This window comes from Archangium sp. (assembly GCF_057119385.1).
The window spans coordinates 1-56,137 of record NZ_DBNGVP010000138.1 but is presented as its reverse complement, the minus strand read 5'-3'; the positions used below and the strand labels follow the sequence as shown (position 1 = coordinate 56,137).

Annotated in this window: 52 protein-coding genes and 1 pseudogene (1 of these 53 cut by a window edge); 33 read left to right on the top strand and 20 right to left on the bottom strand. The window is 69.3% G+C overall.

Going from position 1 to position 56,137, the window contains the following annotated elements:
• Positions 1–850, top strand: the 3' end of a protein-coding gene (locus AC16DP_RS33755; protein ID WP_329730080.1) for a protein kinase domain-containing protein. Its footprint begins 3,101 nt before the window's first position; only the last 850 of its 3,951 coding nucleotides appear in the window; its start codon lies beyond the left edge, outside the window; it ends in the stop codon at positions 848–850.
• Between the two features lie 17 nt (positions 851–867).
• On the opposite strand, the gene AC16DP_RS33750 is transcribed toward AC16DP_RS33755, so the two are convergent.
• Complete coding sequence (locus AC16DP_RS33750; RefSeq protein WP_329730079.1) at positions 868–2,919, bottom strand: M3 family metallopeptidase; 2,052 nt, start codon at positions 2,917–2,919, stop codon at positions 868–870.
• A 191-nt stretch (positions 2,920–3,110) separates the two neighbouring features.
• On the opposite strand from AC16DP_RS33750, the gene AC16DP_RS33745 reads away from it, so the two are divergent.
• The 3 genes from AC16DP_RS33745 to AC16DP_RS33735 all read left to right on the top strand — a co-directional run bounded on the left by AC16DP_RS33745 (position 3,111) and on the right by AC16DP_RS33735 (position 5,508).
• Complete coding sequence (locus tag AC16DP_RS33745; protein ID WP_329730078.1) at positions 3,111–3,908, top strand: hypothetical protein; 798 nt, start codon at positions 3,111–3,113, stop codon at positions 3,906–3,908.
• A 3-nt stretch (positions 3,909–3,911) separates the two neighbouring features.
• Positions 3,912–4,148 (top strand): hypothetical protein, encoded by a 237-nt coding sequence (locus AC16DP_RS33740; protein ID WP_329730077.1) that lies wholly within the window; start codon positions 3,912–3,914, stop codon positions 4,146–4,148.
• Between the two features lie 310 nt (positions 4,149–4,458).
• Entirely contained in the window at positions 4,459–5,508 is a 1,050-nt protein-coding gene (locus AC16DP_RS33735; RefSeq protein WP_329730076.1) for a terpene synthase family protein, read from the top strand.
• Here AC16DP_RS33735 and AC16DP_RS33730 read toward each other — a convergent pair whose 3' ends face one another.
• The 3 genes from AC16DP_RS33730 to AC16DP_RS33720 form a co-directional block, all read right to left on the bottom strand.
• Positions 5,509–5,853 carry a thioredoxin family protein gene (locus AC16DP_RS33730; protein WP_329730075.1) on the bottom strand — a complete coding sequence of 115 codons (345 nt, stop codon included), beginning with the start codon at positions 5,851–5,853 and terminating at the stop codon, positions 5,509–5,511.
• A 61-nt stretch (positions 5,854–5,914) separates the two neighbouring features.
• Positions 5,915–6,622 carry a DUF4142 domain-containing protein gene (locus AC16DP_RS33725; protein ID WP_329730074.1) on the bottom strand — a complete coding sequence of 236 codons (708 nt, stop codon included), beginning with the start codon at positions 6,620–6,622 and terminating at the stop codon, positions 5,915–5,917.
• A gap of 120 nt (positions 6,623–6,742) precedes the next feature.
• Positions 6,743–7,282, bottom strand: coding sequence for a hypothetical protein (locus AC16DP_RS33720; protein WP_329730073.1), 540 nt, complete (start codon positions 7,280–7,282; stop codon positions 6,743–6,745).
• Positions 7,283–7,472: 190 nt separating this feature from the next.
• On the opposite strand from AC16DP_RS33720, the gene AC16DP_RS33715 reads away from it, so the two are divergent.
• Entirely contained in the window at positions 7,473–8,786 is a 1,314-nt protein-coding gene (locus tag AC16DP_RS33715; protein ID WP_329730072.1) for an SMI1/KNR4 family protein, read from the top strand.
• A 196-nt stretch (positions 8,787–8,982) separates the two neighbouring features.
• On the opposite strand, the gene AC16DP_RS33710 is transcribed toward AC16DP_RS33715, so the two are convergent.
• The 4 genes from AC16DP_RS33710 to AC16DP_RS33695 form a co-directional block, all read right to left on the bottom strand.
• Positions 8,983–10,119 carry an AI-2E family transporter gene (locus AC16DP_RS33710; protein WP_329730071.1) on the bottom strand — a complete coding sequence of 379 codons (1,137 nt, stop codon included), beginning with the start codon at positions 10,117–10,119 and terminating at the stop codon, positions 8,983–8,985.
• A 15-nt stretch (positions 10,120–10,134) separates the two neighbouring features.
• Positions 10,135–10,407, bottom strand: coding sequence for a hypothetical protein (locus tag AC16DP_RS33705; protein ID WP_043412227.1), 273 nt, complete (start codon positions 10,405–10,407; stop codon positions 10,135–10,137).
• Positions 10,408–10,506: 99 nt separating this feature from the next.
• Positions 10,507–11,136, bottom strand: coding sequence for a SanA/YdcF family protein (locus AC16DP_RS33700; protein WP_329730070.1), 630 nt, complete (start codon positions 11,134–11,136; stop codon positions 10,507–10,509).
• Positions 11,137–11,242: 106 nt separating this feature from the next.
• On the bottom strand, positions 11,243–11,665 hold the full coding sequence (locus AC16DP_RS33695) for a response regulator (RefSeq protein WP_329730069.1): 423 nt from the start codon (positions 11,663–11,665) through the stop codon (positions 11,243–11,245).
• Between the two features lie 203 nt (positions 11,666–11,868).
• Between AC16DP_RS33695 and atpG the strand changes: the two genes are divergently transcribed.
• The 13 genes from atpG to AC16DP_RS33630 all read left to right on the top strand — a co-directional run bounded on the left by atpG (position 11,869) and on the right by AC16DP_RS33630 (position 22,599).
• Entirely contained in the window at positions 11,869–12,777 is a 909-nt protein-coding gene (gene atpG / locus AC16DP_RS33690) for an ATP synthase F1 subunit gamma (protein WP_329730068.1), read from the top strand.
• A 114-nt stretch (positions 12,778–12,891) separates the two neighbouring features.
• Entirely contained in the window at positions 12,892–14,337 is a 1,446-nt protein-coding gene (gene atpD, locus AC16DP_RS33685; RefSeq protein WP_329730067.1) for a F0F1 ATP synthase subunit beta, read from the top strand.
• Positions 14,338–14,368: 31 nt separating this feature from the next.
• Complete coding sequence (locus AC16DP_RS33680) at positions 14,369–14,911, top strand: hypothetical protein (protein ID WP_329730066.1); 543 nt, start codon at positions 14,369–14,371, stop codon at positions 14,909–14,911.
• A 31-nt stretch (positions 14,912–14,942) separates the two neighbouring features.
• The gene (locus tag AC16DP_RS33675) at positions 14,943–15,347 is read left to right on the top strand and encodes a F0F1 ATP synthase subunit epsilon (protein WP_329730065.1); all 405 of its coding nucleotides are present in this window, start codon (positions 14,943–14,945) and stop codon (positions 15,345–15,347) included.
• 327 nt (positions 15,348–15,674) lie between these two features.
• A complete protein-coding gene (locus AC16DP_RS33670) occupies positions 15,675–16,064 on the top strand; it encodes a group I truncated hemoglobin (protein ID WP_329730064.1) in 390 nt (129 codons plus the stop codon).
• Between the two features lie 20 nt (positions 16,065–16,084).
• Positions 16,085–17,101, top strand: coding sequence for a 2Fe-2S iron-sulfur cluster-binding protein (locus AC16DP_RS33665; protein WP_329730063.1), 1,017 nt, complete (start codon positions 16,085–16,087; stop codon positions 17,099–17,101).
• Positions 17,079–17,537 carry an RrF2 family transcriptional regulator gene (locus tag AC16DP_RS33660; protein ID WP_329730062.1) on the top strand — a complete coding sequence of 153 codons (459 nt, stop codon included), beginning with the start codon at positions 17,079–17,081 and terminating at the stop codon, positions 17,535–17,537. Before AC16DP_RS33665 ends, AC16DP_RS33660 begins: the two co-directional genes overlap by 23 nt.
• 2 nt (positions 17,538–17,539) lie before the next feature.
• Positions 17,540–17,797 (top strand): hypothetical protein, encoded by a 258-nt coding sequence (locus AC16DP_RS33655; RefSeq protein WP_329730061.1) that lies wholly within the window; start codon positions 17,540–17,542, stop codon positions 17,795–17,797.
• A gap of 159 nt (positions 17,798–17,956) precedes the next feature.
• A complete protein-coding gene (locus tag AC16DP_RS33650) occupies positions 17,957–19,000 on the top strand; it encodes an ADP-ribosylglycohydrolase family protein (protein WP_329730060.1) in 1,044 nt (347 codons plus the stop codon).
• A gap of 178 nt (positions 19,001–19,178) precedes the next feature.
• Positions 19,179–19,583 carry a phage holin family protein gene (locus AC16DP_RS33645; RefSeq protein ID WP_329730059.1) on the top strand — a complete coding sequence of 135 codons (405 nt, stop codon included), beginning with the start codon at positions 19,179–19,181 and terminating at the stop codon, positions 19,581–19,583.
• Positions 19,580–20,110 (top strand): hypothetical protein, encoded by a 531-nt coding sequence (locus AC16DP_RS33640; RefSeq protein ID WP_329730058.1) that lies wholly within the window; start codon positions 19,580–19,582, stop codon positions 20,108–20,110. The genes AC16DP_RS33645 and AC16DP_RS33640 overlap by 4 nt, the downstream gene beginning before the upstream one ends.
• Positions 20,111–20,237: 127 nt before the next feature.
• Positions 20,238–21,569, top strand: a complete 1,332-nt coding sequence (locus AC16DP_RS33635) for a cytochrome ubiquinol oxidase subunit I (RefSeq protein ID WP_329730057.1) — start codon at positions 20,238–20,240, stop codon at positions 21,567–21,569.
• Positions 21,559–22,599 carry a cytochrome d ubiquinol oxidase subunit II gene (locus AC16DP_RS33630; RefSeq protein ID WP_329730056.1) on the top strand — a complete coding sequence of 347 codons (1,041 nt, stop codon included), beginning with the start codon at positions 21,559–21,561 and terminating at the stop codon, positions 22,597–22,599. The genes AC16DP_RS33635 and AC16DP_RS33630 overlap by 11 nt, the downstream gene beginning before the upstream one ends.
• A gap of 46 nt (positions 22,600–22,645) precedes the next feature.
• Here AC16DP_RS33630 and AC16DP_RS33625 read toward each other — a convergent pair whose 3' ends face one another.
• Together AC16DP_RS33625 and AC16DP_RS33620 are read right to left on the bottom strand one after the other, a co-directional pair.
• Positions 22,646–24,121, bottom strand: coding sequence for a serine/threonine-protein kinase (locus AC16DP_RS33625; protein ID WP_329730055.1), 1,476 nt, complete (start codon positions 24,119–24,121; stop codon positions 22,646–22,648).
• Positions 24,122–24,169: 48 nt separating this feature from the next.
• The gene (locus AC16DP_RS33620; RefSeq protein ID WP_329730054.1) at positions 24,170–26,812 is read right to left on the bottom strand and encodes an AAA family ATPase; all 2,643 of its coding nucleotides are present in this window, start codon (positions 26,810–26,812) and stop codon (positions 24,170–24,172) included.
• 218 nt (positions 26,813–27,030) lie between these two features.
• Between AC16DP_RS33620 and AC16DP_RS33615 the strand changes: the two genes are divergently transcribed.
• Together AC16DP_RS33615 and AC16DP_RS33610 are read left to right on the top strand one after the other, a co-directional pair.
• Complete coding sequence (locus tag AC16DP_RS33615; protein ID WP_329730053.1) at positions 27,031–27,852, top strand: hypothetical protein; 822 nt, start codon at positions 27,031–27,033, stop codon at positions 27,850–27,852.
• A 163-nt stretch (positions 27,853–28,015) separates the two neighbouring features.
• Entirely contained in the window at positions 28,016–29,830 is a 1,815-nt protein-coding gene (locus tag AC16DP_RS33610) for an AMP-dependent synthetase/ligase (protein ID WP_329730052.1), read from the top strand.
• A 64-nt stretch (positions 29,831–29,894) separates the two neighbouring features.
• Here AC16DP_RS33610 and AC16DP_RS33605 read toward each other — a convergent pair whose 3' ends face one another.
• Both AC16DP_RS33605 and AC16DP_RS33600 read right to left on the bottom strand, forming a co-directional pair.
• Positions 29,895–30,140, bottom strand: coding sequence for an acyl carrier protein (locus tag AC16DP_RS33605; protein ID WP_329730051.1), 246 nt, complete (start codon positions 30,138–30,140; stop codon positions 29,895–29,897).
• Entirely contained in the window at positions 30,137–30,538 is a 402-nt protein-coding gene (locus tag AC16DP_RS33600) for an HIT family protein (RefSeq protein WP_329730050.1), read from the bottom strand. The genes AC16DP_RS33605 and AC16DP_RS33600 overlap by 4 nt, the downstream gene beginning before the upstream one ends.
• An 86-nt stretch (positions 30,539–30,624) precedes the next feature.
• Between AC16DP_RS33600 and AC16DP_RS33595 the strand changes: the two genes are divergently transcribed.
• The 9 genes from AC16DP_RS33595 (at position 30,625) to AC16DP_RS33555 (ending at position 40,031) form a co-directional block, all read left to right on the top strand.
• Positions 30,625–31,284, top strand: coding sequence for a 4'-phosphopantetheinyl transferase family protein (locus tag AC16DP_RS33595; protein WP_329730049.1), 660 nt, complete (start codon positions 30,625–30,627; stop codon positions 31,282–31,284).
• On the top strand, positions 31,281–32,258 hold the full coding sequence (locus AC16DP_RS33590; protein WP_329730048.1) for a 3-oxoacyl-ACP synthase III family protein: 978 nt from the start codon (positions 31,281–31,283) through the stop codon (positions 32,256–32,258). The genes AC16DP_RS33595 and AC16DP_RS33590 overlap by 4 nt, the downstream gene beginning before the upstream one ends.
• 54 nt (positions 32,259–32,312) lie before the next feature.
• On the top strand, positions 32,313–33,440 hold the full coding sequence (locus AC16DP_RS33585; protein WP_329730047.1) for an SDR family oxidoreductase: 1,128 nt from the start codon (positions 32,313–32,315) through the stop codon (positions 33,438–33,440).
• Positions 33,441–33,454: 14 nt separating this feature from the next.
• Complete coding sequence (locus AC16DP_RS33580) at positions 33,455–33,721, top strand: acyl carrier protein (RefSeq protein WP_329730046.1); 267 nt, start codon at positions 33,455–33,457, stop codon at positions 33,719–33,721.
• Complete coding sequence (locus AC16DP_RS33575; protein WP_329730045.1) at positions 33,718–34,716, top strand: class-II aminoacyl-tRNA synthetase family protein; 999 nt, start codon at positions 33,718–33,720, stop codon at positions 34,714–34,716. The genes AC16DP_RS33580 and AC16DP_RS33575 overlap by 4 nt, the downstream gene beginning before the upstream one ends.
• Complete coding sequence (locus AC16DP_RS33570) at positions 34,713–35,459, top strand: hypothetical protein (protein WP_329730044.1); 747 nt, start codon at positions 34,713–34,715, stop codon at positions 35,457–35,459. The genes AC16DP_RS33575 and AC16DP_RS33570 overlap by 4 nt, the downstream gene beginning before the upstream one ends.
• The gene (locus tag AC16DP_RS33565) at positions 35,452–36,618 is read left to right on the top strand and encodes a fatty acid desaturase family protein (protein WP_329730043.1); all 1,167 of its coding nucleotides are present in this window, start codon (positions 35,452–35,454) and stop codon (positions 36,616–36,618) included. The genes AC16DP_RS33570 and AC16DP_RS33565 overlap by 8 nt, the downstream gene beginning before the upstream one ends.
• Positions 36,619–36,756: 138 nt before the next feature.
• Positions 36,757–38,511, top strand: a complete 1,755-nt coding sequence (locus tag AC16DP_RS33560) for a fatty acyl-AMP ligase (RefSeq protein ID WP_329730042.1) — start codon at positions 36,757–36,759, stop codon at positions 38,509–38,511.
• On the top strand, positions 38,508–40,031 hold the full coding sequence (locus AC16DP_RS33555) for an FAD-dependent oxidoreductase (RefSeq protein WP_329730041.1): 1,524 nt from the start codon (positions 38,508–38,510) through the stop codon (positions 40,029–40,031). The genes AC16DP_RS33560 and AC16DP_RS33555 overlap by 4 nt, the downstream gene beginning before the upstream one ends.
• A 117-nt stretch (positions 40,032–40,148) precedes the next feature.
• Here AC16DP_RS33555 and AC16DP_RS33550 read toward each other — a convergent pair whose 3' ends face one another.
• The 3 genes from AC16DP_RS33550 to AC16DP_RS33540 form a co-directional block, all read right to left on the bottom strand.
• Positions 40,149–42,329, bottom strand: a complete 2,181-nt coding sequence (locus AC16DP_RS33550) for a prolyl oligopeptidase family serine peptidase (RefSeq protein WP_329730040.1) — start codon at positions 42,327–42,329, stop codon at positions 40,149–40,151.
• Positions 42,330–42,471: 142 nt separating this feature from the next.
• The gene (locus tag AC16DP_RS33545; RefSeq protein WP_329730039.1) at positions 42,472–42,939 is read right to left on the bottom strand and encodes a TfoX/Sxy family protein; all 468 of its coding nucleotides are present in this window, start codon (positions 42,937–42,939) and stop codon (positions 42,472–42,474) included.
• Positions 42,940–42,962: 23 nt separating this feature from the next.
• On the bottom strand, positions 42,963–44,420 hold the full coding sequence (locus AC16DP_RS33540; protein WP_329730038.1) for an amidohydrolase family protein: 1,458 nt from the start codon (positions 44,418–44,420) through the stop codon (positions 42,963–42,965).
• A 260-nt stretch (positions 44,421–44,680) separates the two neighbouring features.
• Here AC16DP_RS33540 and AC16DP_RS33535 point away from each other — a divergent pair, with 260 nt between their 5' ends.
• Positions 44,681–45,337: a M23 family metallopeptidase gene (locus AC16DP_RS33535; protein WP_329730037.1), complete on the top strand. Its 657-nt coding sequence runs from the start codon at positions 44,681–44,683 to the stop codon at positions 45,335–45,337.
• A 9-nt stretch (positions 45,338–45,346) separates the two neighbouring features.
• On the opposite strand, the gene AC16DP_RS33530 is transcribed toward AC16DP_RS33535, so the two are convergent.
• From AC16DP_RS33530 to AC16DP_RS33510, 5 genes are all read right to left on the bottom strand, one after another.
• Entirely contained in the window at positions 45,347–46,048 is a 702-nt protein-coding gene (locus AC16DP_RS33530; RefSeq protein ID WP_329730036.1) for an acetoacetate decarboxylase family protein, read from the bottom strand.
• 104 nt (positions 46,049–46,152) lie between these two features.
• Entirely contained in the window at positions 46,153–47,796 is a 1,644-nt protein-coding gene (locus AC16DP_RS33525; protein WP_329730035.1) for a DUF4215 domain-containing protein, read from the bottom strand.
• 8 nt (positions 47,797–47,804) lie between these two features.
• Positions 47,805–48,806: a tetratricopeptide repeat protein gene (locus AC16DP_RS33520; RefSeq protein WP_329730034.1), complete on the bottom strand. Its 1,002-nt coding sequence runs from the start codon at positions 48,804–48,806 to the stop codon at positions 47,805–47,807.
• A gap of 13 nt (positions 48,807–48,819) precedes the next feature.
• Positions 48,820–51,645, bottom strand: coding sequence for a serine/threonine-protein kinase (locus tag AC16DP_RS33515; RefSeq protein ID WP_329730033.1), 2,826 nt, complete (start codon positions 51,643–51,645; stop codon positions 48,820–48,822).
• A 406-nt stretch (positions 51,646–52,051) separates the two neighbouring features.
• Complete coding sequence (locus tag AC16DP_RS33510; RefSeq protein WP_329730032.1) at positions 52,052–53,812, bottom strand: GTPase; 1,761 nt, start codon at positions 53,810–53,812, stop codon at positions 52,052–52,054.
• 110 nt (positions 53,813–53,922) lie between these two features.
• Between AC16DP_RS33510 and AC16DP_RS33505 the strand changes: the two genes are divergently transcribed.
• The 3 genes and pseudogenes from AC16DP_RS33505 to AC16DP_RS33495 form a co-directional block, all read left to right on the top strand.
• On the top strand, positions 53,923–54,354 hold the full coding sequence (locus AC16DP_RS33505) for a hypothetical protein (RefSeq protein ID WP_329730031.1): 432 nt from the start codon (positions 53,923–53,925) through the stop codon (positions 54,352–54,354).
• Positions 54,351–55,691 carry a hypothetical protein gene (locus AC16DP_RS33500; RefSeq protein WP_329730030.1) on the top strand — a complete coding sequence of 447 codons (1,341 nt, stop codon included), beginning with the start codon at positions 54,351–54,353 and terminating at the stop codon, positions 55,689–55,691. Before AC16DP_RS33505 ends, AC16DP_RS33500 begins: the two co-directional genes overlap by 4 nt.
• 106 nt (positions 55,692–55,797) lie before the next feature.
• Positions 55,798–56,137 (top strand): annotated as a pseudogene (locus AC16DP_RS33495) (hypothetical protein); the annotation flags it as partial.

Sequence of the window (56,137 nt, the reverse complement as noted above, 5' to 3'; positions counted from 1 at the left end):
TGCTGACGTGATGGCCCACTCGCCCCTGGCACGGGGAATCGCCAGCCTGTTGAAGGGCCACGCCTCCTGCTTCTTCGAGTCCAGTCCCTGGCGGCTCGTCAAGTTGGCCGAGCAGGGAGAGCGGGATTTCAGCGCGGTGGGCTCGGAGCGCAACACGATTGTGATGCAGACCCTGTTGGGGTTCAGCCTGGGGGCGATGGGAGAGCGGCCGTCGGCCGTGGAGGTGCTGCGCAAGTCGTTGGGGACCGCCAGGCGTACGGAGCAGCATCTGCTGGTGGAGACTGCCCTGTTGGACTTGAGCCTGGTGCTGGCCGACCGTCCCGAGGCGGAAGACCGGCGGGAGGCACATGCCGGGCTGCTCGAGTTGATGGCGCGGGAGAGCGGCTACCTCTTCATTCCAGGCGTCAGCCATGCCCTGTTGGCGCGGATGACGGCGGACGGTGGCGCGCTGAGCGAAGCCGAGTCCCTGGCACGCAAGGCGTGTGAGCTGCTGGTGCCCTTCCTGGTCTACCGGGTGTACGCGCGCACGGTCCTCAGTGGCATCCTGCGTGCCCAGGGCCGGGCCGTGGAGGCGCGGGAGGTGGCGGAGCTGGGCGTGAGCGAGTTGGCGCGGATGGGCAGTGAGGGCGTGTTCGCGGTGGGCATGCGTCTGGCGTTGGCGGAAGCCTGCTTCGCGCAGGGAGACGCGAGCGCGGGAGAAGAAGCCCTGCGCGAGGCCCTGCGGTGCGTGAGGGCCCGTGCCAGTGACATCCCCGAGCCCGAGGCGCGCGAGCGTTTCCTGCGCCAGGTGCCCGAGAATGCCCGGACGTTGGAGCTGGCCCATCAGCGCTGGGGCGAAGCCGTGGCATAGGGCTTCGCCCCAGACGCCTACTTCGCGTCGAGATACGCGCGGTAGGCGTCGAAGCCGTAGGGCCGGCCGAGGAAGTCCTTCACCAGCTCCGCGGCGGGCTTGGAGCCACCGGGCTCGAGCACCGTCTTGCGGTACTTCATCGTGGTGGCCGTATCCAGGTAGCCGTTCTTCTGGAACTCGGTCTCCAGGTCCTTGGCGATCACGAGCGACCACACGTACGTGTAGTACGCGGCCGAGTACCCCTCGAGGTGTCCGAAGGCGAGCTGGAAGTACGTTCCGTCGCGGTACTCGTGGCGGAATGGGCTGTACTTCTCCTGCAGCTTCTTCAGCGCCCCGGTGGTGTCGAAGCCCGGCGCGTGCGAGTAGTAGTCCAGCGACACCGCCGCCAGGAACATCTGCCGGCGCGTCCACAGGCCCTTGCCGAACTCCTTCGAGGCCCGGAGCTTCTCCACCAGCGCGGCCGGAATCACCTCGCCCGTCTCGTGGTGGCGGGCGAACTGCTGGAGGATGGTGGGGTGGGTGGCCCACTGCTGCAGCAGCATCGAGGGCGTCTCCGCGAAGTCCCACTCGGTGGCGATGCCCGAGAGCCCCTTCCACTGCTGGCGGCCGCCGAAGACGTGGTGCAGCAGGTGGCCGAACTCGTGGAATAACGTCTCCACCTCGTCCTGCGTCATCAGCGCGCCGGTGCGCGGGAAGTTGCAGACCAGCGCGCCCTCCGGGTAGCGCTTGCCGGCCTGGCCCGACACCAGGTCGAACTGGGCCGCGTGCTTGTACTTGTTCTCCCGCGGGTGCATGTCCAGGAAGATGCGGCCCAGCAGCGTGCCGTTCTCCATGACGTCATAGGCCTCGACGTCCGGGTGCCACACCGCCGCGTCCTTCACCGGCACGTAGGTGATGCCCCACATGCGCGAGGTGATGTCCATCACGCCCTGCTTCACGCGCCCGTACTCGAAATAGGCCCGCATCGCCTGTGAGTCGAAGCCGAGCTTCTCCGCCTTGAGCTTGTCCTCGTAGGAGTCCTGATCCCAGGGCTCCACGGTGGTGGCCTTGGGCTCGTCCTTCTGCTTGCGGGCGAGCAGGTCCGCGTACTCCTGCTTCGCGCGCCGCTCGGCGGTGGCGGCCACCTTGTCGATGAAGTCCGCGGCCACCTGCTGGGTGCGCGTCATCTTCGTCTCGGTGACGAAGGCGGCCCAGGAGGAATAGCCCAGCAGCGTGGCCAGCTCGTGGCGCTTCGCGATGAGCTGCTCGAGCACCGGCAGGTTCTTCGGGTGGGCACGCTGGTGGTAGGCGCGCCACACCTTCTCGCGCGCCTTGCCATCGCGGGCGTACGTCATGAAGGGGAAGTAGTCGGGGTAGTTGGAGGTGATGACCACCTTCCCGTTGGCGCCTGGCGCGTGGTCCTGGATGAAGTCCTCCGGCAGGCCGGCGAGCTCCTTCGGGTCCAGCTCCACCTTGCGCACGTCCTCGGAGATGTTCTGGGTGAAGGTCTGCCCGAGCTTGAGGATCTCCTCGTTGAGGGCCTTCACCTTGGCGCGGGTGGCGTCATCGCGATCCACGCCCGCGCGGCGGAACTCGAGCAGGGTGCGCTCCATCCAGTAGCGGGTGGGGCCATCCGCCTGGGCGAGGTCCACGGCGGACAGGGCGTCATAGACGCCGCGGTCCTGGGAGATTTCGACGTTGAGGGCATCGGCCTGCTGCTCGCACGCGCGGGCGGCGTCGCGGAAGGCGGCCTGGGGATGGACCTCGCGGGTGAGGCTGGAGCGGCTGAGCGCGCCACCGATGGCGGCGGTGGCGTCGTCATAGGCCTCGAGGACGGCGTGGCCGTCGGAGGCCTCGAGGGACTTCAGGGTGGCGATGCGGGCACGGGCGCGCTCCAGGTCGGCGGAGCAGGCGGCGTTGAAGGTCTCGAGCGTGCCGGAGAGGAGCTTGGAGCCCTCGGGAGGAGGCAGGGGCTTGCGGGCTTCGGCCTGGACGGAGGAGGTGGGCTCGGGCTCGGGCTTCGTCATGGGCGAGTGGGAGCAACCGGCCGCGCTCAGGGCGGCCGCGAGGGTGAATGCGGCGATTCTCAAGACGACTCCTTCTGCGGGAAACGGAGGGCGGAATGTAGCCCTGGGAGGAGGACGTCGCAGCCGGTGAAAAGGGGGCCGCACTGTGCGCATGTCCCCTCGCCCTCCGGGTTCCCACCCGCGGACGTCTCCGCTCCACCCGGGCACACGAGGCGCTAGGCTGAGCGCTCCTGACCCCCAAAGGCGTGGTGACCGTGAATCAACGACGTGGCGCGTGGCTGAAGCTCCTCTGTGTCCTCGGAGTGTCCTGGAGTTGCGACCCGAATGCCCCCGACACCACGTCACCCGGCACGGGGCCGGGCGTGCGCGCGTGTGGCGTGGACGGCGTGCTGCTCTGTGACGACTTCGAAGGTGCCTCCGTGGGTGGAGCGCCCGATTCATCGAAGTGGCAGGTACAGATTTTCGAGAACAAGGGCAGCATCTCCATCGACGGCACGCAGGCGCACTCGGGCTCGAAGTCGGTGTATGTGAATGGAACGGGCACGAGCAGCTACCGCTCGGTGTTGTTCACGGCCACGGAGCCCTTCCCGCCGCAGTACAACAGCTTCTATGCGCGGGTCTTCCTGCACTCGAAGAACGGCATGGGCCAGGGCCACAGCACGTATTTCGGAGGAGGCTCGGCGGACAACCAGCGCATGGTGCGCATCGGTTTCCACCAGTACGTGCTCGAGGCGAACCTCATCCACCCGGGCACGGAGTACGAGGTGCTCTCGGGCCCGTGGGGAGAGCCCAGCAAGGGCGTGCAGCTCCAGGCGGGGAAGTGGCACTGCGTGGAGGCGTTCTTCAACGGGGCCCAGCACGAGCTGCGCGTGTGGTTCGACGGGACCGAGGTGGAGGGCCTGCACACGACGAACTGGGGCAAGAGCCTGAGCACCTGGTCGCCGCAGTATGGGAAGGCGTGGTTCGGCTTCGAGACGTACCACAGCGAGCAGGATGAGCTCTGGTACGACGACGTCATCATCGGGACGCAGCGGATCGGCTGCGGCGGATAGGGCATGCGGATCGGCGTCATCGGAACGAAGTGGGGGCTGATGCACGTCGGGGCCTTCCGCGCGGCGGGGGTCGAGGTGGTGGCGGTGCTGGTGCTGACGCACGCGGCCAGTCCGGAGCCGGGGCTGCACGGCGGCTGGTCGCTGCTGGGCGAGGACGGGGAGGAGGGCTTCTCCGGCGGCTTCATCCCCGAGCGTGAGGGGCGGTGTGTCGCGCCGGTGCGCCGCGTCCTGCTGGACTGAGCGGGCGCTCCTTCCTTCCGGTGCCCGACAGCGGGCGGCCCGCGCCGCCTCTCCGGGTTGCCGCTACCCGCACCGGGCGTCACCTCTCTGTCGCTCCCGGTGATTGAGGGGATGAGAGTCTCAAATAGCGACAAAATGCGACAAAGTGGTACAATGGGGGGAAAGCGAGTTTCCTGTACCCTTCCTCTCGGGCCAAATCCGGGATTTTCGCGAGGAACGAGGAACTCTTTTGCAGTGGTGGTTCATTATTGTAGTGTCACTGGCCGAGAACGAGGGTCGCTCCCAGGGTTCCCGTTCGCTCGAGGTTCCGATGCTTTCAGTCCTCCCGTCCGGTTCCGCCGCGTTCACCCCGCCGTCAGAGGAGCCGCTGCTCAGGGGACCCAGCCTCTCGACATTGAGGCTGCCCACGTCCTGGCACTCGGAGCCGAGCCTGCATGCGAGGGCGATCGACCGGGCCACGCGGGCGCGGGTGTTGGCGGTGAGGCTGTTGCCGAAGGTGCAGCCGGTGGTGAGGCGCTTCGACGCGAGCCAGTTCGGCCTGCTCACGGCCTACACCTACCCGAGCGGGACGCGGGAGCGGCTGGAGGTCTGCAACGACTGGCACGTGTGGCTGTTCCTCTTCGATGACCAGGCCGACGAGCAGGAGGAGGTGGGCCAGCGTCCGGAGTACCTCCAGGAGTACGTGGAGTCCTGTCTGAAGGTGCTGCGCGGAGGCCCGCCGCGCACCCGGGCGACGCCGCTGGAGCGCTTCACCCACCACCTGCGCGGGCGCATGAGCCGTCTGGCGAGCGAGGCGTGGTTGGAGCGCTTCACCCGGGACGTGGAGGACTACCTGTACCGGGGCACGCTGCCGGCGGCGCGCCACTGGGCGGCGGGCACGGTTCCGGAGCTGGAGCCCTACATCGCGCAGCGTGCCATGGACTCGGCCATGTACACGGCGCTGGACCTGGTGGAGTTCTCGCGCGAGGGGCAGGAGCTGCCCGAGGCGCTCTTCCAGCAGCCGCTCGTGCAGCGGATGCGGCACCTGTGCACGCGGGTGGTGGGGCTGACCAACGACCTGTTCTCCTTCGAGAAGGAGGTCCTCTGGCACCACAACCCCAACAACTTCGTGCACGTGCTGCGGGTCAACCAGCGGCTGGGGTTGGAGGCGGCCATCCACGAGGCCATCGGCGTCATCAACGCGGACACGGACGCGTTCCTCGCGTGCGAGGAGGTGCTGCTGGAGCAGGGGCCGGTGGAGCCGCGCGTCCTCTCGTACGTGGAGGGGATGAAGGCGTGGATTCACGGCAACGTGCGCTGGTCGATGGTGACCGGGCGCTACAGCTCGCCGACCTCGCCCTTCCCCGAGCTGCGCCGCTAGTCAGGCCCGGGGCAGGTGGTCGCGGATGACGCCGAGCCAGTACTCGCGCCCGTAGTACTGGCTCATCTTCCCGAGCAGCTTGCCATCGCGGAACAGGAGGAAGGTGGGGATGCCGTAGAGGCCGAAGCGCCGGGCCAGCTCCTCGTGCTCGTACGCGTTCACCTTCACCACGCGCATGCGGGCGCCCTCGAGCTCGGAGAGCAGGGAGGGCTCGGCGGCCGCGTAGATGTCGCAGTTGGGGCAGCCGGGTCCCCAGAAGTCCACCACCACCAGCTCGTCCTTGGGCTCCAGCACCAGCGCGTCGAAGCTCTCCGCCGTCGCGTCGTAGCTCACGGGATGTGACATGGCCCCGTGAGTAACGGTGCCGGGCGCCCGCTTCAACCGGGGAAGCGGGCGCCTGGGTGGTTCAGCGGCGCTCGCCAGAGGGCGGGCGGGCCTGACGCTGCGCGGGCTGTGCCGGCTGCTGGGCCGGCTGCGGCTGGGCGGCCTGGGCCTGGGGCTGGGACTGGCCGAGCAGCCGGTAGGCCTGGTCCCGGTGCTCACGCAGCTTGGGGAGCAGTCCGTCCAGGAGGGGCGCGAGCTCGGGGTACTGCTGTCGGCCGAGCGTCACGAGCTGGATGGCCTCGTCATGGTTGGCCACCTGCGAGGCCAGGTAGGCCTGGTCATAGAGGGGAGCGTCCAGCACCGTGAGCCTGGCCTTGGTGGCCTCGTTGGCGCTCCTGAGGCGGGTCTGCACGTCGTTGGTGGGCTGGAGCCGGACGGGGAGCTGGAGGTTGCGCTGCTTGGCGAAGTCCAGGAGCTGCTGGTCGGCCGTCCGGTGGTCGCTGACCATGTGCTCGCCGTACTGCTTCACGGCGGGACTGGCGGCCTTCTGCACGGTGAGCTCGCCGAGGGCGATCTCCGACTCGTTGATGGCCCGGAGCTGCGCGAGGAAGGCCGGCGCGCCATCGGCGAGCATCATCATGCCCACGCGGTGGGCCTCGTCCGCCTTGATGTCCCCCGTCTTGTGGGGCATGTGCCCGGTCTTGCTGGCCTGTGCCATCGCCGGGCCCCCCATCCCCAGGGCCATCGCCATCGAGCCGAGCACTGCCCACCGTCCCCACGAGCGCTTCATGTGAACCACTCCTTTCGAACCTTTTCGGGGAAGCTGGGCTCGGGAGGGGCGGGGAGGCAGGGGAGGGCAGGCGGCCGGGCGAGGCCCTTGCGGCCGGGAGGGGGGTCCCCGGAGTGCAGGTCAGCGGGCGGTGATGTCGAGGGTGAGGGTGATGACGGCCTCGAAGTCGCTGGAGGGGGTCCGGGAGGTGCCGCCGCGCAGGCCGAGGAGGAAGTCGCCCCGGGCGAGGTGGGCGTTCAGGGACTCCAGCGAGTCGCGGGTGGTGTCCATGTCGAGCTGGGCGCTGCCCCGGGGGTTCTCGAGGGTGGCGATGTCCACCTGGGTGCCGGTCTCGCTGGCGCGCAGGAAGAGCGTCACCTCACCGGAGAGCACGTCCTGGAGCGTGCCCACATTCTTCGACTTCGTGACATCCAGGAGCATGCGCGCGCTGGTGACCTCGAAACGGGAGGGGGCCTCGCCCAGGGCGGCGCGGGCCTGGGAGAGGAAGGCCGTCCACTGAGCATCCGTGGGCTCCACGCGGAGGCTGTCGGCGATGGTGCCGCCGATCACGCCGCCGGGCTCGAGGCTCACCTGGTACGTCACGGTGCCCTCGTGGCTGGGGCCGCAGGCGATCAGGGACAGGGCGAGGGGGAGCAGCAGGAGGACGCGCGGGAGGGGCATGGAGGCTCCAGGAGAGGGATGGAGGGGGGAAGTCCCGTGGGTTGAATTCATGGGGGAATCCATACGGGAGATGCGGGCGCGGAGTGCGGAAAGGCTGCCCGCGCGGGCCGTGGCGGTGCACAATATCCGACGAGGCACACTGCGCAGCAGGCCCCGGGCGCCATAAGTTGGGGCCCTCGACGGAGGGGACATGTACGAGTGGCTGGAGGGACTTCAGAAGTCGGCGAAGCGGACGGACGCCGGAGTGGGCGCCGAGGACATCCGGAGGGCGGAGACCGAGTGCGGGGTGCCCTTCCCCGAGGAGCTCGGTTCGCTGTACCGGACGTTCAACGGTGGGGAGCTCCAGGGAGAGGTGACGCTGTTTCCGCTGCATGGTCCCGAGGGCACGGCCAGCGTGTTGGAGAAGACGCGGCTGAAGCTGGAGAGCCTGCCGGCCGCGGGGGTGTGGCGCATCGGGGTGAAGGGGCCGCACCGGCAGCTCTTCGCGGCGCGCAAGTCGGCGATGGTGGAGCAGGCCGATAGTGCCCTGCCGGGCTGGGCGGAGTCGCTGGCGGAGGATGATTGGCTCTACGGCACCTGGGAGACGGAGAAGCGCGAGCTGCGGCTGTACCGGACGCTGCAGACGATGCTCGAGGTGTTGGTGCCTCCGGCCGAGGTGGAGGAGTTCGGCGACAGGACGTTCGCCCGCGCGCTGTCGGCGGTGCAGGGAGCGCTGAGCGACCTGTCCGTGGAGTACGACGAGGACTCGCGGCCGAAGGCGGAGGCCGAGGAGGAAGAGGAAGAGGAGGAGGAGGGCGAGGAGGAAGAGGCGGCTGAGGAGGAAGCGGCCGAGGAGGGCGAGGAGGAGGAAGCGGCCGCTGAGGAAGAGGCCGGCGAGGGCGAGGAGGAAGCGGCCGAGGAGGGCGAGGAGGAAGAGGCCGGCGAAGAGGAAGAGGCCGAGGAGGAGTCCGACGAGGAATTGCAGAAGCCCGTGGTTGCGGCGGCCGAGCGCCGGGTGGTGCAGCTCCGGCAGGTGGTTGCCGAGGAGCAGCCCGCGCCCGTTTCCCGTATTCGGAATGCGGTGAAGAAGGCCGCCTCCGCCGTGAAGACGGCTGCCGACGTCGCGCAGGGTGCTGCGAAGACGGCTGCCGCCGTGGCGAACGTGGCCGCGACGGTGGCGGGTGGCGACACCACGTCCACGGCTGGTGAGAAGGCTCCGGCCAGGAAGTCCGCCGCGAAGGCGCCGGCCCAGAAGGCGGCTGCGGAGGCTCCTGCCGCGAAGACCCCGGCGAAGAAGGCCGCCGCGAAGAAGGCCCCAGCCAAGAAGGTTGCGGCGAAGGCTCCGGCGAAGAAGGCGGCCGCGAAGGCTCCCGCCAAGAAGGCCGCTGCGAAGAAGGCCGCAGCGAAGAAGGCAGCTGCGAAGAAGGCAGCTGCGAAGAAGGCCCCAGCCAAGAAGGCCGCGGCGAAGAAGGCAGCTGCGAAGAAGGCCCCGGCCAAGAAGGCCGCAGCGCGCGGCCGGCGCTGAGCCGCGTCGCCGCTCGTCTGGACTGTCTTCTCGCCAGGCCAGCGGAAGCAGGTTCTTTCAGGGGTGCTCCTGCGGAAACGCACGGGGCACCTTCCGGCCGCGCGATGTGCCGACTGGTCCGACCATCGGACCAGTTGCTCCCCATCGCGGCCGGAGCCTCCCCCTGACAGGACTCTCCCCGTCTGGGGGAGTGGAATCAGTGCTGAATCACGGGAGGCTCGACGGGAGGCCGGGGGCGGGTTTCCCGGTCCTCGGGGGCGAGGATGACGCGGGTCACCCCGTCCTTCCCGTTGCGCCACTGCTCCTGCATCCGCGCCAGCCGGTCCTCGAGGAGCACCTGCACCGCGCCGGCGATGGGCAGTGCCAGCAGCGCGCCGAGGAGGCCCGCCAGGGCGGTGCCCACCAGCATCACCAGGGCGATGAGCAGCGGGTTCATCTTCAGCGTCCGGCGCTGGATGAGGGGCTGCAGCAGGTTTCCCTCCACCTGCTGGTAGACGACGAAGATGGCCACCGCGATGAAGCCCGCCTTCGTCCCCACCGAGGCGAACGTCGTCCCGGCCACCAGGAAGAGGCCCAGGGTGGAGCCCACGAAGGGGATGAGTCCCAGCACCGCCATGGCCAGGCCGAGGGCCATGAAGTAGGGCACGCCCAGCAGCAGCGTGGACACCGCCGTCACCACGCCGCCGATGAACGAGATGAGGAACGCTCCCGCCACGTAGCCGCCCACGGTGCGGTGCATCTCGTGCGCGAGGCCGCGCCAGTGCTCGCGGCGTGACGGCTCCACCCACTGCAGGGTCTTGTCGAACAGGTCCGGGCCGAACAGCAGGAAGAAGATCGTCAACACGGAGATGGTCACCACGGCCGCCAGCCGCTGCAGCAGGTCCGTCACCACTCCGATGTACGGTCCGGGCGCCATGGGGATGTGTTGGCGCAGCTCCGTGGCCACCCGGTCGATGACGTCATAGCGCTCGTCCAGCTTCTCCACCCACGAGAGGTGCTGGAGCTGGTCGACGTAGTCGGGCGCGGCCCGCACCAGCGCGAGACCCTGCTCGATGAGCATCGGCACCAGGGTCATCAACAGCGCCGAGAGCAGGCCCAGCCCCAGCAGGGCCACGGAGAACACCGCCAGGCCGCGGCGTACGTGGTGCCGCTCCATCCAGCGCACCAGGGGATGCGCCGCCAGCGCGAGGAACAGGGCCACCAGCACCCAGGACAGCACCGTCCACGCCCGGGCCAGCAGCCACAGCACGGCCACCAGCGCCAGCACGTGCAGCGCCACCGTCCACACCGTGCGGGGCGTCACCTGGGAGCGGGGCCGGCGGGGGGTCTCCAAGGGCCCGCCCCTCGTCTAGCCTTCCGGCAGATCATTGGGAGGCATGGGGCGCAGCGGCTCCCGGGGACGAGCGGTGAGCTCCTCCTCCTGCTCCTCCTCGTCGCCCCGCCGGAACTCGTGGATCTGATCCGGGAGGATGTCCCGGTAGTCCGGGTCCTCTTCCAGGGGCGGGGTGGCCGTCAGCTCCTGATCCGTGAAGTTGATGTGCTCCTGTCCGGTGACGGGGTCCCGGTTGCGCAGGGACTCGGACTCACCCACGTCCTCGGAACCGAGTTTCTTGAATCGCATGGTGTCTCCTCCGAGCACGCCGGGTTGGCTGCCCGAGCCAACGGTGCGAACCCGAGGGATTCCACGCAACAGCGCGGGGACGCCCGCCTGTCAGGTGGCTCAGCGCGGCGAGGCCAGTGTCCGGCCGGAGGGGTAGCGGGGCTCCGCGTTGGCCAGGACCATGCCCAGGGCGAGCACCCGGGAGAACGTCTCGCGCACGGCGTAGCGGCGGGTGCGGGGCCGGCCCTCGTCGGCGGCCACTCCCCAGGCGTCGATGCCCACCGAGTTGGCGATGTAGAGCGCCCGCGTCAGGTGGAAACGTTGGGTGACGAGCACCGCCTCGCGCACCCCGAAGACGGTGTGGGCCCGGACGGAGCTGTCGTAGGTGGACAGCCCGGCGTCGTCCTCCTGTACGGCCTCGGCGGGGACGCCCCGTTCCAGGACGTAACGCACCATGGCACGCGTCTCGTCGTGGAAGGGGTCCGAGTTGTCCCCGCTGAGCAGCAGCGAGTCCACCGTGCCCGCGCGGTACAGGGCGATGGCGGCGTCCAGCCGCTGGGCCAGCACGGCCGAGGGCACGCCTCCGGGGGCCAGTCCCGCCCCGTACACCAGCGCCACCGGGGCCTGGGGGGCCTCGGCCCGCGGGATGATCCGGTCCGCGTAGCGCTTCTCCACATAGAAGGAAACGACCCACACGCCCAGGACCGCCGCCAGCCCCATGGCCAGCAGCCCCAGCACCCACCTGCGCAAGGCTCGCGCCCTTTTGCCGCCTCTCCCCATGGTCCCCGGCCAAACCGCCGGGAGCCTCATTCTCGTCCCTTCATTCCCAGAAGGAAGAGGCTCTCTCGCCTGGTGCTCACACGGGGACACCCGCGCTCGTGTCCTCGGCGCTCAAACCGTGCCGCTCCACGGCCTCCAGGACCTGCCGGGGGTCCGCCGGTTTGCCCAGCAGGGCGGCCACCCCATAGGTGGAGGCGTACAGGGCCCTGTCCCTCGTGCTCATCCCCGCCAGGGCCGCCGAGAGGATGACCACGGGGATGGCGCGCAGGTGCTCATCCCCCTTGCGCGCCGTGAGGAGCCGGTTGCCGTCCATGACGGGCAGGTTCATGTCCAGCACCACCAGGGCGGGCCGGGGGGCGCGTCCCAGGTGCTCGAGCGCCTCCTTGCCATGGCTGGCCACCACCACCGGGTAGCCATGGGCCTCCAGGAAGTGTTGGAGCGACTCCCGGATGTCCGGGTCGTCCTCAACGATCAATACCGGGCCACGCAGGGAAACCATGGTTCCGCGCTCCGCCGATGAGTGAACCTGCCCCCGAAGGCTAAGCCCGGAGGTCCAGGGTGGCACCCCCGGTGGAATCGCCTGGACGCCCGGCCCTGATCCCGGGAGGGCGCCCCGAGTTGCAAGGCCACGGTTGACCGGCCGCCATACCGCCTATATAGGGGGCCGCGTTCAGGCCTGTTTCCAGAGGAGTTGGTGGCCCCATGGCGTCCCTTCGCGATATCCGCAAGCGCATCCGCTCGGTGAAGAACACGCGGCAGATCACCAAGGCCATGAAGATGGTCTCCGCCGCGAAGCTGCGCAAGGCGCAGGACGCCATCATCGCCGCGCGTCCCTTCGCGCAGATGCTGGATCAGATCATCTCCGACCTGGCCACCCGCTCCGGCGGTGAGGAGCTGGCCCACCCGCTGCTGACGTCCCGTCCGGTGCGCAAGGTGGAGCTGCTGCTGCTCACCTCGGACCGCGGCCTCGCGGGCGGCTTCAACTCCAACGTCATCCGGCGCGCCAGCCGCTTCCTGTACGAGAACAGCGGCGTGGAGATCGAAATCTCCACCGTGGGCCGCAAGGGCAACGACTTCTTCCGGCAGCGCGGCCAGAAGATGCGCAAGGACTTCGGCTACCTCTTCCAGCGGCTGGACTACACCCACGCCTCGCAGGTGGCCGAGGAGATGAGCGCGCGCTTCCTCAAGGGCGAGGTGGACGCCGTCTACGTCGTCTACAACGAGTTCCTCTCCGCCATCAGCCAGAAGGTGTCCGTGGCGCAGCTGCTGCCGCTGCAGACGCTCTCGGTGGGCGCCCCCACGGCGGCCCAGGCCGGCCAGAGCGCCCCGGTGGCCGCGCCCACCCCCGCCCTGGTGGACTTCAAGTACGAGCCGGGCCGCCAGGACGTGCTCGACCGGTTGGTGCCCCAGGCGGTGGCCATCAAGCTGTACCGCTCCCTGCTGGAGAGCGTCGCCAGCGAGCATGGCGCCCGCATGAGCGCCATGGAGAACGCCACCAGCAACGCCTCGGACATGATCGCCAGCCTGTCGCTCACGTACAACCGCACCCGCCAGGCGGTCATCACGAAGGAGCTGATGGAGATCGTGTCCGGCGCGGAGTCTCTGAAGTAGAAGTTCCGCTTCTGGCCTTGGGGCCGCGAAGCTTGACCCCTGGGGGAGGCCACCTGTAGAGGGGGCCCGCCCATCCCCCGGGCCACAATTTCGACGAGGGACGGAAGACATTCCATGAGCGCTCAAGTTCCGACGGTAGGCAAGGTGACGCAGGTTCTCGGACCTGTGGTGGACGTGGAGTTCCCGCCCGGGGGTCTCCCGGAGGTGTACACCGCCCTCAAGGTGACCAACGCCAACATCAGCAACGCGGCGGACAACCTCACCCTCGAGGTGGCGCAGCACCTGGGTGAGAACACCGTGCGCTGCATCTCCATGGACTCCACCGAGGGTCTGGCCCGCGGCGTGCCGGTGAAGAACACGGGCGCCCCCATCCAGGCCCCCGTGGGCAAGGCCACCCTGGGCCGCATCCTCAACGTCACCGGCGACCCGGTGGACGAGAAGGGCCCCGTGAATGCCAAGGAGTCCTGGCCCATCCACCGCCAGCCTCCTCCGTTCACGGAGCAGGACGTGCGCGTGCAGATGTTCGAGACCGGCATCAAGGTCATCGACCTGCTCGCCCCCTACACCCGTGGCGGCAAGATTGGCCTGTTCGGCGGCGCCGGCGTGGGCAAGACGGTGCTCCTGCAGGAGCTCATCCGCAACGTGGCCGTGGAGCGTGGTGGTTTCTCGGTGTTCGCCGGCGTGGGTGAGCGCACCCGCGAGGGCAACGACCTGTACCACGAGATGCAGGACTCCAAGGTCATCAAGATCGACAACCTGGAGGAGAGCCAGGTGGTGCTGGTGTACGGGCAGATGAACGAGCCGCCCGGCGCCCGCGCCCGCGTGGCCCTCACGGCCCTCACCATCGCCGAGTACTTCCGCGACATCGAGGGTCGCGACGTGCTCCTCTTCATCGACAACATCTTCCGGTTCACCCAGGCCGGTTCCGAGGTGTCCGCCCTCCTGGGCCGCATCCCGAGCGCCGTGGGTTACCAGCCCACGCTGGCCACGGAGATGGGCGGCCTGCAGGAGCGCATCACCTCCACGACGAAGGGCTCGGTCACCTCGGTGCAGGCCATCTACGTGCCCGCCGACGACCTGACGGACCCGGCGCCGGCCACCACGTTCGCCCACCTGGACGCGACCACGGTGCTCAACCGCGCCATCTCCGAGCTGGGCATCTACCCGGCCGTGGATCCGCTCGACTCCACCAGCCGCATCCTCTCGCCGGACGTGGTGGGCGCCGAGCACTACGCGGTGGCCCGCAAGGTCCAGGGCATCCTCCAGCGCTACAAGGAGCTGCAGGACATCATCGCCATCCTCGGCATGGACGAGCTGTCCGAGGATGACAAGCTGGTGGTGGCGCGCGCCCGGAAGATCCAGCGCTTCCTGTCGCAGCCGTTCTTCGTGGCGCAGATCTTCACCGGCTCGCCGGGCAAGTACGTGAAGCTCCAGGACACCATCCAGGGCTTCAAGGAGATCGCCGACGGCAAGCACGACGACATCCCCGAGTCCGCCTTCTACATGGTGGGCGGCATCGACGAGGCGCTGGAGAAGGCCCGCAAGATGGCGGCGGCCTGAGCCGGCCGTCTCCGCCTGGGAGGGAGCCCACGTGCTGCGTTCCACCCTCTTGCTGATGCTGTTGCTGGTGGCGCTCCCGGCCCTCGGGCAGGAGCGCTCCAGCCGTGCGCGGGTGAGTGCCAACGGCACCTTCACCGTGCGCCTGGTGCAGCAGGCTCCGGGGAAGTGCACCCTGGAGGTGGCGAAGGAGAGCGGGCCGGTATGGACGCTCAAGCAGTGCGTGGGCGGGGTGGATGACCTGTACTTCGTCTCCAACGATGGAGAGCGGGTGTGGGTGTTCTTCCCGCTGGCGCCCAAGGGGACGGTGAAGCTGACGGGCAAGCAGTACAAGAAGGTGCCCGCGTGGGCCAACACGGTGGTGGCCGAGCAGTATGGCCGCGAGGGGCGCTTGCAGGAGCGGCGCCTGCTGAGCTTCGTGAGCCCGCGCGAGGTGTCGGAGGTGCGGGAGTTGGGACAGCACCTCAAGTGGTTGGAGGGCGTGCTCGGGGTTCCGGGCAAGGGCCCGCGCCTGACGGACGCAGGGCGCATCGAGTTCGAGACGGTGGGCGGCAAGTCCCACCAGCTGACCTTCTGAAAAAGCGGTACTGCAGGGAGCACGGAAGCCCATGGCCAAGCTGACGGTCGAGATTGTGACCCCCGAGAAGCGCATCCTGTCGGTGCAGGCGGACGAGGCGATCGTTCCGGGCGGCAAGGGCCTGTTCGGCGTGCGGCCGGGCCACACGCCGTTCCTGTCGCTGATGGAGCCGGGGCCGCTGACGTTGATCGACGGAGGGCGCCGCGAGTACTACTTCGTGGCGGGCGGTTTCGTCGAGGTGAGCAACGACAAGGTGTTGGTGCTGGCGGACGTGGCCGAGTCGGTGACGGGCATCGACGTGGAGGCGGCGAAGCGGCGGATGCAGGAGGCGCAGGAGCGTCTGCGCGGCATGTCGTCGGACGACGTGCGCTTCGACATCGAGCAGGCCACGGTGCGCCGCGAGACGGCGCGCATGAACGCCGCCACGATGCGCTGAGCCGTCCCCCATCAGGAGAAGTACCCTGAGAGAATTACCCCGCGAGAAGTACCCCTCTCCCCTCGGGAGAGGGACGGGGTGAGGGTATCCGGACCCCGGGTTCCCACCCCACGCCTCGAACCGAGCCCCCGTGCACGATGCCCGCGAATCCGGGCGTCAGGCATCGGGGGCTTCGTCGTTTCCACGCACCCTCCCAGTCCTTTTCACCGTCCGTGCGAGCAAACCACTTGACGCCGTGTCAAAAAAGGAGCATTCAAGATACATCTTTAAAGATGCATTCGAGATGCATCGAATCAGGGGGCCTCGAGAGGCCCGGGGAGCAAGCGCATGAGCACCAACGTCGCGGAGAAGAAGAGCAGCCTGTTCGAGCAGATTGGCGGGGAGGGGGCGATGGATGCGGCGGTGGATCTCTTCTACAGGAAGGTCCTGTCGGACGAGCGCATCAGCCACTTCTTCGAGGACGTGGACATGGAGCGCCAGGCGGCGAAGCAGAAGGCGTTCCTGACGATGGTGTGCGGAGGGCCGAGCGCGTACTCGGGCAAGGACATGCGCAAGGGGCACACGCACCTGGTGAAGCGCGGGCTGGATGACACGCACTTCAACGCGGTGGCGGAGCACCTGTCGGCGACGCTGCTGGAGCTGGGGGTGGCGAAGCCGCTGGTGGATCAGGTGCTGGCCATCGCCGAGAGCGCGCGGGCGGACGTGCTCAACCGCTGAGCCGGAAGGGGGGCGTGCACATGACGAGGGTGAAGCACGAGGGCCAGTGGTACGGGCTGGACGAAGGCGAGTCGGTGCTCGACGGACTGCTGCGGGGGGGCGTGCGGGTACCGCACTCGTGCCGGGCGGGGGCGTGCCAGTCCTGCCTGATGCGGGCCGAGCGCGGCGAGGTGCCGGCGAAGGCCCAGGTGGGCCTGAAGGACACGCTCAAGGCCCGGGGCTACTTCCTCGCGTGTGCGTGCCACCCTGAGGGGGAGCTCGAGGTGGCGGGGGCGGGCGCGGAGCTGCGGGTGCCCGCGCGCATCACCGCGCTCGAACGCTTGAGTGACAGCGTGCTGTGCGTGCGGCTGCGCCCGGAGAAGGCCTTCGAGTACCGGGCCGGCCAGTACGTGTCGCTCCTCCGGGCGGACGGGTTGGCGCGCAGCTACTCGCTCGCGAGCCAGCCGCACGAGGACACCCTGGAGCTGCACGTCCGGCGTGTCTCCGGAGGCCGCATGAGTGGGTGGCTCTTCGACGAGGCCCGGCCCGGAGACGCGCTGGAGCTGCAGGGCCCCGCGGGCGAGTGCTTCTACGTGCCGGGGCGGCCCGAACAGCCGTTGCTGCTGGCGGGCACGGGCACGGGCCTGGCCCCGCTGTACGGCATCCTCCAGGACGCGCTGAATCAAGGGCACACCGGGCCCATCTGGCTCTTCCATGGGGCGCTCGAGACCTCCGGCCTCTACCTCGTGGAGGAGCTCCGCGCGTTGCAATCCTGTTACAATCAGCTCCAGTACCGCCCCTGTGTTCTCAAGGGACAGGAAAGAGTGGGGCTGACGGTGGGGGCATTGGACGCGGCCATCAAGGAAGAATGCCCCCGGCCGGCGGGTTGGAGGGCTTATCTGTGCGGCGACCCGGCGCTGGTGCTATCCCTGAGGAAGAAGCTCTTCCTCGCCGGACTGTCGCTCAAGGACCTCCATGCGGATGCGTTCCTCCCGAGCACTCCTCCGTCGCAGGACGGGGCGGGGGTGACGAGCCGTGCATCTGACGCTTCACGCTGACTACTCGCTGCGCGTGCTGCTGTACCTCGCGGTCAACCCGGATCGGGTGATCTCCACGGGCGAGGTGAGCGGTGCCTATGGAATCTCCAAGCACCACCTCGTGAGGGTGGTGCAGGGGCTGGGCCGCCACGGCTTCGTGGAGGTGCGGCCGGGGCGCTCGGGCGGCGTGGTGCTGGCACGGCCGCCCTCGGAGATCTCCGTGGGCGAGGTGGTGCGCCGCATGGAGCCGGACTTCCACATCGTGGAGTGTTTCGATCCGAAGACGAACACCTGCCCCATCACCCCGGCCTGCGGGCTCATCGGCGTGCTCAACGAGGCGACGCGCGCCTTCCTGGGCACGCTGGACGAGTACACGCTGGAAGATCTGGTGCGGCGCAGTCCGCGCAAGCTGTCCGCCTACTTCCTCAAGCCCGCGGCGGACGCCGAGGCGAGCTGAGCATGGTGGGGCGCGTGCTGGAGCTCTTCCACCGGATCGCCGAGCCGGGCTCGGCGGAGGCGCGCCGCTACGTGGTGGACTACGCGCTGGAGGACCGGGTGAGCTTGCGCAACGTCGCCTTCGAGGAGGCGGAGGCGGCGTGGAAGGAGCGCGGGGGACACAGCACCCCGGCGCTCTGGGACGGCGAGCATCTGCACCAGGGGGCGCAGGCCGTCCTGGCGAGACTGCAGGCCGTTGTCAACCTCGGCCGCGACGGCTGAGGCACCCGGCATGCCGCGTGCCAGTGGCGCGTTGGCCGGAGCACCTTGTGGTGGGAGAGCGACCTTCACCCAAGCTGTGCGCCGGCATGCGGGGAACTCACGAAGAGATGAAAGTCGGGGCTAGTCACGGAACGCGGCTCGGTTATCTTGCCGCTCCCCATGTCGCTGACCCCCGCCGAACGCCAGGACAGGTTTCACGCGGCGTTCCTGGGACTCGCCATCGGAGATGCCCTCGGGTTTCCCCTGCGGGGCGTTCCGCCCGCGAGCCTCACACGCCTGCCTGGACTGGCGGAGGACTTCGCGCCTCGGCCGCGGGGGAAGTTCGCCAAGGGCCAGTTCTCGGATGACACGCAGCTGATGCTGGCGGCGGCCGAGAGCGTCATTCGCGAGAACAAGGTGGATGGGCGCAGCGCGGCGGCGCACCTGGCGTGGCTGTGGCAGGAGGGCATCATCCTGCAGCCGCCCAAGCAGCTGGCCGAGGCGCTGCAGAAGCTGGCGCAGGGTACGCCGTGGATGAGCGCGGGCGCGCCGCTGGGGGTGAAGTGCCCCTCGGTGCTCAGCCGCGCGGTGGTGGTGGGCCTCTTCGAGAGCAAGAGCCGGGTGCGCATCCGCCACGACGCGGGCGTGCTGACGGTGCTCACGCACAAGGATCCCACGTGCGCGGCGGCGGCGGCCGCGTTCGCGCAGGCCATTGCCCTGGGGCTGACGACGAGCGAGCCGCTCACGCCCGCGGAGTTCTGCGAGGAGCTGGCGCTGTCGGCGGCGGCGCACGACAAGGAGCTGGCCGAGGAGCTGCGGCACCTGCCCCGGCTGCTGACGTGGGATCCGGCGCGAGCGCTGACGCAGCTGCGCAAGGTGAGCGTGCCGCCCAGCCAGCTCAAGGGCGTGGACGGGCTGCCGCCGCACGTGGTGCCGGTGCTGCTCACCGCGCTGTACGCCACGCTGAAGGTGCCGCACGACTTCCGCCAGGCGGTGGAGCTGGTGCTGCGCTGCGGAGGCGAGGCGGACGTGGCCGCGGCGTGCACGGGAGCCCTGGTGGGCGCGCACCTGGGCACGGCGGCCATTCCGGCGCGGCTGCGCAAGCACGTGCTGTACGCGGAGACGCTGCTGGACACGGCGGACCGCCTCTTCCAGGCGCGGCAGGTGCGCGAGACGCTCGCCACGGCCCTGGCCCAGCAGCACCACCCCAAGCGCCGCCGCTGAGCGGCCGGCACGGAGCCGGGCCCCTGCTTGCCCGCCCGCCCGAGGGGAGGCAGCCGGGCGTTGCCGCGTCCCGGCGTCCAGACTTCCCGCGGAATGTTCCCGCTCCCACCTTCCGCGGGAGAGCGGGACACACCCGGCACCACGGGGGGGCCCGCCGGATGCCCCGGGAGGCGGAGACGTGGAACTCGAGTCGGAGCGTCTGGAGCGAAGGCAACTGGAGTCCTTGTCCACGGCGGAGCTCATCCGCCATGCCATCGAGGAGGCCCGGCTGCTGGCGCGGGCCGAGGTGCTGCACGCCAAGAAGGAGCTGCGGCAGGAGATGAAGGCGGCGCGCACCTCGGGCATCCTCCTGGGAGCCGGAGGCGTGCTGGGGTTGATGGCCCTGGCGGCCCTCCTGGTGGCGCTGGGGCTGGCACTGCCGCTGAGCGAGACGCTCGGCGTGCTGCTGGTGGGCGTCTTCCTGCTGGTGGTGTCGGGTGGCCTGGCGTTCGCGGGCGTCAAGCGGCTGCCGAAGAAGCCCCTGCCCCACACGCAGGAGCGGCTGAAGACGGACCTCGCCCGCACGCGGGAGACACTGCAATGAGCGAGCAGGACAACAAGAGCGGCGGGCACATCACCGCGGGCATGGGCGATCGCGAGCAGGTGGAGAAGACGGCGGACCGGCTGCGCGACGAGCTGCTGCTCACCCTCGAGGAGCTGGATCGGCGCCGCGAGCGGGCCCTGGACGTGAAGTTCCAGGTGCGCAAGGCCGTGGAGAAGAACCGCGACGTGCTCATACAAGCGGGCGGCGTGGCGCTGGGGCTGGCCGTGGTGGGCATGGGCTACTCGTGGTGGCGGGCGCGTCACCGCGAGGAGCTGCTGTGGAAGCATCGCGCGGAGGCGGTGCGGCGCGCCTGGGAGCACCCGGACCGGGTGGCCTCTCGTGCGGAGGATCGGCCCGTGCCCATCGAGCTCGGCCGCAAGCTCGTCTTCATCTTCGTGAGCACGCTGGCCTCGGCCATGGCCCGGCGCGCGGTGCAGTCGTTGCTGCCGCCCGCCGAACAGACACCGGCACCGGAGGGCAGGAAGCGCCTCGGGCTGCGCTTCCTGCAGACTCCGGCCCACGCGTAGCGAGCCGGTACCATGGACCCACGGACGCGGCCCTCTCCGTCACCGGGGAGCGCCGCGTTCTCGTCTTCACATGGATAAGAATTGTTGATTGCGTGGAATGCACGCATAAAGCAGATTCATCCACGCCATGGACCTGCTCTACGCGCGTGCCCAGATGGGACTGTCCCTCGCCTTCCACATCGTCTTCGCGGCGGCGGGAATCGCGCTGCCGCTGCTGATGGTGCTCAGTGACCTGAAGGCCCGGAGGACGGGAGACGCGGACTACGCGGTGCTCAGCCGGAAGCTGGCGAAGGGGACGGCCATCCTCTTCGCGGTGGGCGCGGTGAGCGGCACGGTGCTCTCCTTCGAGCTGGGGCTGTTGTGGCCCGCCTTCATGGGGACCTACGGAGAAGTCATCGGCCTGCCCTTCGCGCTGGAGGGGACGGCCTTCTTCACCGAGGCGGTGTTCCTCGGCATCTACCTGTACGGGCGGGAGCGGATACCGGCGGGGCTGCACCTCTTCTCGGGGGTGATGGTGGCGCTGAGCGGCGCGGCGAGCGCCTTCTTCGTCACGCTGGTGAACGTCTTCATGAACGACCCCTCGGGCTTCACGCTCACGGCGGGCGGGCCGGTGAACGTGGACCCGGTGGCGGCGATGTTCAGCCCGGGCTGGCGGCATCAGACGGCGCACACGCTGCTCGCGTGCTACCAGGCGAGCGCCTTCGCCATGGCGGGCATCCACGCCTTCGTGCTGCTGCGGCACCCGGGGGCGGCCTTCCACCGCAAGGCACTCTCGATAGCACTGCCGCTGGCGTGTCTCTCCGCGCTGGTGCAGCCGCTGGTGGGGCACCAGTCCGCGGAGCACGTGGCGCGCGCGCAGCCGCTGAAGCTGGCCGCGGCGGAGGGCCTCTTCCAGACACAGCGGGGCGCGGGACTGAGCGTGGGCGGGCTGCCGGACATGGAGACGGGCACCCTGCGCTACGCGCTGGAGATTCCCCGGGGGCTGTCCCTCATGGCCTTCATGGATCCGGACGCGGAGGTGAAGGGGCTCGATGCGTTCCCGCGCGACGAGTGGCCGCCGGTGCCCAAGGTGCACGTGGCCTTCCAGGTGATGGTGGGGACGGGGGGCGTGATGGCGTTGCTGTCGGTGGTGACGCTCTTCCTGCGCTGGCGGCGCAAGGCGTGGCCCGAGGACCGGCGGGTGCTGTGGGGGTGGCTGCTGTGCGGGCCGCTCGGGGTGGTGGCGATGGAGGCGGGGTGGCTCGTCACCGAGTGGGGACGCCAGCCGTGGATCATCCGCGGGGTGATGCGCACGGGCGAGGCGGTGACACCGGTGCAGCACCTGGCGGCGCCCTTCTGGACGTTCACGCTCGTCTACCTCTTCCTGGGGGCGATGGTCGTCTTCCTCATGGTGAGACAGGTGGCGGGCACGCTGCCGGGCCACGAGCCGCAGGCGGGGGAGGTGGCCCATGAGCACTGAGCTGTGGCTGGGCGGAGCGCTGGTGGGCGCCTTCGTGCTCTACGCGCTCTTCGGGGGCGCGGACTTCGGGGGCGGCGTGTGGGACCTGCTGGCCTCGGGGCCGCGCAAGGCGGAGCAGCGGGCGCTCATCGCGAAGGCGCTCGGGCCGGTGTGGGAGGTGAACCACGTCTGGCTCATCATCGGCGTCGTCATCCTCTTCTCGGCGTTTCCGAGGGCCTTCGCGGCGCTGTCGGTGGCGCTGCACGTGCCGCTGACGCTGCTGCTGCTGGGCATCGTCTTCCGGGGCACGGCCTTCACCTTCCGCACGTACGACGCGCGCGGGGACGCGGTGCAGCGGCGCTGGGGGCTCGTCTTCAGCGTGGCGAGCGTGCTGTCCCCGGCGCTGCTGGGCATGTGCGTGGGCGCGGTGGTGAGCGGGGACATCCGCGTGCGGGGGCTCGCGGTGGTGAGTGGCTTCTTCTCCGCGTGGCTGTCGCCCTTCGCGCTGGCGGTGGGGGCGCTGGCCCTGTGCCTCTTCGCCTTCCTGGCGGCGGTGTACCTCACCGCGGAGACGCGCGAGTCCGGGCTCCAGGAGGACTTCCGGCGGCGGGCACTGGGCGCGGGCGTGGCGGTGTTCCTGGCGGCCCTGGGGGTGCTGGTGCTCGCTCGGGGAGGCGCGCCGCGGGTGTGGGAGGGGCTGACGGGCTCGCCCTTCGCGCTGGTGCTGCACGCGGCGACGGCGGTGGCGGCGGTGCTGGCCTTCGGGCTGCTGCTCGCGCGGCGCTTCTGGCCGGCGCGTGTGGCGGCGGCGGCGCAGGTGGGCCTCATCGTGGCGGGGTGGGCGGCCTCGCAGTACCCGTACCTCGTGGTGCCGGACTTCACGCTTCAGGGCTCGGCGGCGTCCGTGGCTACACAGCGGGCCCTGCTGGTGGCGCTCGCGGTGGGCGCCGCGCTCATCCTCCCGTCCCTGTTCTTCCTGTTGAGGGTGTTCCAGTCCGCACCGAGGGAGGCCAGCCAGGTCCGAAGAGGTTCCGCGGGAACCCCGCGCTGAATTTCCCCTCTCCCGAGGGGAGAGGGGATAGTGGGGATGCGTCGGGTCAGGCCAGGCGCCGCGCCACCGCGGGCACGAACGTCCTGTCATCGGGTGCGGCTTCCAAAATCTGCGCGGGCCTGCCCACCTCGGGCGTGGGCGCGTCCGCGTCGAGCAGCACGCTCTCGAGCACCTCCCGGAAGCGCTCGCGCAGGGACTCCTCGTACAACACGAAGCGCACCTCGCGCAGCCGGCTGCCGCCCAGCAACAGGTGCCACCTCAACGCCGACGCCTCCGCGCGAGCACTCGCCTCGACGGTGACCCGTCCCGCGCCCGTGCCCAGCGCCGGCACCGCGAGCGAGCTCAGCCCCTCTTCCTCCGCGGTGAGCAGCGCCCGTTGCATGGCCCGGCCGATGCAACTGACCTCCTCCCACGCGCTCACCGCGTGCAGCACCCGCTGGCACGCGAGCCGCCCCGCCCCCGTGGAGATACACGCCCCGAGCGGCTGCTCTCCCCAGTGGTGCGCCTCCTCCTGGATGCTCTCTCCGCCATGGGCTCGCAGGGCCGCCGCGGCCCCACCCGTCATGTTCAACCGGGGCACCGCCGGGCTCACGATACCCTCCACCTGCGCCAGGGCCAGGTCTCCGGTCTCACAGACGATCCGCGTGGATCCGAGCGTCAGCGTGCCGTCCTCCAGGCGCGTGGCGGCGCCCGGCGGACGCGTGGCGTTGGCCAGCCGCTCGAACAAGTGACGCACATGCGTGACATCGGGAAAACGCGCCTCGGGGTGCGGCGCGAGCATGCGCGCCAGCACGTGCTGGAAGTACGCCTCCTCGGGCCCACTGGGGCTCGGGAAGACGGGGTGCGCCTCTCCTCGCAGGCGGGGCTCGATCCCATCGAAGGGCGGCCGTCCATAGCGCAGGTGATAGGCCGTGGCGCCCAGCCCGAACACGTCCGCGCGCCGGTCGAATGCCTCTCCGCGCAGCACCTCGGGAGCCATGTACGGCCCGGTGCCCGAGATCTCCCCTCCGCTCGCTCCGCCCACGCTCTTGGCCACCGCGATGCCGAAGTCCCCCAGCTTCGTTCCCAGCTCCGGCGAGTCCAGGATGTTCGACGGCTTGAGATCCCTGTGCAGGATGCCGGTGAGGTGCGCGGCCGCGAGCCCCTCGGCCACCTGGGCGAGCACCTCGCAGACGAACCACAGCGGCAGCCCGTACCCCAGGGCCCGGCGCCGGCGCACGTCCACCTCGTCCATGTCGATGCCGTCCACGTACTCCTGCACCAGCAGCGGCGTTCCCTGGTGGATGCGCACGTCCGTGGCGCGCACCACGCGGTGGCTGGGCACGCGCGCCATCAGCCGGGCCTCGTTGAGCATGCGCCGGTAGCGCTCCTCGGGGTCCGCCTGGAAGTGGGGCTTGAGCGTCTTGATCACCAGCGGCGACGCCAGCAGCACATGCCGCGCGAGCCACACGTCGCTCATCCCGCCGCCGCCAATACGGCCCCAGATCTCATAATCCCCGATGCGTGCGCCGGACTCGATCATGGTGCGGGCTCCCCTCCTACCCTGGAGACCCCCGGGGGTAAAGCGCCCCTAGTCGCCGCGCTCGGGCGCGATGTAGACGAACCGCTCCGGGACCTGGAGCAGGTAGCCGCTCTCCTCCCGCTCCAGCGTCATCCCCGAGCCGCTCACCAGCTCACGCAGCCGGCACACATTCACCCAGAGCAGGTTGTCGTGGACGGGCGGCTCATAGGACTTGTTCCACGTCTGCTCCACGAGCAGTTCCTTGGGCAGGACATCACCGGGGCGGTTCGCCAGGGTGTAGAGGAGCTTGCGCAGGACGGGCCGCTGCTTGAGCGGGATGACGTGCCCCGGGTAGCGCAGCTCGTGCTTGCGCGCGTCGACGATGACGGGCCCGTCGTCACGCGGCACCTCGGCCCGCATCGCGCGCCCGGGGGCGGTGACGCGCCGGGTGACAGCGAGCACATCGCGGAGGCGCTCCAGCAGCCCCGGGTCCACGGAGGCCGCGCTCGCCTCGGCCTCGGCCCGCTGGCTCGCGTCCCGCTCGGCCTCCGGATGGCCCGCCAGCCGCGCCGCCAGTGACTCCGCCAGTGCCACCATGGCGCGATCCAGCCCGTAGTCCGCGCCGAGCGCCGTCGCGCGCACCGAGTCGATCGCCGCGCGCGCCGCTTCCGTGTCTCCCGCCGCCACGGACAGGAGCGCCGAGAGGGCCCGCGCCCGCGTCACCTCGCCCCGCTTCTCGGGGTGGGGCGCCTCGACACGCTCCTCGCGCAGGCGCACCAGCGGATCCTCGCGCCGGGAACGCTCGACGGCGGCGCACATGCCGAGGATGCCGCGCTCCCGGGCCAGGGCGTCCGTCTCCTTCAGGTGCCGCTCGGCCTCCGCGCACTGCCCCAGGAGCATCAGCTCGCGGCCGATCCACGCGCGCGCCCACAGCTCCCCCAGCAGCTCTCCCGAGCGGTGGAAGGCATTCTCGAGCACCCGCAGCTCGCCCAGCGCCGCCTCGCGCTCTCCGCGATCGTGCAGGACCATCGCGTGCATCGCGTGCCAGGAGATGCGCAGGCGGGGATCCTGCTCGTGGCGCACCAGGGACTCGGCCTGCTTCAGCAACTCCTCGACCCGCTCGAAGCGTCCGGTGCTCGAGAGCAGGCCCGCGTAGAACATGGGCCCGAGCACGCTCGCGCGGAACGTGGGCGGCGCGTCGCGGGACACGGCGCGTGCGCTCTCCATGGCCTCCACGGCCTCGGTGTTGCGCTCGTCGAGCCAGAAGGTGAAGGCGCGCGTGAAGCGCAGGAAGCCCTGGTGCGCCGGCAGGGCCGCCGTGCGCTCGGCGGCGTCGATGAAGGCGCGCGCCTCGTCGCCGAAGCCCTGGTACGTGCGGGTGAGCGCGAACACCGTCCCCGTCCGCATCCGGAGCGCGTCGGTGGCGCGCGGATCCCCCAGCACCGCGCGGGCCTCGCGCTCGGCGGCCACCAGGTCCCCCGTGAGCATCGCCACGTGCGCCAGCGAGGCCTTGATGTCGAGCGGCTCCCGGACCCGGCTCACGTCCAGCCGGAGGAGCTCCTCGTGGGCGCGGCGGACGTTCAGCAGGCGCGCGAGCGTGCGCGCCCGCGCATGGATGATCTCCGGTGTGCGGTGCTCGGGGGGAATGGCCTCGAAGCCCCGGAAGAGCTCGCTCGCCACGCCCAGGCGGATGAACTCCGTGCCGGACTCCAGCAGCAACTGTCCCGCCTCCTCGAAGCGCCCGCAGGCACACAGGTGGCGGCAGCGCTCGCGCACCCGCACCACGGGATCCAGGTCGGCGTTGGCCAGCAGCGTGGCGAGCCGGGCGTGGTTGTCCCGCAGCTCCTCGGGGCTCAGCGAGGCCAGGAGCGCATCCCGGTGGATGTCGTGCAGCATGCAGCGCCCGCTGCCATCCACCTCCAGAATCAGCTGGACGACGAGCCCGCGCAGCGCGGCACGGGCCCGGGGCTCCGGCAGCAGCTGCTCCACCCGCTTCACGTTCATCTCGAACGCCGAGAGCGCGAGCACGGTGGCGACGAGGCGCTGGTCCGGGGTGAGCGTGCGGATGGCGGCGGTGCTCGGGTCCTCCTCGAGCACTCCCCCCGCGTGGGCGCGCCGCAGGTGGAAGGGGTTGCCCCGGCTGCGGGTCCACGCCACCTGGAAGCCGGAGGAGGGGCCGTAGAGCGCGTCGAGGTTCGCCCAGAGGGCCCAGGCGCTCTGCTCGTCGAGCCCGCCCAGCTTCAGCTCGAAGCGGTCCGCGGTGCCCCCGAGCATCGGGACGAGCTCGCGCGAGGTGGCCACCAGCCGTCCGCTCCCCAGCTCCCGGCCCAGCACGTCCACGAGGCGCGTGCGCGAGGCCTCGTCCAGCCGGTGCAGATCATCGAGCACCCAGAGCGTCCCCTGCTCATCCAGCCGCCTGGCCAGGTCCACCAACCGCTCGTCATCATCCCGGGCCTCGGGGACGGCGCCCCGCGCGAGCTGCCGGCGCACGTCATCGACGAGCGCGGCGAGCGGCTCCCCGGGAGACACGCTGGCATAGATGACGGGGCCTCCGCGGCCCTGCGCCAGCGCGTAGACGAGCGTGGATTTGCCAACGCCTCCCACGCCGTACACGAGCGCCACCGGCAGTTGCTCGAGCATCACCTGGAGGCGTCCGAGCTCCGTCTGGCGGCCCACCCAGATGGGCGATGGTGCTGGCACACGTCGATGCATGTGGCGCCGCATCGTGTCATGAGGCCGCCGCCACCGTCCAATCCTCCAGCCGTGGCTCGGCCCCTGATGACAGACATCATTCCCAGACATCCCCAGCATCGCCTTACACGCCCAACATCGCCTTACACGCCTTACAGCGCCTTACGGCTTCCTCCCCCTCTGGATGTCATGTAGTTTGTCCATTCCCCCCCAACCTGTCTCCTCCAGGAGAAATCCCCATGAAGGTTTCCTTCAAGCGCATGGCCGCCACGCTGGCGGCTGCCCTGCTCGGCACGGCCCTGCACCCCGTCGCGGCGCACGCCGGCACCCGCTTCGCCCCGGCCACCACCGACACCGGCCAGGTGTATGACCTGGTCATCGAGTACATGTTCAACAACGGCGATGCCCTGCACTTCGCCGCCGACCCCAATCAAATCCAGCAGGACTTCTTCGAGAGCGCGCCGATCAACAAGCTCTATTACGTCAAGCAGACGAACACGACGTTCTGGGAGCGCTTCGGCATCTCCGACACCGCCATCGCGCTCGAGCGAGACACCACCGCGCCTCCGGGCTCGCCCAACAACTCCTACGACGCCGCTCCGCACGGCAGCCTGTGGATGCCCCGCGCCTGGACGGTGGGCCAGGAGACGTCCTTCAGCACCACCATCAAGTGGTTCGACAAGACGACCTGCCGCTACACCGGCCGGCAGGATCCCTGGGCGTACGGGCGGCACTTCCTGCGCTACCAGGGTCCCATGGCCATGGGAGGCAGCCTCGGCACCATCGACGTCGTCATCATCGACCGGTACCACTGGATCTCCGACGACCCCAACTCGGCCCAGTACTACAACAGCCCCGAGGCCGAGCGCTTCTGGTTCGCCCGCGGCCGCGGCTGGGTGCGCTGGGACTACTTCTCCAACCGCACCACCGGGAAGTGGAACTCCTCCGACCCCACCAGCCTGCTGAGCCCCGGCGCCACCACCACGGTGCTCTTCACCACCAACAGCCCCAACAACAACACCAAGACGCCCAACAAGGTCTGCAACAGCGGCGTCTTCTAGGCCGTGACGCACTGGGTCAACCCCGGGTGGAGGTTCTACTTCCGAGGACTGGCGGCGTTTTCCACCCGGAGTATGAGCGAAAGCGCTTCTGGACCCATCCAGTAGGGCCCGGATTTGGAGTAGCTTCTACGTACTTTCCGGAACCCCAGGAGCCCGAATCCCGATGACGAGCCCCAAGTTCGAGACGCTGGTCGATGTCTTCCTGCAGAGCATTGCCTCCTTTGGCCCTCGGCCGCTCTTCGGCGAGAAGAAGAACGGACAGTGGTCGTGGATGACGTACATCCAGTTCGGCCAGATGGTGGATGACCTGCGGGGAGGCCTGGCCCAGCTGGGGGTGGGGCACGGGGACCGCGTGGCCGTCATCTCCAACAACCGCCACGAGTGGGCGGTGGGTGCCTACGCCTGTTACACGCTGGGTGCCGCCTACGTCCCCATGTACGAGGCCCAGCTGGACAAGGAGTGGGCCTACATCCTCAATGACTGTGGCGCCAAGGTGGTGTTCGCCGCCACCGACTCCATCGCCGCCAAGCTCAAGGCGATCAAGTCGGATCTGCCCAAGGTGGAGCACATCCTCCGCTTCACCGGCAACGCGACCGAGGCGGACACCTTCGCGTGCCTGCTGCGCCGCGGCGCGGATACGCCCAGCCCCGTCACCACGCCCAAGCCCTCGGACCTGGCCGGCCTCATCTATACCTCGGGCACCACCGGCAACCCCAAGGGCGTGATGCTCAGCCACGCCAACCTCGCGCGCAACGTGCAGGCCATGCACGAGCTCTTCCCCATGAACAAGGAGGACCGCTCGCTGTCGTTCCTGCCGTGGGCGCACTCCTTCGGGCAGAACGTGGAGCTCAACGGCCTGTTCTCCATGGGCGCCGCCATGGGCATCGCCGAGGGCGTGGACAAGATCGTCGACAACCTCTCCGAGGTGCAGCCCACGCTGCTCTTCTCGGTGCCGCGCATCTTCAACCGCATCTATGACGGTCTGCAGAAGCGCATGGCCGCGGAGTCGCCCATCAAGCGCATGCTCTTCCACCGCGGCCTCGCGGTGGCCAAGGAGCGCAAGGCCCTGGCCGAGAAGAACCAGAGCAGCACCCTGTTGGACCTGCAGCACGCCTTCTTCGACAAGGTCGTCTTCTCCAAGGTGCGTGCCCGCTTCGGTGGCCGCCTCAAGTACGCCTTCAGCGGCGCCGCCGCCATCTCCCGCGAGGTGGCCGAGTTCATCGACAACCTCGGCATCACCGTCTACGAGGGCTATGGCCTCACCGAGACGTCTCCCATCGCCACCGCCAACTACCCCAACAACCGGAAGATCGGCTCGGTGGGCAAGGCCGTCCCCGGCACGCGCGTCGTCATCGACCGCTCCGAGACGGGCGACCCCAAGCAGGGGGAAATCGTCGTCTACGGCCACAACGTGATGATGGGCTACTACAACCTGCCCGACGAGAACGCCAAGGTCTTCACCGCCGACGGCGGCTTCAAGACCGGTGACATGGGCGTGCTCGATGACGACGGCTACGTGTGGATCACCGGCCGCATCAAGGAGCAGTACAAGCTGGAGAACGGCAAGTACGTGGTGCCGGTGCCCATCGAGCAGGCGCTGCAGCTCTCGCCCTACATCGTCAACGTGATGCTGCACGGGCAGAACAAGCCCTTCAACGTGGCCATCATCGTCCCGGACATGGAGTCGCTGAAGAAGTGGGCCACCGAGAAGGGGCTCGACATCAGCTCCATCCCCGAGCTGCTCAAGCGCGAGGAGGTGCAGCAGCTCTACCGGGAGCAGATCAACCAGTTCTGCAAGGAGGCCAAGGGCTACGAGAAGCCCCAGCGCTTCCTGCTCATCAGCGAGGACTTCACCACCGCCAACGACATGCTGACGCCCTCGCTCAAGCTCAAGCGGCGCAACGTGCTCAACAAGTTCGGCGAGGCGGTGGAGGAGCTGTACCGCGAGGCCGAGAAGAGCGGCGAGCGCGCGGCCTGAGTCCCCTGGCCCGGGAGGGCTCCGGGACCCGGGTGACTTCCCGGGTGCCAGAGCCCTCCGTGCCTCAGGCGGCCTTCGCCAGGAAGGCCGCCACCGACTCGATGGTGGGGTACTGCCGCAGCAGCGTCTCGTCGAGCTCCCGCTGGAGCCAGGTCTCCAGCTCGCCGATGACGCGCAGTTGCTCCATGGAGTCCAGGCCGTAGTGCTGGAAGGGCGCGCGCACGTCGATGTCCGCGGGCGTCAGCTCCAGGAAGCCCGCCACCCGCTCCACCAGCCAGCGCTGGATGTCCTCGGGGCTCCTCGCGCTCACGAGACCGGGCCCTGGCGCAGCCGCGCCGCCATGGCCGCCAGCTCCGGCTGCTCCGCCGGCGTGCCCACGATGGGAGGCAGGTCCGCCATGGAGTCGGTGGGAATCAGGTGCACGTGGGCATGGGGTACCTCGTAACCCAGCACCACCTCCACCACGCGCTCGCACCCCGTGCGCTCCTTGAGCAGCCGCGCCACCGTGCGCACCGCCTGCATCAGCTCCGTGTACCGCTGCGGCTCCAGGTCGAACAGGTAGTCTCCGTCCGCCTTGGGAATCACCAGCGTGTGTCCCGGCCTCACCGGACGGATGTCCAGGAACGCCAGGTGCCGTTCGTCTTCCCAGACCTTGTGACAGGGAATCTCGCCGCGCACGATGCGCGCGAAGATGTTGTTCTCAGCCACTCTGCACTCTCCATTGATTGAAAAGTCGGTGCTCCCTTGCTTACCGGGCAGGTCTACTTTACACACTAAGTATGGACTCTGGGGTGATGCAGCGTACGGCAAGCACTCATCCGGAGGGGTTCACGTTCCTGGCGTGGAGTGGTGTGGGCGTTGGCGTGTTGGCGGAGCGGCGGGAAGACCCCCTCCTTCAATCCTTTCTGTCGCCCGGGGAGCGGGTGTGTCTCGACGAGCGGGTGCTGCCCCAACGGCGGCCGGAGTGGTTGCGCGGGCGTCACGTGTGCAAGCAGGTGGTTCGGGAGCTGCTGGGCCCGGAGCTCATGATGCACCGGGTCGAGGTGCTGCCGGGTCCCCAGGGCGAGCCCCAGCTCCACCTGCCGGAGGGGCCCGGGCCCCTGGACGTGTCGCTCAGTCACGCGCGCACCCTGTCGGTGGCGGCCGTCACGGCTCGCGGGCGGGTGGGGGTGGACGTGGAGCCCCTGGTTCCCGTGGAGGAGCGTCTGTGGCACTTCTTCCTCTCACCCGCGGAGCGGGCCCGCTGCGAGCGGGAGCCGGAGCTGGCCTTGCGGCTGTGGGTCCTCAAGGAGGCGCTCTACAAGGCCCTCCGCCCGCCCCGGCCCCTTCCGCTGCGCTCCCTGGTCCCCGAGTTGGGTGAGGGCGTGCTCCGGCTCGCGCCTCCTTTCGAGGGGGAGCTGTCCTTCACCTTCCTGCCCCTGCGTCATCACCTGCTGGCCGTCGTGCACTCATGAATCCCTCCTCCTCCATCCGTATCCACGGCATCCACTACACGCTGCCCGAGCGGCAGGTCGGCCTCGAGCAGCTCTCGGCGGAAGGGCGGCTCGTCAGCACGCCCGAGACGATGCGTGACTTCGGCTTCGGCGACTGCCGGGTGTCCCATGTGCCGGCCACGCAGCTCGCCTCCACCACCCTCAAGGCGCTGCTGGAGCGCCACGGGGTGGATCCCCTGGAGGTGGGGCTGCTCATCAACGCCAGCGTGCTGCCCACCAGCTCGATGGTGCCGCGCGGGGAGTCCCTCGCCGAGTTCCCCACCGGGGACAACGCGCACCTGGGGTTGTTCCGCTTCTCCAGCACGCGCCTCCAGGACGAGCTGGGTCTGTCCAACGCGCGCACGGTGGGGTTGAGCGAGCTGGGCTGCGTGTCCCTGTCCCATGCGGTGTGGCTGGCCCACGCCGTCATGGAGATGGAGGACCTGAAGTACGCCCTGTGCGTCAACGCGGACGTCTTCCCCGACGGCATCAAGCGCGAGGTCGTCTACAACGTCTGCAGCGACTCGGCGTGCGCGGTGCTGCTGTCGCGCGACCCCGAGGGCCTGCGCCTCAAGACGTACCACACGCTCACCCGCGGCTATTACTGGGATCCGGACGGCCACCAGAACGAGCTGCTCGCCGCCTACTTCCCCACCGGCAAGCGCGTGCTGGAGAAGACCTTCAAGGCCAGCGGCCTGGCGCGTGAGGAGATCAAGCTCCTCATCCCCCACAACGTCAGCCTGCGAAGCTGGGAGATCCTCAGCAAGTTCACCGGCATCCCGCTGGAGAAGATCTACACGGAGAACATCCGCCCCAAGGGCCACTCGGTGGCGGCGGACAATTGGATCAACCTCAAGGACGTCATCGACCGGGGTCTGGTGAAGAAGGGCGACCACGTGATGATGTTCTCCTTCGGGCTCGGCGCCCACTGGGGCTGCAGCATCGTGCAGATCTAGTTCCGCCCGGGTCCACCTCTCTCCCCCCGGAGTCCCCCCAGAGGTCCCCCCCGCATGCATTTGTTTCTCACCGGAGTCACCGGCGCCGTCGGTATGGAGATGGCGCGCTGGATTGTCCGCAACACGCCGAAGGCGCGGGTGTATGCGCTCATTCGTGCCCCCTCGCCCGTGGTGCTCAAGGCGCGCTGGTCGAAGCTGGCGGCGAAGCTGTGGCCCGAGGCCTCGGCACGTCCGCCCGAGGGCCAGTTCATCCCCGTGCTGGGCGACATCTCCCAGCCCGGGCTGGGGCTGTCACCGGAGGACGCGGCGCGGCTGGCCAGCGAGGTGACGCACGTCATCCACTCGGCGGCCAACGTGGAGCTGGATGCGCCCCTGCCGGAGGCGCGCGCGGCCAACGTGGACGGCACGCGCCATGTCTTCGAGGTGGTGCGCTCCTTGCGCCGGCTGGAGCGCGTGGGCTACGTGAGCACCCTCTTCGTGGCGGGCAAGCGCCCGGGCCGCTTCCTGGAGACGGACGAGGTGCACGCGTCGGACTTCGTCAACCCGTACGAGCAGAGCAAGTACGAGGCGGAGCACCTGGTGCGCGGGCTGATGAAGCAGCTGCCCATCGCCATGTACCGGCTGGCCTACCTCATCGGCCGGGATGACGGCGAGGTGACGCGCTACAACTCCATGCACTCGCTCATGCGGCTCTTCTACCAGGGCCACGTGGGTGCCTTCCCGGGCACGCCGGACTCGCGGATGGACCTGTCCTCCAACGACTACGCGGCCGCCGCCCTGCTCACGCTCTTCCTGCAGCACTACCAGCCGGGACGCACCTTCCACATCGGCAATGGCGACGCGGGCCTGCGGCTGCAGGACTTCATCGACACCATGACCGAGGTGTCCGCGGAGACGGAGCGGCGCTGGGCCCAGGGCGTCTTCCTCCCGCCGGACGTGGTGGACGAGGACACCTATACGCTGCTGCGGCGCACGCTGCTGCAGACCCAGAACAAGCAGTCCCACGAGGTCATCCGCCTCGGGGACACCATGTACGGGCACCTGCTGGCCAATCAGATTTTCGACGCCGCGCCCGTGCACGCGTTGCTCGGCGAGCGGGTGAAGCCGCCGCCCGCGAAGCAGTTGCTGCGTGACGTGCTGCGGCACTGCGTGGCCACCGATTGGGGTCGTAACCGCATCTGACGAGGAACGGAATCATGGACAGGAATCAGTTCGAGGAGCGGCTGCTCACCTTCATCCGCAAGCTGTGCGTGGAGAATGGCATCACCGCGGACATCGGCCGGGACACCGCGTTGTTCGAGAACCGGCTCATCAACTCCATGCGCATCATCGACCTGATGGGCTTCATCGAGAGCGAGCTCTCCATCGAGGTGCCCGAGGACAAGTTGACGATGAACTTCTTCCGCACGCCGCGCGTCATCGCCGACACGTTCTGCCCCGCTGGTGGAGAGGCGAAGGCATGAGCGCCCTGACGGTGGACCCGAAGAGCCTGGCCTTCGGCTCCGGGCGCTCGCCCCGGCCCGAGGCCATCGGCCAGTTGATGGAGCGGGGAGATCTGCGCTCCTATGAGAACGGCACGCTGGGCATGTCCGGCCCCGCGCTGTGGCTGTTCCGCTATTTCGAGCGCAAGTTCCTCGAGCTGGCGTTCAGGTACGGTGCCTCCGAGCGCCAGTACCCCACGCTGATGCCCATTTCGGTGATGGAGCGGACGGACTACTTCAAGTCCTTTCCGCACCACGCCACCTTCGCCATGTGCCTGGACCGGGACAGCACGTCCCTGCGCCAGTTCGTGGACGCGGTGAAGGGCGGCGAGCGCGTGGAGGAGGGGGCGGCCTCGCGGGTGCGCTCGGCGGGCGCGGTGCTGTCCGGCGCCGTCTGCTACCACTGCTACGCGGAGCTGCAGGGCCGCCCCATCACCGGCGAGCCCCTGGTGCTCACCACCCAGGGCCGGTGCTTCCGCTACGAGCACGGGGAGTTCGCCCCGCTGCGCCGGCAGTGGGAGTTCACCATGCGGGAGATCGTCCTGCTGGGGCCCGAGGCCCCCATCGCCAGCATGCGCGAGAAGCTGCTGCTGGAGGTGGTGCAGTTCGCCAAGGCGCACGGCCTCACCGGGCGCATCGACGTGGCGTCCGACCCGTTCTTCGGAGCGGTGGAGGGCCGGGCGCGCACGCTGCTGCAGCGGGCCCAGTCGCTCAAGTACGAGCTGCTGGTGGACGTCACCGGGCAGAAGGGCGGGGACCTGGCCATCGCGTCCTTCAACCTGCACGGGGACTCGTTCTCCCGCACCTTCGGTCTCAGCCTGCCGGACGGCCAGCAGGCCAGCACGGGCTGTATCGCCTTTGGCCTGGAGCGCTGGGTAGCCGCCTTCACCGCGTACCACGGGGTGGACCCCTCCGCGTGGCGCGAGGTGATTCCCGCCTCGGAGTTCGCACCCACACCGGATCGAGGAGCCCTATGACGACGGAGACGACGGAGCGCTACTACTACGACTTCTTCGGCGCCAAGTCGGAGTCGCGTTGGAACGTGGAGAAGGACATCCCCTGGGGGGAGATCGACCGGGAGGCCGCGCTGAGCCAGCCGGACATCCTGGACAAGGTGCGGCGCACGGCGCTCATCGAGTCCTATCACGCCCTGGGCACCGTCTCGCTCATCAAGCTGCTCCACGAGGACGTGGACGCCACCTCGGTGTTCCAGGTGGAGTGCTTCGAGGGCTTCCGGCACTTCTGGAGCCTGCGGCGCTACCTGGACCTGGTGGGCTTCGCGCCGCGCATCACCGACGAGGAGCTGGTGGAGATCCGCCGGCGCAACATCGAGCACGTCAACTACAAGCCCGAGGACACCGTCCAGGAGCTGGTGAACTTCATCTGGTCCGAGCACGCGGCGGGCTACTTCGCCCGGCAGCTCGGCGCGCAGTGCAAGGACAAGGTGCTGGCGAAGCTGCTGGGGTTCATCTCCGTGGACGAGTTCCGCCACGCGGAAGGCGGCTACCAGATTCTCACCAAGCTGCTGGAGCGCCAGCCGGAGCTCAAGCCCGAGGTGCTGCGCGCGGCGAGCAACTTCAAGCACTACGGCTGGCACGTGTGCGAGCTGCCGGTGGCGGTGGAGAACGACTTCACCACCGTGCTGCAGATGAAGCGCAAGTTCGAGAAGGTGTGCGGGGCCCGCATCGTGAGCTGGCGCGAGGGCTGGTCCAATGGCTGAGGCCGCCCGGAAGCTGGTTCCCGAGGAGCAGGAGCCCGCCTCGCCCGTGGGGAACAAGGCGGGGTGGGTGCTGCGGGAGCCCACCTTCGGATGGGCCACCGCGGAGGGGACGCCGAAGGAGCCCACGGTGGGCGAGGCGTTGCGCGAGTGGTGGGACGCGATGAACGTCTTCGCCGACGTGCGGCGCCTGCCGGCGGCGCTGCACGTGGCCTTCCACCTGGCGACGCTGGGCTGTCTGGTGGCCTGGGCGGGCTGGCACCTGTCGGTGAGGAGCGCCCTGTACTTCTCCGTGTCCGCCTTCTTCCTGGCCACGGTGACGCACACGGCGTGGCTGCACCGCTACTGCTCGCACAAGGCCTTCGACTTCCGCTCCCCCTGGCTGGCGCGCGTCTTCCTGTGGCTCAACGGCATGACCATCCGCGAGGACACGTATGCGATTCCCCACCGGGTGCACCACCAGCGCTCGGACAGGGTGGGGGACCCGTATGGCCCCCACCTGGGGCGGCTCGCCAGCTACCTGGCCATCGAGTCGGTGACGAAGTTCAACACCGACATGACTCCGGAGCAGTACGAGCACGTGGCGAAGACGGTGAGCCACATCGGCTTCCCCATCAGCACGTACGAGCAGTTCCGGCGCACGGGCACGGTGGAGCACGCCGGACACATGGCGGTGCGGATGGTCTTCGCGCAGGTGTTCTGGAGCGCGGTGGCCTACGCGGTGGGCGGCGTGCCGTGCGTGCTGGCCTGGTACGCGGCGATCTCCGTCGTCATCCTCCTCGTGCGCGACTTCAACTACGTCGGCCACGGTGGCCGGCGGCCACGGGCGAAGATCGAAGGCTGGGAGTTCGACGAGCGGACCCTGGCCCTCAACCAGGTCTTCTACGGCGTCTTCGCCTCCGAGTGGCACAACAACCACCACAAGTTCCCCCGCTCGGCCAACCTGCGGCTCGTTCCCTCGCAGGTGGACATGTCCTTCCTCTTCATCCGCCTGCTGCACATGCTGGGCGTGGTCACCTCCTACGTGGACGCGGTGCCTCGCTTCCGGCAGCAGCTCGCCACTGGCAAGGCGGTGCGCCCCATCGCGGGAGACGAGGAGTTCGCCAACGCCACCGGCATCGCGGATGGCAATGACGGCACTCCGCTCCCCCAGCGTCACTGATCCACCACTCCCTCTCCCTCTGGGAGAGGGTTGGGGTGAGGGTCTTCACCCGGGCGACGACCCTCACCCCCCGCCCTCTCCCAGAGGGAGAGGGTGCATGCGTCACCCCCTATCCCCCCCCGACCTGGAGCACCCCCCATGGCTTCTGACTGCATCTCGGGCGCGACCTCGCTCGCCCACATCCTTCACCGCCGCGCCGAGCGTCATCCCGAGCGCAGGGCCCTCACCTTCATTGCCCGCGGCACCGAGGAGCGCAAGGCGTACTCCTTCGCCGGGCTGGATGAGCGGGCCCGCACCATCGCCGCGTTGCTCGAGTCCCATGGCGTGCGGGGCGAGCGCGCCCTGCTGCTCTACCCCCAGGGCGCCGAGTTCGTGGAGGCCTTCCTGGGCTGCCTCTACGCGGGCACGGTGGCGGTGCCGGCCTATCCGCCGGACCCCACCCGCCTGGAGCGCACCCTGGGCCGGTTGCTCGGCATCATCGCGGATTGCCGTCCCAAGGTGGTGCTGTCCACCGCGGAGATCTGCGCCATGGCGGCCGCCTTCGCCGAGCAGGTGCCCGGGCTGGGCGAGCTGACGTGGCTGGCCACCGACCAGCAGGACCTGGGCGTGACGCCGCTGGCGTCTCCGGCCGGCGCCCGGAGCGAGCAGCTCGCCTTCCTCCAGTACACCTCGGGCTCCACCTCGTCGCCCAAGGGGGTGATGGTGAGCCATGGCAACCTGCTGGCGAACCTCGCGCACATCGGCGGCAGCGTGAAGCTGGGCGAGGACTCGTGCTCGGTGACGTGGCTGCCGTCCTTCCACGACATGGGGCTGGTGGACGGACTGATGGAGGGCTTCTACTCGGGCTACCCGGTGTACCTGATGTCCCCGGCGGACTTCCTCAAGCACCCGCTGCGCTGGCTGCAGGCGGTGACGGCCTTCAAGGTGACGCACTCGGGCGGGCCCAACTTCGGCTACGAGCTGTGCGTGCGCAAGGCGACGCCGGAGGCCCTGGCCGCGTTGGACCTGTCCTCGTGGCGCAGCGCGTACTGTGGCGCCGAGCCGGTGCGCGCGGGCACCATGCGGCGCTTCCTCGAGACGTTCTCTCCCCGGGGCTTCTCCCCCTCGGCGCTCTTCCCGGTGTTCGGCCTGGCGGAGGTGACGCTCAAGGCCCCGGGCCCGCAGGGGCGCGGCCTGGTGACGCTGGGCGTGGACAAGGAGGCCCTCAAGGAGGACCGCGTGGTGCCGCTGCCCGTGGGGGATGCCAATGCCGCGGAGCTCGTCTGCTGTGGAGAGTCCGAGGAGGGCTACGGCCTGGCCATCGTGGAGCCGGAGTCCCGCGAGCGCTTGCCGGACGGCCGCGTGGGGGAGATCTGGGTGTACGGCCCGAGTGTGGCGCAGGGGTACTGGCGCAAGCCGGAGCTGTCCGAGGAGACGTTCCGCGCGCGCATCCGCGGGGACGACTCGCGCACCTGGCTGCGCACGGGGGACCTGGGCTTCATGAAGGACGGGCTGCTGTACATCACCGGCCGCAGGAAGGACCTCATCATCATCGGCGGGCAGAACCACTATCCGCAGGACATCGAGTGGACGGTGGAGGCGGCGCTGCCGGCGGTGAGGCCGGGGTGCGGCGCGGCCTTCTCGGTGGAGGTGGAGGGCGAGGAGCGGCTGGTGGTGGTGGCCGAGGTGGACACGCGGCAACCGCAGGGGGGCGCGCCGCTGGAGCTCCCAGCGGCGGCGGCCACGGTGCGCCAGGCCATCAACGAGGCCTACCAGCTGCGGGTGCACGAGGTGGTGTTCCTCAAGCCGGGCAGCGTGCCCAAGACGTCCAGCGGGAAGATTCAGCGGCAGGCGGCGAAGCGTGCGTACCTGGAGCGCGGCCTGCAGGTGGTGACGGAGGAGCAGGCGGCATGAAGGTCGCCATCGTCGGGGGCGGTATCGCGGGGATGGGCGCCGCCTACAGCCTGCACCGCCAGCACGATGTGACGCTCTTCGAGGAGGCGCCCACGCTGGGCGGCCATGCGTACACCGCGGAGGTGACGCGCGGGGGCCGCCCGGTGCCAGTGGACATCGGCTTCCTCATCTACCACCCGTGGGTGTACCCGAACCTGTCGGCGCTCTTCCGGAAGCTGGGCGTGGAGACGCAGCCGCTGCGGCCGGGTCTCGAGCTGTCCATCCACTTCCAGGGGGGCCACTGGCGCACGGGGCGGGACTCGGCGTTCTGGGCGTCCGTGCGGCACGAGGTGGACCGCTTCCAGCTCGCGGTGCCGGAGATCGTCTCCAACCCGAAGAAGTACATGCCCCTGACGGTGGAGCAGTACCTGGACCAGGAAGGATACTCGGAGGACTTCAAGTACAAGGTGGTGGCGCCGCTGCTGTCGGTGCTCTTCGTCACGCGCATCGGCCTGCTCCAGATGTCGATGTTCATGGTGGCGGCCACCTTCGGGCCGGTGAGCGGCTACGCGCTGGAGGGGCCCACGCCGTGGCGCACGGTGAAGCAGGGCTCGCGCGAGTACGTGCGCCGGCTGTCCGCGGCTTTCGCCTCGAGTGTGCGCACGGGCTGTGGCGTGCGCTCCATCCGCCGCGAGCGGGACGGGGTGACGGTGACGAGCGCGGACGGCGGGGTGCACCGGTTCGATCAGGTGGTGCTGGCCACGGAGGCGGGCACGGCGTTGAAACTGCTGGAGGACCCGAGCCCGGACGAGGCCGTGTTGCTGGGCGAGGTGGAGTACGAGCCGGCGAGCATCGTGCTGCACACGGACCCTCGGGTGATGCCGGAGGACCGGAGCCTGTGGGCGGCGTACACGTACGTGACGCCCGAGGCGCGAGGGCCCTTCACGCGGGCGCACTACAACTACTACCTGCCGGTGTTGCAGGACTGGGTGGGGGAGGACCTGTTCGCCACGTGCAATCCGCCCGAGGGGTTGCTCGACCCGGCGAAAGTGGTGAAGACGATGCGCTGGCAGCACCTGGTGTGTGACGGGATGCATCCGGTGCGTTCGGCGGAGCTGCACCGCATCCAGGGCAAGCGGCGGACGTACTTCTGCGGAGAGTACGTGGGGTTCATCTCGGGGCACGAGATGGCGTTCACGTCGGGGCTGGCGGTGGGCAGGGCGCTGGGAGGGGAGTTCCCGTTCGAGGACAGCGAGTTCGCGCGGCGGAGCTTCTACGACCTGGCGGTGCACCACATGAAGGTGGTGAGGCCGGAGGACGCGCCGGTGGAGGGAGCACCCACGTGGTGGCCGCCGCCGATGGCGCGGGTGCAGTCCGAGGTGCTGCGCGGACTGGTGGAGGACGAGGTGCGGCGGAGGATGAGGGCGGTGCTGCCACTGCCGGAGATGCTGCGTCCACTGGAGCAGGCGGTGGCGGGCGCGGTGGCCGGGCGCGTCTCGCTCTACGACGAGCTGCGCAAGCAGAAGACGCAGGGAACCTGAGCGCGGGCACGTTGGAGCCGCGGAGGTGAACCCGGCACCCTCACCCCGACCCTCTCCCGAGGGGAGAGGGAGAGGGGGCGAGGGTGGGGGACGGGGGCGGGGGCCCCGGGCTGGGGTCTACTTCGCGGCCGGGGCGGTGACCTTGCCGTCCACCGGCTTGTACTTCATGCCCAGCTCGTTGAAGAGGAACGAGTAGACGTCCACCAGCTCCTCGATCTTCTCGCCCAGCGGCGTGCCCATGCCGTGGCCCATGTTGTTGGTGCGCAGCAGCACCGGCCGCTTCGAGCCCGTGGCCTCCTGCATCCGCGCCACCATCTTCCTCGAGTGGAATGGATCCACGCGCGGATCATTCTCCCCCGAGGTGAAGAGCACCGAGGGGTACTTCACCCCGTTCTTCACATGGTGGTACGGCGAATAGCCATACATCGCCTGGAACTGCTCGGGGTTCTTCACCGTGCCGTACTCGGGGATGTTGAACTGGCCGTTGGGCGTGAGCTCCACGCGCAGCATGTCGTAGATGCCCACGTGCGCGAGCACCGTGCGGTACATCTCCGGGTGCTGCGTGAGCGCCGCGCCCATCAGCAGGCCACCGTTGCTGCCGCCCTGGATGGCCAGGCGCTCGGGCTTCGTCCACTTCTGGTCCACCAGCAGCTTCGCGCACGCGTAGAAGTCGTCGAAGACGTTCTGCTTCTTCGTCAGCGAGCCGTGGGTGTGCCACTCCTCGCCGAACTCCGCGCCGCCGCGCAGGTTGGCGATGGCCACCACGCCGCCCTGCTCGATGAAGGCGAAGTTCATCGGGCTGAAGCCCGGCGACAGCGAGATGTTGAAGCCGCCGTACCCCGTGAGCAGGGTGGGGTTGTTGCCGTTCAGCTTCGTGCCCTGGGCGTGCAGGATGTTGAGCGGCACCTGGGTGCCGTCCTTCGAGGTGCACATCACCCGGTCCACCACCACGTTGCGGGTGTCCACGGGCGAGGTGCGGCCCAGCCCCGTCTTCGCCAGCTTCCCGTCCTTCGCCGAGTAGCGGTACACGGCGGAGGCCTCGGTGTAGCTGCTGGTGCCGAACAGCAGGTCATCCCCGCCCAGGTACACCGTGCCGCCCACGGAGGAGACGGGCGGGGTGGGCACCACGCCAACCTCCTTGCCGTCCAGGCCCAAAATGCGCATCCGCGTGGGGCCGCCGAGCTGCTCCACCACGTAGAGCCGGGTGGCCGTGGGGCGCACGCCCACGAGGGAGGCCTCGCCCTCGGGAACGAGGACCGTGGCCTTGTCCTGCGCGGGCGTGGCGAGCGGGATGCTCAGCAGCTTGCCGCGCGGCGCGTCCTTGCGCGCCAGCACGTACAGCACCTCCTTGCCGAACGTCGCGTCGGTGAGCTTGTCCTCGAACTTCGACAGCTGCGTCCAGGTGCCCTGCGGCCCGCGCAGGTAGAGCGCGTACTCGCCACCGTCGCCGTTGCCCAGGATGGCCAGCACGTGCTTGCCGTCCTCGGACGTCTCGAGCTGGTAGTTGGCGATGCGCGGCGCGTCCTTGCCCAGCTCGTAGGTGTCCTGGTCCGTGGGCGTGCCGAGCTTGTGGAAGTACACCTGCTGGTAGAAGTCCCGGTCCTCGGCCGGACGCTCCTCGCCGCGCGGGTAGCGCGTGTAGAAGAAGCCCGTGCCGTCTCCGTTCCACGTGAGGCCGCCGCCCGCCGTGCCGCCGTTCACCCGCGGCACCACCTCGCCGGGCAGCGCCTTGCCGGTGGCCACGTCGTACACGGTGACGTCACCGCTCTCCGTGCCATCCTTCGACAGCGACACCGCCACCTTCTTCCCGTCCAGCGAGGGCACGAAGAAGTCGATGGTGGTGTGGCCGCTCGGATCCAACTCCATCGGGTCCACCAGCACGCGGGCGGTGGAGGTGTCGTCCACCGAGGGCAGCACCACCAGCATGGACTGCTGCCGGGGCGGCTGGAACTTCAGGGCGAACATCACGCCACCGCGCTGCACCATTCCAAAGTGGGCGGCCGACTTGTGGGTGAGCAGCGAGGTGATGCGCGCGCGGATGGCGTCGCGCGAGGGCAGCTTGTCCAGCACCGCGCGCATGTGCGCCGTCTGCCCGTCCACCCACTTGCGGACCTCGGGGTCGTCGCTCTTCTCCATCCACTGGTACGGGTCGTCCACCTTCGTGCCGTGGTAGGTGTCCGCCACGGCCTTCTTCGTGGCCACGGGCGCCGGAGGCACGGCCCCCTTGGCTCCGGCCAGCGACGTGAGCGGCAGCATCAGCGACAGCGCGGCGATGGCCGGCTTGAGGCGTTGTTGCATCGAGTCCCTCGGGTTGGTTGAGGGCCCGTAGCCTGCCACGCGCCGCCGCCGTCCGCTCGTCTCCGCGCGTCGTGTCCGCTCCTGGGAGGCCATCCCATTTCCGGACAGCTTCACTGCCCGTCGTGGAGGCGAGCGGCCCTCTTCACGCGCGTCGCGAGGCCTTCTTCGCCGCGGGTTTCTTCGTCACGGATTCTTTCGCTCGGGCCTGCTTCGGCGTGGCCGTCTTCGCCTTCGCCTCCGCGGGAGCGGACTTCTTCTTCGCGGCCGGCTTCTTCTGCGCGGCGCGCAGTGAGGCCTCCACGGCACGGCGGGCCCAGGGCAGCAGCGCGTGCGCGTCGTCGCTCGCATCCGCCGGAGGCGTCCAGTACGACATGGTGACGGGCTTGCGGCCCTTACCCGCGTCGTAGACGAAGGGCTCGCTTCCCGCGGCCTCGAAGGCGGGGCGCGTGGTGTCGTCCGTCTTGAGGTAGAGCCGGTCCTCGATGATGAGGCCCATCATCCTTCCGGCGTGGTACAGGCCCCACCCACCGAACATGGCGCGCGCCTGCACGGGGCCCAGCGGCTCCAGCAACTCCAGCGTGTACTCCACGTAGCTGTCCATGCGCGCCATGCCGTGTCCTCCGTGTCACCCCATCATGGGGCCGATGTCGTCGCGGTGACCACGCCCTTGTTCACCGGAGGCGGGGCGTTGGCCACCACCGCCGTGTGCTCCAGCATCGCGTCCAGCTCGCTCCTCGGCAGCCACTGGCCGCGCACCATCACCCCGGCGATGTCCCGCGTGTGCTTCACGTCCTGGAGCGGGTTGGCCTCCAGCAGCAGCAGATCCGCGCGCCGGCCCTCGGCCACCGTGCCCCAGGTGCCCGCTTCACCGAGGTACTCCGCCGCGTTGCGCGTGGCCGCCTCCAGCACGCCGTAGGGCGGAATCCCCGCCGCCGCCAGCGCCTCCATCTCCCGGTGCACCGCGAAGCCCGCCACCATGAAGAGCTGCGGCGAGTCCGAGCCCACCAGCAGCTTCGCCCCCGCCGTGTACAGCTCCCGCGCCACCTGCCGCCGCAGCTCGGCGAACTGACGCTTGCGCCCGGCCGGGGCGCCCGTCATCTGCGAGTCATTGGCCAGCATCTGCGTCCACGCCTCCACGGACGCCTGCTTCGCGTAGCGCAGCTCCGGCCGCGTGCGCAGGGCCTCCACGCCCTCGGGGCTCGTCACCGTCTCGAAGAGCGCCAGCGTGGGCGAGCTCCACACGCCCGCCTTCCGCGTGGCCTCCGCCAGCGCGGGGATGCGCGCTGGCTCCATCCGCGCCAGGGGCTCGCCCACCTCCACCTGGCCTACCTCCATGCGCGCGCCGTCGTTCTCCGGCAGCAGCTCGTTCAGGTACCCATCCAGGTGCTCGAGCTGCTGCCCCGACTCCAGGGCATGGAAGAGGCCCACGTCTGGCGTCACGTGGCCGCTCACCGCGAGCCCCTGCGCACGCGCTTCGGCCATCATCGCGTCGTACGTCTCGCGGCCGAGCGAGCCGTGCGTCTTCAGCAGGTCATACCCGGCCGCCTTGTACTCGCGCACCCGCTGGCGTGCCTGCTCGGGGCCCTGCACGGACTTGCCGTGCAGGGACGGCGCGGCGACGCGCAGCGTGGGCCCGAGCACCTCGCCCCGAGCCACCCGGTCCCTCACCACCCGTGAGGTGTCCTTGGGGCCGCCCAGGGCCCGCGCCGAGGTGACGCCATTGGCCAGCAGCAGGGCGAGCACCTGTCCGGCGGGGTCCTCCGGCTGGCCCGTGCCCGGCACCAGGTGGAGGTGCATGTCGGCGAGCCCCGGCATCAGGTAGCGGCCCCGGCCCTCCACGCGCGCCGCGCCCGAGGGCACGGGCGTGGCGTCCACCGGGCCCAGGGCCACGATGCGCGCTCCGCGCACCACCACCGTCTGGTGGACGAGCAGGCGCTCGGAGTCCATGGGCACCACGTTCACGTCCACGAAGGCCACCGTGTCCTTCGCCGGGGGCTCCGCCTTCACGGAAGGGTGGGCCATGCCGCACCCTGTCATCCAGAGCGCCAGGCCCATGGCCACCGAGCGTGGCCGCCATGTCTCTCGCCGCATGTCGTGTGCTCCCCCTGTCCCGGGATGCCCGGGCGCGGCCCCAACATGCCTGCCTGCTGGCTTGTTCCCGGTGCCAGCGGGCGAGCAGCGAGGCCGGAAATGATTTGGAATAGTGCAAGGGGATTCCGTCGTTTTCGCGCGGCCTACCCATGATCCTGCCCACGCTCTTTCTTCTCGCTTCCGCTCCGGCAGTTCCCCCCGCTCGCAACACCGTGGCTCCCGAGATTGGCGTTCCCTTCGCTTGCGGCCGTGTGTTTCCGGTGAGCCAGGGGCACGACACGGGCAGCCACCTGCAGAACGACACGTACGCCTGGGATTTCCGCATGCCCGTGGGCACGCCCGTGGTGGCGGCCGAGGACGGCCTGGTGCGCATGGCGCGCGGGGACAGCACGCAGGGGGCGTGTGACCCGAAGATGGCGCAGTTCGCCAACTACGTCGTCGTCGCCCACGATGGCGGCCTGGAGACGCAGTACCTGCACTTCAGCGCCGTGGTGGTGAAGCCCGGCGAGCGCGTGCGCAAGGGACAGCTCCTGGGCTACTCGGGGAACACGGGCTGGTCCTGCGGCCCGCACCTGCACTTCAAGGTGGCCCGCGCGGTGGGCACCGGGTGGAACAACCCCTCCATTCCCGCGCTCATCTCCGGGTATGGGGATCCGGTGCGCGACACGCTCATCGCCGCGCCCGCGTGTGGGAAGAACCAGGACATGCCGGTGATGGCCGCGAACGATCCGCGCGCCAACGCGCCGCTCGCGCCCGCCACGGACGTGCTGCGCGAGGGCGAGCAGGCCGCCGGTGGTATTCCGTCCGGAGCCCGCTCCATCCTGGAGAAGGTCTCGCGCACGGCGTCCGAGAGCGCCCGTCAGCGCGAGCAGCAGCCCGAGGCGCGCGCCTCGGACGGTGCGGGCGGCTCCCGCTAGCGCGCTCCGTCAGCGGTCCGCCACGGGCGTGGCCGCGGGGAGCGTGAGCGCGAAGTCCCGCATCCAGAAGCTCAGCAGGGGCTGCTGCCCCGCGAGGCCGAGCGCGGCCAGGGGGCTGCTGTCGGGGATGGACCAGGAGCCCCGGAGCAGCCGGAGCGAGGTGGAGAAGGAGTCCTTCGTCTCGCAGACCTGACCGTGGATGGAATAGAGGTCCGGCAGGAGGAAAGGCAGCCGGGCACGGCGAGGCAGGCCGGGGAGGAGCTCGAAGCGAGCCTTCCCCAGGAGCCGCCCCCGCTCATCCCACGCGGCGCCGGAGAAGCCGCCGCCGGGAGGACTCCGGTCGAGCTCGAAGCGAGCCATCTCCTTGGGCAGGTTCCACAGCGCGCGTCCGCCGCGGAGGGACTGCTCGCTGTCCACCCAGATGAGAGGCGTGGCGGAGCCGTAGCGCCGGGCGCCCCGCTGCTTCACGACGATGCCCATGGCCAGCTCGCCGTAGGTCAGCATGCCGCCGGGCTCGTAGTCCACGAAGGCCCCGGTGACGAACATGCGGCCCGCGACGACGACGGGCTCGAAGACCGGATCCACCTGGAGCGAGCACCGGTGGACGGGCACGCTCCAGGCGGACATGTACACCTGCCCGCGCAGGGTCCACGGCGCGGGCGGGTAGTCGACGGGTGTTGCATGGGGAGAAGACGAAGGCTGGATGTCCATGGTGGTTCCCCTGAGAAGCTACACGGAGCCTGGCTGTTCCGCTTCAGCCTGTGATGCCGTGCATCATGCCACGATGCCTGTTCTTTTCTTTCGAGCGCCTGCTTCTAGGGCTTCTGGCAGGTTCCTCGCACCTCGCCATCTTTCTTACATTTCAAGCCCAGGCTGATATCGCAATCCCTGTCGCGTGTGCAGCCCATGTCTACTGGGCAGTCATAGGCGCGGCCTTGGTCCATTCCTTTTAGCTTGAAGTCGCTTGACTCTATCGATGAGATGATTGCCTTGTTGCCATAGCCCCCTTTGTCATCGTTTTTGAGTATGACTTTCTCGCCATCGTGATGCGCAGTGATTTTGAAGCCTCGGGGACCGCGGCTTGCATTGATGGCGTCCGTGATTTCGGAGGCCATTTCCGATTTTGAGTCGAAGTCGACAGGGGGGAAAAAAATTTGGCGGCGAGAGTCTACGGTTGGCTTGTCGCCTCTGTTGAATTCAAAAGTCAATCGCTTGAAGCCGTCGCTTATGGAAAGGATTTCGCCGTCGTTGATGAGAGTGCCGCGTATGGCGGTGATTTCTCCAATGGCGACGGCGGCGTCTTGAGCTTGCGTGCATGTGGCATTGCATGTGCCACATGAGTCCGTGTTGCCATCATCGCATGCCTCGTCCCCTTCTTTGTTGCCATCGCCGCAAATGATTGGCTTTTTCTTGCATGTGGTGAGGCAGTTTTCGGGATCGCTACGGAAGTCACACTCCTCGCCAGCGCTGGCGTTCACGATGCCGTCGCCGCATTCGGGCCGCGTGCAGTCGAGATCACAGACATCGGTTTCCTTTCCAGGGTCACATGTTTCAATGCGCGGCGCCTCGTGATCCTCGTGCCCATCGCCGCAGGTGGCCAGCGTGCAGTTGTTGAGGCAGTTGTCCTCATTGCTGTCATTGTCATCGTCGCACTGTTCCCCAGCGCTGGCGTTCACGATGCCGTCGCCGCATTCGGGCCGCGTGCAGTCGAGATCGCAAACGTCGGTTTCCTTTCCAGGGTCACATGCTTCAATGCGCGGCGCCTCGTGATCCTCGTATCCATCACCGCAGGTGGCTGACGTGCAGTTGTTGAGGCAGTTGTCCTCATTACTGTCGTTGCCATCGTCGCACTGTTCTCCGGCGCTGACATTGACGATGCCGTCGCCGCATCTGGGCCGCGTGCAGTCGAGGTCACAGTCGTGGGTCTCTCCTCCGGGATCACACTCCTCGACGTGCGGTTCCGTGCGATCTACATGTCCATCACCGCAGAGGGCTGGGATGCAGTCGTTGAGGCAGTTGTCCTCGTTGCTGTTGTTGCCGTCGTCGCACTTCTCCTCGGCATCGATGACTCCGTTGCCACAGGTCTCCTTGGAGCGGCATCCGATGCTGCATCCTCCTGGTGCCGCATTGTCGCCGTCGTCGCAGATCTCGCCCTTGATGGTGTCTACGAATCCGTTGTCGCACGTCTCATTGGACTCGCAGGTGCTGTTGCAACCGTCTCCATCATCCAGGTTGCCGTCGTCACATGCTTCTCCATTCTGGGTGATGCCGTCTCCGCAGTTGCCCTTGATGCATATCTGGTGGTCGGCGGAGCATCTGTACCCGGCGGGGCATGCGAGGTCGGGTCCACAATCCACGCTCGTAGGCTTGAGGCAGGACTGGAGTGGCAGGGCCAGGAATGCCACCGCGAGGATGGGAACGAGGCCAGGACGAACAGCGGTGGGGTTTTCTCGTCGCATCGTGCACCTCAGAATCGGAAGATGGCCAGGACGCCGTTGGTGCCGCCGAGGAGGGGAATGAGGTTCACCGTCTCCTCTTTCTGGCCCGGGTCCATGGAGATTGGCTGGGGCTGATTGAGGTAGAGCAGCACGGCGCCAGTGACGAGCGCTGCTCCACCCAGGCCATAGGCGCCAAACGCAGTTCGCTGCAGGGTGTCTCCCCTCGCTCGTGTAGCCGCGAGACCGTCAGGTTTTGGGTCACAGCCTCCGCACTGCAGGATACCGGTATCAAAGACGCTGTAATCCTTGCTGGTCTGCTGGTGCAGAAGACCACCGCCCGCAGCCATGGCCACGCCGGAACCCATCACGGCCCAGGGCATCCAAGCGGGCCACCGCCTCTTGTACTCGATGAGGTACGGCTTCAGCTCGAGAGTCACCTTCTCCCCGGGCATCAATGCTCGGCTCTTGTCCGAGGTCATATAGCCCTTCTTGAAGGCGAGGATGCTGTGGGCCCCGGCACGTACCAGTCCCTGGTACTTTCCAGGCGCTTCGAAGAGCACCTGGCCATCCAACGTCACCTGGGCTCCGGGTTCATCGCAGGAGAGGGTCAGCCGTACGAGCTGCGCATCCAGGAGTTCCTTGTACTGGGTGGCGCTCCCGAACTTGTCTTTCCCTAGAGGCTCCGGCCCGTAGTGCATCGCCGATGTCAGGTGCTCGTGGGCCTCGATGGGCTGGTTGAGCTTCATCAGTGCCAGCGCGAGATTGTAGTGGATGGCCGGGTGGTTCCAGTGACGCAGGGCCTTGACGTACTTTTCAGTGGCTGCGGCGAAGATGGACTCGCTCAGCGCGGCGTTTCCCTCGTAGAACAGCTCGCGCGCGGTCTTCTGGTCCTCCTGACTGACACCTTGGGCCCAGTGGCTCGCCCCACCCACGAGTTGTTGGGTCTGCGCGGTCGCCCCATTTGTCCACAGCGCGAGCACGGTCACCACGATGCCAAGACCAAGTCTGGTCTTTCTCCTGAGGTTTCTCATGGTCACCCTCGATTCAGTCCTTCAATTCCTTGATGAACTCGCCGATGTCCCGCTCCAGCTCTTCGACGCGTTTCTTTTCGCGTTGCAGCAGCCTCTGGGCCTCATCCCTGGCCCGGCGCGCCTCCAGGGCCATCTCTTCGGCGCGTTTCTTGGCGGCTTTGGCCCGCAGCTGAGCCAACCTGGCGCTCCTCAGCGCTGACTTCAGCTTGCTGTTCGACCCGAGCAGGTTCTTGTTGGCTCGCTCCAGCTGTTCACTGAACTCCTCCGCCTCCTGCTGCGCCTTCAGGCGCTCCAGCTCCTTGGTCTGGACCTCGGCGAGACGCTGTTTGGCCTGCGACTCGGCCTCGCGTGCCGTTGCCTCGGCCTCGCGCGCCATGATCTCCGCCTTGCGCGACACCGCCTCGGCTGCTTGTGCTACCTCCGCCTGGCGCTCGGCCTCCTGCTGTGAGGTGCGGATGATCACCAGCGCCACCGCCGCGGCGATGACCAGCAGCACCAGGAATACCGTGGAGCCAACCACCAGCGCCCGCTTCAGCCGCGTGGACCGGACCTCCTGGGCGAACACCGCCTCGAGGAAGTCTCGCTGCAACTGCGGCAGCTCCCCCCTGTACCTGCGCTGGAAGCGCCGGGCCTCCTCCACCATCTCGCCGCGCCACAGCAGGTTGCCGTCGAAGTTCTTCGCCTGCCATTGCCGGGTCGCGTTGCGCAGCTGCTCCAGGAAGCCCGCGTCCTCCTGGCCCTCGTCCAGCCAGCGCTTCAGTGTGGGCCAGCTGTGGATGAGCGACTCGTGGACGAGCTCCACCGTCGCGCCCGTGGCCCCGCCTCCCGTCTGCACCACCAGCAGGCGCGCCTGCACCAGGTGGTCGATGAGCCGCTGCATCTCCCCCGTGTCCTTCGTCAGCTCACGCAGCTCGTCCGCCGACACCAGCGCGCGGGTGCGCTCGGGCGTCACCAGCCGCAGGAAGAGCGCGCGCACCAGCGTCCGCTCCTGCGTGGTCATCCCCGTGAGCACGCTGTCGGCATGGCTCGCGAGCGCCCCCGCGATTCCTCCAATGGCCGCGTAGGCGCTCGTCGTGAGCAGCTTGCGCGCCGGGTCCCTCGACTCCCACAGCTGCGTGGCGGCGAACTGGAGCAGCGGCAGCGCGCCCTGGGTCGACTCCAGGTGCTCCAGCATGTTGTCCACCATCGCCGGTGACTCGAACCGGTAGCCCGCCCGCTCCGCCGGTTGCACCAGTGCGTCCCGCAACCCCTCCCGGTTCGGCGGCGTGAGGAAGTAGAGGCCCTGGCTCAGCTCCGCCATGAAGCCCTCGTCCTCGGGCACCCGGTCCAGGAAGTCCGAGCGGATGGAGAGCACCACCCGGATCGGCGAGGTCGCGTCATCCGCGATGCCCGACAGGCACGCCGTGAACGCCAGCCGCTCCTTCGCATCCGGCACCAGCGTGTACAGTTCCTCGAACTGGTCCACGAACAGCAGGATGTGGTGCTGCGTCCGCCTCGCCCGGCTGCGCAGCACGTTGCCTACGTAGCCGGGCTCGTTGCGCAGGTGCTCGATGAGGAGCTTCTGCTCCTTCAAGTCCTGCTCCACCGAGTCCGACGAGCTCACCAGCGGCGCCATCATGTTCGCCAGCGCCGACAGCGGATTGCGGCCGGGCCGGATGACCAGCGCCTCCCACGGTGTCCCCGAGCGCTTGAGCACAGGCACCAGGCCCGCGCGCACGAACGACGACTTGCCCGTTCCCGAGGGTCCCACCACCGCCAGCAGCGGCCGGTCGTGGATGCGGTTCACCAGCGCGGCGATCTCCCGCGTGCGGCCGAAGAAGCGGTCCGCGTCCGCCTCCTGGAAGGAGCTGAGGCCCGCGTACGGGCTCTCGTCGATGCGCTGCTCGCGGTTGTAGCGGCCGGGCAGGAAGGGCTCCAGGGCGCGCAGCAGCGACAGCGCATCCGGGAAGCGCTCCTCCTTGTGCTTGAGCAGGCACCGGTCGACGATGGCCGCCAGCTCCGGCGGAGCGTCCGGTATCACCTCGCGCAGGCGCGGCATCGGCTCGTCGAGCAGCGCCGTCACCGCCAGCTGCGGTCCCCCCATGCTGCCCAGCGGGTGCTGCGCCGCCAGCATCCGGAACAGCATGATGCCCACCGCCCAGATGTCCGTGCGGTGATCGATGGCCACCCCGTTGCCCCACTGCTCCGGGGACATGTACGCCATGGTCCCCAGGATGGCGCCGCGGCGGGTGAGCTCCTCGCCATCCTCCTCGATGAGCCCCACGAAGGTGTCCGTGGCGGCCCCCACCGAGGGCTCCTCGCCCTGGAGCACCTTGGCGATGCCGAAGTCCAGCACCTTGATGGCGCCCGAGTCCGTCACCAGGATGTTCTCCGGTTTGAGGTCCCGGTGGACGATTCCCTGCTCGTGGGCGCACGCCAGCGCCCGCACCACCGGCACCATCAACTCCACCGCGCGCGAGGGCGGCAGGCGCTGGCCGGCGATGAGCTTCTTCATCGGCTGGCCCTGGAGGTACTCCAGCACCATGAAGGGGCTGCCCTGGTGCTCGCCCACCTCGTAGATGATGACGATGTTCTCGTGGCTGCACCGCGCCGTGGCCCGCGCCTCGAGGATGAAGCGTTTGGTGAGATCCGGGTCCTCGGTGTGCAGGAACTTGATGGCCACGCGCCGGCCCAGCCGCGTGTCACGCGCCAGGAAGACGGTGCCCATGCCGCCGCTGCCCAGCTCGCGGATGAGCTCGTAATGCTGGATGCGCGTGCCCGGTGCGAGCCCCCCCTCCAGGGACACCGGCTCCAGGCCCGTGCGCGTGGTGCGCAGGGCACTGCTCGCGTGCTTGCTCATGTCTGGCCAACCCCCCGAGGCGGCATTCCCAGACGGGAACGCACGCTTCCTGCCGCATCGGCCTCGTGCCGGCCGATGCCCTGAATGTGAGATGGAGTGCCGGGGATGCTGCTCCTGCCCGGGCTGTCAGTGAATGCGGGAGCGGCGTGCTTCAGCGGGCTCGCACATGGGATGTCCCTCTTCTGGCTTTACCGGCCTCCCAGCCGCCCATCCCCATCCACCTGCACCCCAGGGAGCCTTCCGTGTCCGTTGTGGGGCAACACTCCCGACATGATGGGCACGGTTGCTTCCTCGCCTATCCCCGTCCGCGGTACAGGAACAGTGTTGACCGTAACAACATCCCCATGAAGCGTCCGGGCACGGCCCACGACATGGCCGACGCGGCCTTCTTCCTGGCCACGTGCGACTACGCCACCGGCATGGTGCTCGACGTGGACGGAGGCTGGACGGCGGTGTGAGCCGTCCGGGTGAGGGCGAGCAGGGCGCGGGCGGCCTCGCGCGGGGGACGCAGGCTGTCCTGCACCGTCTCTCCCAGCCGGGTGCCGAGCGCGCCCAGCCGCGTGAGGAAGTGCTCGAGGCCCGCGCGGCGCACGCCCCGGGTGGTGCCCGCGAGGCTCGCCGAGGCCAGCAGCGCCCCGGCCCCCGCCAGCAGGGCGAAGAGGGCTCCCGCGTTGAGGAAGTAGTCCAGGCCGAGCAGCGGGCCCTCGACGTACGCGCGCACCACGCGGTAGCCCACGTGCCCCAGCAGCGCGAGCAGGGGCAGGTTGATGAGCGGCAGCAGCAGCCAGCGCGCCGTGCGCCACCAGCGGGCCACCGTCTCTCCCACCGCCGTGGTGACGGTGTAACGCCAGGCGCTCGCCCGCGCGGACTTCAGCTCCGCCAGCACCAGGTCCACGTCCGGCAGGCCCAGGGACTCCGGGGACAGGCCGCTCGCGTGCGCGAGGCTCCGGGCCTCCGTCAGCGCGGCGCGCGCCGCTGCCTCCACCGCGATGTCGTCCTCGAAGGGCTCCACCACCGCCGTCTCCGCCGCGCGGGCCCGCGTCTTGTCCCGCACCGCGTCCAGCACCGTGGAGGTGGCCGCCACCGCCAGTCCCACCGGCAGGCTGCGCCGCGCGAGCAGCGTCGCCGCGCCCAGGCCTCCCGCCCCCACGTACGACAGCCGCATGCCCCATGCCGCCGGGCCCCAGAAGCGCCCCGCCGCCTGGGTGCGCACCTCCGAGGCCAGGTGGCCCTGCGCCAGCTCCAGCCGCGCCTCGAAGTCCGTCCTCAGTCCCTCCGAGGTGCGCGCCAGGCCCGACTCCAGCGCCGTGCGCGTCCGGGCCAGCGTGTCCTCCGTCTCCTTCAGTGCCGCCTCCACCCGTGAGGCCAGCTCCTCCAGCGCGCCCCGGGCGTTGGAGCGCCGCACCCGCTCGGCCACCGCCTGCGTGCCCAGGGACTTGAGGTGGAAGAGGAAGGCGCCGAACTCGCCAGAGGGGTCCTGTCCCCGCTGCGCCGCCCGGCCGCTGATGGCGAAGACGGGCACCGACTCCAGCGCCAGCCCGTACTGCTCCGCGGCCAGCCGGCGCGCCTGGGACTTGAGGGCCTCGCGCGAGTCGGCCGACAGCTCGTCCGCGAAGTTGATGAGGAACACGAGCGCGCGGCGCCGGGCGAAGCCGGCGAGGAACTCGGCCTGGGTGGCCTCGGCCACGCTGCCCCGGTGCATCACCACCAGCGCCACGTCCGCGCGCTCCAGGGCCGCGCGCGCCACCTCGCGGTGCACGGTGGCCACGCTGTTGAGGTCCGGCGTGTCGATGAACACCTGGCCGCTCCACATGCCCCGCGGGCCCGGCGTGTAGCGCACCACCCGGGCGCCCACCTGGGCCAGGTCCTCCAGCCCGGCGCCCTCGGGGGCGAAGACGGTGGCGGCGGTGCTGGTGGGCCGGTCCTCTCCTTCTCGCGCGAGCGCCTGTCCGGCCAGGGCATTGAGCAGGGTGGACTTGCCCGCGCCGGTGGCGCCCACCAGGGCCACGGTGAGGGGCGCGTCCTTGCGCTCCAGGCCGCGCGCGTAGTCCTGGCGCAGCCGCTCGAGCCGGGCCGCCTGGGGCTTCAGCGAGGGCAGGGCCAGCGCGGCGGAGAGCAGCGGTTGGAGCGCGTCGGGGTCGGGCAGGGTGTCGGGCGGGGTGTTCACGGGCCCAAGACTCGCCAAGGCGTGCGCCGGTGCACAGTCCAAAGCGTCGGCACCTTTCCTTCAGTGGGCACTCGTATCCTCTGGGCAACTCGTCTTCCGGGGACGCCCTCATGGTGAAGAGCCGTGTACCTCCCAGCCGTGGGAGCGCTGTCGGCAGCGGTGCGGGCTCGTTGCTCCTGGCGCTGATGGCGCTGGTGCTGCTGGGGGTGTGGGCCCGAGACCGGCCCGGTGCGCGACATGGTGACCTGGGAGCGGCTGTGCCGGGCCACGATGCGCGCGGCCTCCAGAAGAGCCGCGACTTCTCGGGGATGGACTATGGCGCGGTGCGAGCACAGATGATCGCGGACGCGAGGGCGGCCCTGGCGTACTACGGCGAGACGCTGAACATCCGCCGTCCTGGGCTCGAGGGCCGAGTGAAGGTGCGGCGGGTCCGCCTCATCTACGAGGGCGGCGCGCTCAAGCCCAGGGATGAGCGCATCATGAGGGAGGCCTTGCACGCCACCAAGGCGACAGTCCCAGGAGTGGAGGTGCTGTTCCGATGAAGGTGCTGAGCGTGCATGACTTGAAGCCGGAGGACAGCCTGCTGCTCACGTTCGAAGGGGCCAGCAAGCCACGGATCGCGTTGAAGAAAAGGCTGGAGCCATTCCTGGATGCATTCGAGAAGAACGCCGAGGGGTGGATGCCGGACGTTGTCAATGGCAAGCGGCAGCGAAAATACTCCCGTCCCTCCTTCTTCCAAGCCCTGGAAGAGCGGCGAGAGGGAAACCACACGTTCATCGGGCTCTACCGCACGGAGTGGCCCGCCCTGGACGGTTGCTTCGACCTCTGGCTCTCACGCAAGCCTCCCGGACTGGAGGTCTTCCTCCGCGTGCAGCCGCTCTCCTTCTTCGCGGATGAGCAGCGCTGCCTGCACTTCGTGGAGATGGTGCGTGCGTGGGCCTCTCATTACCCGGTTTCCCATGCCGTGGCCCACAGCGATGCGGACAGGGTGCTGGCGGGAGATCCTCGCTTCGGCCGTGATGAGCAGACCTACTTCCGAGACGGTTTCGACAAAATCTACGAGGTGTTCTGGCTGAACGTCTTCGGCCCCCGACTGGTGGAGGAGGTGGGCCGCGAGCGCATGCTGTCCACGCCGGCATGGCGGGTGGAGGAATTGCCCAATGGTTGCGTGCTGCTGGTGACCTGGCCCACGGCGGCGGACTTCGCCAGCGAGGAAGCCCGCATGGCCCAGGCCCGGGCACATGCCCACCTGCGGCCGGACCTCGGCTTCGACACCGTGCTGCGCACCCTGCGCGAGCGCAGTGCCACGCTGGCCCCCGTGGAGCCGCGCTTTCCTCCGGACCTGGCTCCGTTGCTCTCGCGCGTGGTGGACGCGGCGGCCGTCCACGAGCGCCAGCGCACCATCGCCGGGCTCAACGCCTGGCGGCCGCCCGAGCCCGAGGAGTGGCTGCCCCTGGACGCCGCCCTGCCCCCGGACGTGGCGGACCCGGAGCGCGTGCTCGAGCAATACCGCCTCCACGCCGAGCACCTGGTGGCGCTGCTGCACACCCCGGTGCCCTCCGTCTTCAAGGCCACCCCCGAGTCGCTCACGGACGTGGACGCCTACTTCTGGCGCGACGACTTCACCCGGGGGCGCTCGAGGGAAGCCATCGACGAGCACCTGGTGCCCGCCGTGGGGGCCTACCTGGGCGAGGTGTTGGTGGAGCACCTGGACGGGCGGTGGATTCCGCGCAAGAAGCTCATGGAGGCCCAGGTGCTCGCCGGGGGCCGGGTCTGGTTGCCGATGAAGCGCGCCTGGCGCTACCTGCGCTCCCGCCAGTCGCTGCTGGATTACTCCCTCACCCAGCTCTACCGCGAGGCCGAGCGCCACCGCTCCTGAGTCCGCCGGCAAACGCACGAAGGGCCATCCTCGAGTGGTGGAAAGGACGGGGCCCCAGCCGGGCTGCGTGACCTGATACGTTGAGGTCCTCCGAGGTAAGCCCCGCGTGTCCACACATCCGCCCGTCCCCAGTCCCGAGCACCCCATTGTCCGCGGCGTGGTGGCCGCCCTGCTTCCGCCCGATGACACGCCGCCGCTGCCGGTGGGCACCCGCATTGGCGGAGACGTGGTGGAGGGGGTGCTGGGCCGTGGCGGCTTCGCCACGGTGTACCGGGTGCGCAGCCAAAGCGGCTACGTGTCCGCCCTCAAGGTGCTGCCCCTGGACCAGGGCCCCGAGCGGGCCGAGCGCGCCTGGCGGGAGATGGCGCTGGGCGCGCGCCTGAACCACCCCAACCTCGTGCGCCAGTTGGGCGCGGGGCAGTGGCCCCTGGAGAACCCGCGCTACC

Coding starts and splice junctions, on each gene's coding strand:
- AC16DP_RS33740 (WP_329730077.1), top strand. CDS start 3,912: ATGCGGATCGGCGTCATCGGAACGAAGTGGGGGCTGATGCACGTCGGG.
- AC16DP_RS33735 (WP_329730076.1), top strand. CDS start 4,459: ATGCTTTCAGTCCTCCCGTCCGGTTCCGCCGCGTTCACCCCGCCGTCA.
- AC16DP_RS33730 (WP_329730075.1), bottom strand. CDS start 5,853: ATGTCACATCCCGTGAGCTACGACGCGACGGCGGAGAGCTTCGACGCG.
- AC16DP_RS33725 (WP_329730074.1), bottom strand. CDS start 6,622: ATGAAGCGCTCGTGGGGACGGTGGGCAGTGCTCGGCTCGATGGCGATG.
- AC16DP_RS33720 (WP_329730073.1), bottom strand. CDS start 7,282: ATGCCCCTCCCGCGCGTCCTCCTGCTGCTCCCCCTCGCCCTGTCCCTG.
- AC16DP_RS33715 (WP_329730072.1), top strand. CDS start 7,473: ATGTACGAGTGGCTGGAGGGACTTCAGAAGTCGGCGAAGCGGACGGAC.
- AC16DP_RS33705 (WP_043412227.1), bottom strand. CDS start 10,407: ATGCGATTCAAGAAACTCGGTTCCGAGGACGTGGGTGAGTCCGAGTCC.
- AC16DP_RS33695 (WP_329730069.1), bottom strand. CDS start 11,665: ATGGTTTCCCTGCGTGGCCCGGTATTGATCGTTGAGGACGACCCGGAC.
- atpG (WP_329730068.1), top strand. CDS start 11,869: ATGGCGTCCCTTCGCGATATCCGCAAGCGCATCCGCTCGGTGAAGAAC.
- atpD (WP_329730067.1), top strand. CDS start 12,892: ATGAGCGCTCAAGTTCCGACGGTAGGCAAGGTGACGCAGGTTCTCGGA.
- AC16DP_RS33675 (WP_329730065.1), top strand. CDS start 14,943: ATGGCCAAGCTGACGGTCGAGATTGTGACCCCCGAGAAGCGCATCCTG.
- AC16DP_RS33670 (WP_329730064.1), top strand. CDS start 15,675: ATGAGCACCAACGTCGCGGAGAAGAAGAGCAGCCTGTTCGAGCAGATT.
- AC16DP_RS33665 (WP_329730063.1), top strand. CDS start 16,085: ATGACGAGGGTGAAGCACGAGGGCCAGTGGTACGGGCTGGACGAAGGC.
- AC16DP_RS33655 (WP_329730061.1), top strand. CDS start 17,540: ATGGTGGGGCGCGTGCTGGAGCTCTTCCACCGGATCGCCGAGCCGGGC.
- AC16DP_RS33650 (WP_329730060.1), top strand. CDS start 17,957: ATGTCGCTGACCCCCGCCGAACGCCAGGACAGGTTTCACGCGGCGTTC.
- AC16DP_RS33640 (WP_329730058.1), top strand. CDS start 19,580: ATGAGCGAGCAGGACAACAAGAGCGGCGGGCACATCACCGCGGGCATG.
- AC16DP_RS33635 (WP_329730057.1), top strand. CDS start 20,238: ATGGACCTGCTCTACGCGCGTGCCCAGATGGGACTGTCCCTCGCCTTC.
- AC16DP_RS33630 (WP_329730056.1), top strand. CDS start 21,559: ATGAGCACTGAGCTGTGGCTGGGCGGAGCGCTGGTGGGCGCCTTCGTG.
- AC16DP_RS33625 (WP_329730055.1), bottom strand. CDS start 24,121: ATGATCGAGTCCGGCGCACGCATCGGGGATTATGAGATCTGGGGCCGT.
- AC16DP_RS33620 (WP_329730054.1), bottom strand. CDS start 26,812: ATGCATCGACGTGTGCCAGCACCATCGCCCATCTGGGTGGGCCGCCAG.
- AC16DP_RS33615 (WP_329730053.1), top strand. CDS start 27,031: ATGAAGGTTTCCTTCAAGCGCATGGCCGCCACGCTGGCGGCTGCCCTG.
- AC16DP_RS33610 (WP_329730052.1), top strand. CDS start 28,016: ATGACGAGCCCCAAGTTCGAGACGCTGGTCGATGTCTTCCTGCAGAGC.
- AC16DP_RS33595 (WP_329730049.1), top strand. CDS start 30,625: ATGCAGCGTACGGCAAGCACTCATCCGGAGGGGTTCACGTTCCTGGCG.
- AC16DP_RS33590 (WP_329730048.1), top strand. CDS start 31,281: ATGAATCCCTCCTCCTCCATCCGTATCCACGGCATCCACTACACGCTG.
- AC16DP_RS33585 (WP_329730047.1), top strand. CDS start 32,313: ATGCATTTGTTTCTCACCGGAGTCACCGGCGCCGTCGGTATGGAGATG.
- AC16DP_RS33580 (WP_329730046.1), top strand. CDS start 33,455: ATGGACAGGAATCAGTTCGAGGAGCGGCTGCTCACCTTCATCCGCAAG.
- AC16DP_RS33575 (WP_329730045.1), top strand. CDS start 33,718: ATGAGCGCCCTGACGGTGGACCCGAAGAGCCTGGCCTTCGGCTCCGGG.
- AC16DP_RS33570 (WP_329730044.1), top strand. CDS start 34,713: ATGACGACGGAGACGACGGAGCGCTACTACTACGACTTCTTCGGCGCC.
- AC16DP_RS33565 (WP_329730043.1), top strand. CDS start 35,452: ATGGCTGAGGCCGCCCGGAAGCTGGTTCCCGAGGAGCAGGAGCCCGCC.
- AC16DP_RS33560 (WP_329730042.1), top strand. CDS start 36,757: ATGGCTTCTGACTGCATCTCGGGCGCGACCTCGCTCGCCCACATCCTT.
- AC16DP_RS33555 (WP_329730041.1), top strand. CDS start 38,508: ATGAAGGTCGCCATCGTCGGGGGCGGTATCGCGGGGATGGGCGCCGCC.
- AC16DP_RS33550 (WP_329730040.1), bottom strand. CDS start 42,329: ATGCAACAACGCCTCAAGCCGGCCATCGCCGCGCTGTCGCTGATGCTG.
- AC16DP_RS33545 (WP_329730039.1), bottom strand. CDS start 42,939: ATGGCGCGCATGGACAGCTACGTGGAGTACACGCTGGAGTTGCTGGAG.
- AC16DP_RS33540 (WP_329730038.1), bottom strand. CDS start 44,420: ATGCGGCGAGAGACATGGCGGCCACGCTCGGTGGCCATGGGCCTGGCG.
- AC16DP_RS33530 (WP_329730036.1), bottom strand. CDS start 46,048: ATGGACATCCAGCCTTCGTCTTCTCCCCATGCAACACCCGTCGACTAC.
- AC16DP_RS33525 (WP_329730035.1), bottom strand. CDS start 47,796: ATGCGACGAGAAAACCCCACCGCTGTTCGTCCTGGCCTCGTTCCCATC.
- AC16DP_RS33520 (WP_329730034.1), bottom strand. CDS start 48,806: ATGAGAAACCTCAGGAGAAAGACCAGACTTGGTCTTGGCATCGTGGTG.
- AC16DP_RS33515 (WP_329730033.1), bottom strand. CDS start 51,645: ATGAGCAAGCACGCGAGCAGTGCCCTGCGCACCACGCGCACGGGCCTG.
- AC16DP_RS33505 (WP_329730031.1), top strand. CDS start 53,923: ATGGTGAAGAGCCGTGTACCTCCCAGCCGTGGGAGCGCTGTCGGCAGC.
- AC16DP_RS33500 (WP_329730030.1), top strand. CDS start 54,351: ATGAAGGTGCTGAGCGTGCATGACTTGAAGCCGGAGGACAGCCTGCTG.